At 46.9% G+C, this 51,463-nt stretch carries 48 protein-coding genes; 38 read left to right on the forward strand and 10 right to left on the reverse strand.

Translation table 11 applies throughout. The features are described from left to right. Nucleotides 1-99: 99 nt before the first annotated feature. A complete protein-coding gene (locus tag Q0612_RS02720; RefSeq protein ID WP_298880453.1) occupies nt 100-2,685 on the reverse strand; it encodes an autotransporter outer membrane beta-barrel domain-containing protein in 2,586 nt (861 codons plus the stop codon). A 337-nt stretch (nt 2,686-3,022) separates the two neighbouring features. Between Q0612_RS02720 and Q0612_RS02725 the strand changes: the two genes are divergently transcribed. The 5 genes from Q0612_RS02725 to gatB all read left to right on the forward strand — a co-directional run bounded on the left by Q0612_RS02725 (nt 3,023) and on the right by gatB (nt 7,757). Continuing rightward, nucleotides 3,023-3,577: a hypothetical protein gene (locus Q0612_RS02725; RefSeq protein WP_298880456.1), complete on the forward strand. Its 555-nt coding sequence runs from the start codon at nt 3,023-3,025 to the stop codon at nt 3,575-3,577. A gap of 24 nt (nt 3,578-3,601) precedes the next feature. Continuing rightward, complete coding sequence (locus Q0612_RS02730) at nt 3,602-4,126, forward strand: hypothetical protein (RefSeq protein ID WP_298880458.1); 525 nt, start codon at nt 3,602-3,604, stop codon at nt 4,124-4,126. 415 nt (nt 4,127-4,541) lie between these two features. Next, nucleotides 4,542-4,829: an Asp-tRNA(Asn)/Glu-tRNA(Gln) amidotransferase subunit GatC gene (gene gatC / locus Q0612_RS02735; RefSeq protein ID WP_009145481.1), complete on the forward strand. Its 288-nt coding sequence runs from the start codon at nt 4,542-4,544 to the stop codon at nt 4,827-4,829. A 16-nt stretch (nt 4,830-4,845) separates the two neighbouring features. Continuing rightward, the gene (gatA, locus tag Q0612_RS02740) at nt 4,846-6,315 is read left to right on the forward strand and encodes an Asp-tRNA(Asn)/Glu-tRNA(Gln) amidotransferase subunit GatA (RefSeq protein WP_298880463.1); all 1,470 of its coding nucleotides are present in this window, start codon (nt 4,846-4,848) and stop codon (nt 6,313-6,315) included. Further along, a complete protein-coding gene (gene gatB, locus Q0612_RS02745) occupies nt 6,315-7,757 on the forward strand; it encodes an Asp-tRNA(Asn)/Glu-tRNA(Gln) amidotransferase subunit GatB (protein WP_009145483.1) in 1,443 nt (480 codons plus the stop codon). The genes gatA and gatB overlap by 1 nt, the downstream gene beginning before the upstream one ends. Before the next feature lie 112 nt (nt 7,758-7,869). On the opposite strand, the gene Q0612_RS02750 is transcribed toward gatB, so the two are convergent. Next, on the reverse strand, nt 7,870-8,751 hold the full coding sequence (locus tag Q0612_RS02750) for a hypothetical protein (protein WP_298880467.1): 882 nt from the start codon (nt 8,749-8,751) through the stop codon (nt 7,870-7,872). A gap of 168 nt (nt 8,752-8,919) precedes the next feature. Then, nucleotides 8,920-10,026 (reverse strand): hypothetical protein, encoded by a 1,107-nt coding sequence (locus Q0612_RS02755; RefSeq protein WP_298880470.1) that lies wholly within the window; start codon nt 10,024-10,026, stop codon nt 8,920-8,922. A 375-nt stretch (nt 10,027-10,401) separates the two neighbouring features. On the opposite strand from Q0612_RS02755, the gene Q0612_RS02760 reads away from it, so the two are divergent. Further along, nucleotides 10,402-10,911, forward strand: a complete 510-nt coding sequence (locus tag Q0612_RS02760; protein ID WP_298880473.1) for a flavin reductase family protein — start codon at nt 10,402-10,404, stop codon at nt 10,909-10,911. Nucleotides 10,912-10,978: 67 nt separating this feature from the next. On the opposite strand, the gene Q0612_RS02765 is transcribed toward Q0612_RS02760, so the two are convergent. The 3 genes from Q0612_RS02765 to Q0612_RS02775 all read right to left on the reverse strand — a co-directional run bounded on the left by Q0612_RS02765 (nt 10,979) and on the right by Q0612_RS02775 (nt 14,050). Beyond that, a complete protein-coding gene (locus tag Q0612_RS02765; RefSeq protein ID WP_298880476.1) occupies nt 10,979-11,653 on the reverse strand; it encodes a TetR/AcrR family transcriptional regulator in 675 nt (224 codons plus the stop codon). Between the two features lie 530 nt (nt 11,654-12,183). Continuing rightward, entirely contained in the window at nt 12,184-13,059 is an 876-nt protein-coding gene (locus tag Q0612_RS02770; protein ID WP_021721218.1) for a phosphoribosylaminoimidazolesuccinocarboxamide synthase, read from the reverse strand. Nucleotides 13,060-13,213: 154 nt separating this feature from the next. Beyond that, the gene (locus Q0612_RS02775; protein WP_298880480.1) at nt 13,214-14,050 is read right to left on the reverse strand and encodes a PHP domain-containing protein; all 837 of its coding nucleotides are present in this window, start codon (nt 14,048-14,050) and stop codon (nt 13,214-13,216) included. A gap of 340 nt (nt 14,051-14,390) precedes the next feature. On the opposite strand from Q0612_RS02775, the gene sstT reads away from it, so the two are divergent. Next, nucleotides 14,391-15,647 (forward strand): serine/threonine transporter SstT, encoded by a 1,257-nt coding sequence (gene sstT / locus Q0612_RS02780; RefSeq protein ID WP_298880482.1) that lies wholly within the window; start codon nt 14,391-14,393, stop codon nt 15,645-15,647. Between the two features lie 82 nt (nt 15,648-15,729). On the opposite strand, the gene Q0612_RS02785 is transcribed toward sstT, so the two are convergent. Further along, complete coding sequence (locus Q0612_RS02785; RefSeq protein WP_009145490.1) at nt 15,730-16,179, reverse strand: Hsp20/alpha crystallin family protein; 450 nt, start codon at nt 16,177-16,179, stop codon at nt 15,730-15,732. 1,179 nt (nt 16,180-17,358) lie between these two features. Here Q0612_RS02785 and Q0612_RS02790 point away from each other — a divergent pair. The 13 genes from Q0612_RS02790 to Q0612_RS02850 all read left to right on the forward strand — a co-directional run bounded on the left by Q0612_RS02790 (nt 17,359) and on the right by Q0612_RS02850 (nt 32,369). Next, nucleotides 17,359-18,744, forward strand: coding sequence for an S-layer homology domain-containing protein (locus Q0612_RS02790; protein ID WP_298880484.1), 1,386 nt, complete (start codon nt 17,359-17,361; stop codon nt 18,742-18,744). A 930-nt stretch (nt 18,745-19,674) separates the two neighbouring features. Further along, nucleotides 19,675-20,934 (forward strand): S-layer homology domain-containing protein, encoded by a 1,260-nt coding sequence (locus tag Q0612_RS02795; protein WP_298880486.1) that lies wholly within the window; start codon nt 19,675-19,677, stop codon nt 20,932-20,934. Between the two features lie 922 nt (nt 20,935-21,856). Next, nucleotides 21,857-22,990 carry a hypothetical protein gene (locus Q0612_RS02800; protein WP_298880488.1) on the forward strand — a complete coding sequence of 378 codons (1,134 nt, stop codon included), beginning with the start codon at nt 21,857-21,859 and terminating at the stop codon, nt 22,988-22,990. A gap of 60 nt (nt 22,991-23,050) precedes the next feature. After that, complete coding sequence (locus Q0612_RS02805) at nt 23,051-24,157, forward strand: nucleoside hydrolase (RefSeq protein WP_293692771.1); 1,107 nt, start codon at nt 23,051-23,053, stop codon at nt 24,155-24,157. A gap of 135 nt (nt 24,158-24,292) precedes the next feature. Then, a complete protein-coding gene (locus tag Q0612_RS02810) occupies nt 24,293-25,438 on the forward strand; it encodes a hypothetical protein (protein ID WP_298880489.1) in 1,146 nt (381 codons plus the stop codon). A gap of 57 nt (nt 25,439-25,495) precedes the next feature. Beyond that, a complete protein-coding gene (locus Q0612_RS02815) occupies nt 25,496-25,969 on the forward strand; it encodes a hypothetical protein (RefSeq protein ID WP_298880491.1) in 474 nt (157 codons plus the stop codon). A 10-nt stretch (nt 25,970-25,979) separates the two neighbouring features. Continuing rightward, nucleotides 25,980-26,735, forward strand: a complete 756-nt coding sequence (locus tag Q0612_RS02820) for a hypothetical protein (protein ID WP_298880493.1) — start codon at nt 25,980-25,982, stop codon at nt 26,733-26,735. A 447-nt stretch (nt 26,736-27,182) separates the two neighbouring features. Next, entirely contained in the window at nt 27,183-27,392 is a 210-nt protein-coding gene (locus Q0612_RS02825; RefSeq protein ID WP_298880495.1) for a hypothetical protein, read from the forward strand. Nucleotides 27,393-27,404: 12 nt separating this feature from the next. Further along, nucleotides 27,405-27,992 carry a hypothetical protein gene (locus Q0612_RS02830; protein ID WP_298880498.1) on the forward strand — a complete coding sequence of 196 codons (588 nt, stop codon included), beginning with the start codon at nt 27,405-27,407 and terminating at the stop codon, nt 27,990-27,992. 129 nt (nt 27,993-28,121) lie between these two features. Next, complete coding sequence (locus Q0612_RS02835; RefSeq protein ID WP_298880502.1) at nt 28,122-28,601, forward strand: hypothetical protein; 480 nt, start codon at nt 28,122-28,124, stop codon at nt 28,599-28,601. Nucleotides 28,602-28,787: 186 nt separating this feature from the next. After that, nucleotides 28,788-29,435, forward strand: a complete 648-nt coding sequence (locus Q0612_RS02840) for a DUF6935 domain-containing protein (RefSeq protein WP_298880505.1) — start codon at nt 28,788-28,790, stop codon at nt 29,433-29,435. A gap of 219 nt (nt 29,436-29,654) precedes the next feature. After that, the gene (locus tag Q0612_RS02845; RefSeq protein WP_298880508.1) at nt 29,655-31,271 is read left to right on the forward strand and encodes a bifunctional UDP-sugar hydrolase/5'-nucleotidase; all 1,617 of its coding nucleotides are present in this window, start codon (nt 29,655-29,657) and stop codon (nt 31,269-31,271) included. A gap of 36 nt (nt 31,272-31,307) precedes the next feature. After that, the gene (locus Q0612_RS02850; RefSeq protein ID WP_298880511.1) at nt 31,308-32,369 is read left to right on the forward strand and encodes a hypothetical protein; all 1,062 of its coding nucleotides are present in this window, start codon (nt 31,308-31,310) and stop codon (nt 32,367-32,369) included. A gap of 255 nt (nt 32,370-32,624) precedes the next feature. Here Q0612_RS02850 and Q0612_RS02855 read toward each other — a convergent pair whose 3' ends face one another. Further along, the gene (locus tag Q0612_RS02855; RefSeq protein WP_298880514.1) at nt 32,625-34,442 is read right to left on the reverse strand and encodes a response regulator transcription factor; all 1,818 of its coding nucleotides are present in this window, start codon (nt 34,440-34,442) and stop codon (nt 32,625-32,627) included. A 209-nt stretch (nt 34,443-34,651) separates the two neighbouring features. Continuing rightward, entirely contained in the window at nt 34,652-35,851 is a 1,200-nt protein-coding gene (locus Q0612_RS02860) for an ABC transporter substrate-binding protein (protein WP_298880518.1), read from the reverse strand. 366 nt (nt 35,852-36,217) lie between these two features. Between Q0612_RS02860 and Q0612_RS02865 the strand changes: the two genes are divergently transcribed. The 4 genes from Q0612_RS02865 to Q0612_RS02880 all read left to right on the forward strand — a co-directional run bounded on the left by Q0612_RS02865 (nt 36,218) and on the right by Q0612_RS02880 (nt 40,453). Further along, complete coding sequence (locus Q0612_RS02865) at nt 36,218-37,732, forward strand: SPFH domain-containing protein (protein WP_298880521.1); 1,515 nt, start codon at nt 36,218-36,220, stop codon at nt 37,730-37,732. Nucleotides 37,733-38,183: 451 nt separating this feature from the next. Beyond that, the gene (locus Q0612_RS02870; RefSeq protein WP_298880524.1) at nt 38,184-39,287 is read left to right on the forward strand and encodes a hypothetical protein; all 1,104 of its coding nucleotides are present in this window, start codon (nt 38,184-38,186) and stop codon (nt 39,285-39,287) included. A gap of 12 nt (nt 39,288-39,299) precedes the next feature. Further along, a complete protein-coding gene (locus tag Q0612_RS02875) occupies nt 39,300-40,079 on the forward strand; it encodes a YgcG family protein (protein ID WP_298880527.1) in 780 nt (259 codons plus the stop codon). 71 nt (nt 40,080-40,150) lie between these two features. Then, complete coding sequence (locus tag Q0612_RS02880) at nt 40,151-40,453, forward strand: hypothetical protein (RefSeq protein ID WP_293692756.1); 303 nt, start codon at nt 40,151-40,153, stop codon at nt 40,451-40,453. A 134-nt stretch (nt 40,454-40,587) separates the two neighbouring features. On the opposite strand, the gene Q0612_RS02885 is transcribed toward Q0612_RS02880, so the two are convergent. After that, on the reverse strand, nt 40,588-41,499 hold the full coding sequence (locus Q0612_RS02885; RefSeq protein WP_298880531.1) for a metal ABC transporter solute-binding protein, Zn/Mn family: 912 nt from the start codon (nt 41,497-41,499) through the stop codon (nt 40,588-40,590). Between the two features lie 191 nt (nt 41,500-41,690). Between Q0612_RS02885 and Q0612_RS02890 the strand changes: the two genes are divergently transcribed. From Q0612_RS02890 to Q0612_RS02955, 14 genes are all read left to right on the forward strand, one after another. Further along, nucleotides 41,691-42,356, forward strand: coding sequence for a metal ABC transporter ATP-binding protein (locus tag Q0612_RS02890; RefSeq protein WP_298880533.1), 666 nt, complete (start codon nt 41,691-41,693; stop codon nt 42,354-42,356). Beyond that, nucleotides 42,356-43,153, forward strand: a complete 798-nt coding sequence (locus Q0612_RS02895) for a metal ABC transporter permease (RefSeq protein ID WP_293695291.1) — start codon at nt 42,356-42,358, stop codon at nt 43,151-43,153. The genes Q0612_RS02890 and Q0612_RS02895 overlap by 1 nt, the downstream gene beginning before the upstream one ends. Nucleotides 43,154-43,168: 15 nt before the next feature. After that, nucleotides 43,169-43,609 (forward strand): Fur family transcriptional regulator, encoded by a 441-nt coding sequence (locus tag Q0612_RS02900; protein WP_298880538.1) that lies wholly within the window; start codon nt 43,169-43,171, stop codon nt 43,607-43,609. 132 nt (nt 43,610-43,741) lie between these two features. Beyond that, entirely contained in the window at nt 43,742-44,026 is a 285-nt protein-coding gene (gene rpsF / locus Q0612_RS02905) for a 30S ribosomal protein S6 (protein ID WP_009145514.1), read from the forward strand. Nucleotides 44,027-44,029: 3 nt separating this feature from the next. Continuing rightward, nucleotides 44,030-44,467 (forward strand): single-stranded DNA-binding protein, encoded by a 438-nt coding sequence (locus tag Q0612_RS02910; protein ID WP_298880544.1) that lies wholly within the window; start codon nt 44,030-44,032, stop codon nt 44,465-44,467. Between the two features lie 18 nt (nt 44,468-44,485). Next, nucleotides 44,486-44,716, forward strand: coding sequence for a 30S ribosomal protein S18 (rpsR, locus tag Q0612_RS02915; RefSeq protein WP_009145516.1), 231 nt, complete (start codon nt 44,486-44,488; stop codon nt 44,714-44,716). 148 nt (nt 44,717-44,864) lie between these two features. Further along, nucleotides 44,865-45,569 carry a hypothetical protein gene (locus tag Q0612_RS02920; RefSeq protein ID WP_298880547.1) on the forward strand — a complete coding sequence of 235 codons (705 nt, stop codon included), beginning with the start codon at nt 44,865-44,867 and terminating at the stop codon, nt 45,567-45,569. A 41-nt stretch (nt 45,570-45,610) separates the two neighbouring features. Then, nucleotides 45,611-46,096: a PepSY domain-containing protein gene (locus tag Q0612_RS02925; RefSeq protein ID WP_210685299.1), complete on the forward strand. Its 486-nt coding sequence runs from the start codon at nt 45,611-45,613 to the stop codon at nt 46,094-46,096. 163 nt (nt 46,097-46,259) lie between these two features. Next, the gene (gene ychF / locus Q0612_RS02930; RefSeq protein ID WP_298880550.1) at nt 46,260-47,366 is read left to right on the forward strand and encodes a redox-regulated ATPase YchF; all 1,107 of its coding nucleotides are present in this window, start codon (nt 46,260-46,262) and stop codon (nt 47,364-47,366) included. 252 nt (nt 47,367-47,618) lie between these two features. Then, complete coding sequence (locus Q0612_RS02935) at nt 47,619-48,362, forward strand: Fic family protein (RefSeq protein WP_298880553.1); 744 nt, start codon at nt 47,619-47,621, stop codon at nt 48,360-48,362. A 257-nt stretch (nt 48,363-48,619) separates the two neighbouring features. After that, entirely contained in the window at nt 48,620-49,381 is a 762-nt protein-coding gene (locus tag Q0612_RS02940; protein ID WP_021719853.1) for a ParA family protein, read from the forward strand. Next, a complete protein-coding gene (locus Q0612_RS02945) occupies nt 49,374-50,366 on the forward strand; it encodes a ParB/RepB/Spo0J family partition protein (protein ID WP_298880558.1) in 993 nt (330 codons plus the stop codon). The genes Q0612_RS02940 and Q0612_RS02945 overlap by 8 nt, the downstream gene beginning before the upstream one ends. Before the next feature lie 86 nt (nt 50,367-50,452). Continuing rightward, on the forward strand, nt 50,453-50,929 hold the full coding sequence (locus Q0612_RS02950) for a DUF4446 family protein (RefSeq protein ID WP_298880560.1): 477 nt from the start codon (nt 50,453-50,455) through the stop codon (nt 50,927-50,929). A gap of 343 nt (nt 50,930-51,272) precedes the next feature. Beyond that, nucleotides 51,273-51,463 (forward strand): hypothetical protein (locus Q0612_RS02955; RefSeq protein ID WP_298880561.1); only part of this gene is annotated, 191 nt, incomplete at its 3' end.

Genomic DNA, 51,463 nt, shown 5'->3' on the forward strand with positions numbered 1-51,463 from the left:
CGGTGGTGTGAGAGGTCGACTGCTCAAATAATGAGCAGTCTCCTACTCGATTTTACTTACAGCATAGGATGTGATTATATGTTGAAGAATTATAACCTATCAGAAGGTCCAGCGCATACCTACGTTCCATTGCCAAGGTGTCTTGTAGTCGCCGCCGAAGGCTTTGGAAACATCTGCATACAGATAGCTGTTATCTTTGGTTTTGAGGTTGAAGCCGATGCCTGCCTCGTACCAGGTGTCGCCCAAATCGTTGCTGTAGGTGGTGGATACACCGTTGTAGCTCAGGCGGGTGTCAGCGCTGCCGCCGAAGTCATGCAGTACAGAAGCTTTGGCGTATACATTACCGTTGTCGCCAAGTTTGCTGCCAAGTTCGAAGCCCAAGCGGCCGATGGTGCTGCTTTGGCTGTCCTGACTGATAGTAATGCCGTTGGCGGTAGTGTAATCCTTACCGGCAATACGCAGCCAGGAAAGCTGTGCCTGCGGGGTGAAGTAGGCCTTGTCGCCCATAGCGATTTCTCTGCCGTATTCAGCACTGATGCTGCTGCCCCAGGTTTTGTACTGACCATGGGTGTAGCCAATCGGTGCAGAGATATCGTAACCATTGCTCAGACGGCCTTCCTTGAGTACGATGTCTGCATAATGTCCCTTATCGCCCAGCCAGGTGCCGTACAGAGTAAGTGCCAGGCTACGGTTTTTCGCTGTTGCATCGCCGTAGGTGGTTTTACCGCTGTTGCGGCTGATAGCAGCGCCGTAATGCCAATCGCCGCCAGCCTTATCATAGCCCATCTGGAAGAAATTATTCTGGTTTTTGGCATTGTCATATTTAAATTCGCCGCGGTTCAGGCGTACCCAGAAGCCCTGGTCACCATCGCCCTGACGCAAATCGCCTAAACGCTTGCTGAGAGTAGCGTCCTCTTGTCTCCAGGACAGTGCTGCAGCGTTTTGCATATGGCTGATAGCATCCACAGTAGTGCTTTGGGCAATTTTTACATTAGCAATTGCGTTGCCGTCAAGATGGTTGATGGTATCTGCCTGCATCTGGCCGATGAGCAGACCTTCGTTTACCTGAACGTCAAATTTTGCTGCACTGTCATCGTGAATCTTCAAGCTGTTTTTAACGAGGCCTTCTAAGCCGTCTGCGTCCTTAACGTTATCAGCATTGATGCCTGCATAGGAGGTATGTACTGTGGTCGCATCGGTGTCTGCGTTGTTTACGCGGAAGAAGCCAGTCTTGAGGTTTGTATTAGACTCTAACATCAGCTCGCCGCCGGTGCCCTTCAGGTGCAGAACGTCAATGTTTTGCGCCTGTTCGTTGGTCATGGTAATGTTGCCATCATTAATGGTGATGTTTTCCAAATAGCTATAGCCATTGCCGTACTCGCCCATAGCATGCCAGGTAGCCTTATTGGCGAGGGTGAGGTTAATGGTACCATCATCATCCGTATCTGGATAAGAACCGCTTTGGTCGAGATTGCCGGTGATGCTGGAAGCATCTGTGTTCAGGTTAAGGTTAACGATGGCAGTGTTGGCTGCATGTACGTCACCAACGATTACAACATTGTTAGTTGTACCTTGGTTGATGTTTACAATAGTGTCGGCATGTAAAAATGTATCGGCATCCTCGCCGTAAGCATTGATAGCGTTAAACAAGCCGTTGTTAGCATTGTTAGCGCCGGTGATGCTACCGCCGGCCATATTGAGAACAGCACCATCATGAACAAATAATACATCAACAGTACCACCATCACTATTGTTTTCAGCTTTAATATCAGTAATGCCTAGGTTTACCTTTGAATAGTCACATGCATGTACACCAATGGCTGAAATACCACCATCACCGTTGCTTTCAGCGTAAATAGTGCTGCCGTCACCGATGTTAACTTTGGCATTAGCGTAGATATTGATGCCAATGCTTTCACCCGAAGTCAGTGAGTTATTTGTAGTTTTAATGTGAGCTTCTTTGACATTTACTTCGGTATAACCACCAGTATGGATACCTCTTGCATAGCCATCATTTTTACCTTCAACTGTGGCAGTAATATCCAGCTTATTAAAATTCATTTTCACAAAGGGAAGTTGTTCATTATTGGGGTTGAAGAAACATTGTGCAAAAATGCCATTTGCCCAAACCTCTCCGTATTCACCGCCTTGTGAATGTAATTTAATAGACGTAGCATTCTTAATGCTAATGGTAGATTCTACAGCTTCTTCGCCTTCACCTTCACTCTGCATTACAATGCCATTTGCTCCAGCAGATTCTTCATGGTTAGTATTTAAAATGATATTAAGGTTATCGGCTGTTATATGGTTATTCGGGCCATAAGCTTCGATACCGCTGGCATAGCTGGGAGCTGAACCTTTGATGCTGATATCTGTAGCGGTTAAATTACCTTCATAATCAGTATAAATACCATTGATATGACTATTATCGTTAGCAATATCAAGATTTAAACCATTAGAGAAAATAAATTTTTGGCCTTTTTCATTATAGAAGTCAATCCCTACATTGTTGTTATTCAACTTGACCAAATCACCGTCAGCAAATTGGTAAGTGTAAGTAGAGGTACTGGTATCATCAGTACGGATACCTAATTCTTGATAGGCATCAGTTCTGCCGAAAATTGCTTCGTCATACTCCTGCGCAGAAATGATGGATGGTTGTGCCCCCCCCGATGTACAGCGCAAGCATTACAGCTGTTGTCAGGGTTTTGGAGATTAATTTTTTGCGTTGCATAAACAAGACCACCTTTCTTTAAATCGGCCAATATAAAGAAACCTTTAAGAATATTACAACAATTAATCAGCCGATTCTTTTCTACATCTGCATTATATATCAGGCAACAGAAAAACACCCCACCCCAAAGGGCAAATTCGGGTAGGGTGAAGTGAAAAATTTGCTGAGTTTGTGAAAAAATTTAAAGTCACCTTCTCTTCCTACCCCAAATCACTCTTTCGGGTAGGGACAAAGCTGCGCTGATACGCTATGCTATAAGCAGAAGAATAGCAAAAGGCGGTGAGCAGCATGCGCAAACAAAAAAGTAATAAGCTGAGAATTATTCACCTGCTGTTATTGGCAGCGCTCCTGTTGCTGACAGTAAAGCTGATTTATGCCCAGGTACGGGGAGGCGATAGCATGGGACGTATAGAATGGACGGGTATGCAATTATACAGAAACGGCTCGAATTATGATTCTAGCTATAATTATGCACTGCGTTTGGACGCTAAAAGCGGGCAGATGCTCTATGACTGCAGCTTTAAGGCTCCGGTAAATCTTAACGACGACACCTGGCGCTGTGAGCTGGAGAGCGTGCCTGTGACGCGCGAGGAGTTGGCGCCTCTTGATGCGCTTATCCAAGGACTGCCGCTGGCACCGCCCAAGGAACCTGAGCCGGTTGATGAGGATTTGCTTGTCTGCGATGAGACTAATGAAATTTTTGATGTGAGTATCGCCAACTATAAGGATAGAAGTGTCAAAAAGCTGACGGCGCCTTTGAGCGGGGAGCAAAGAGCGGAAATGCAAAAGCAGTTTCTGCAGCTTTACCTGAAGGCTAAGGACAGAGCTCCGCTTCGCAATTAAGGCTTAACAAAGGCGGTGAGCGGTATGCACAGTAAATTATGGAAAATCGGCAAAATGCTGCTGGTGGTGCTTGTACTGCTGACAGCTAATATAGGTTGTGCGCCGGTACAAGGAGAAGATAAGATGACACACGTAGAATGGTCTGCCTTTTATATGAATAAGAACCATCAGTTCCGCACCCTGTGCTATAGCTTTGAGGTTAATTATGATCCCTTTAAGGAAGGGCAGGGAACCTTCAGTTGCTTTTTTGTTGATAAAAATGGCAAGAATTGCCTGCTGTCATCAGCCAAGGTGACAAGTGAGGATTTGGCAGAGCTGGATGCTTTTATCCAAGAGCTGCCGCTTGCGGAGCAGAAGCAAAAGCAGAAGCAGACGGAGATGCTGTTTGCGCACGATGCGACAACAAGGGAGTTTTATATTACTCTTGGCAGCTATAAAAATAAGAACAGACGTAAGGTAAGGCCGCAGCTAAGCAGTATGCAGCAGGATAAAGCATTGGATATTTTGAAGAGGCTGTATGCTAAGGTGAGCAAGCGAGAGGGAAAGTAGCGCCAGATGCTTTGAGTTTAGAGAACCGCCGTGAGGCGGTTCTTTTTGTATTATTGTGTGTATGGATGCTATACGAAGAGAAAGGCTCTCCTTGGGGAGAGCTGTCGCCAGTAGGGCGACTGAGAGTGGGTGTGCTTATGCATATATTTTATTTTGTTGAACCCCTCTCCGTCATCGCTACGCGATGCCACCCGCCCCAGGGCGCCTTCTCTTGCCCTACGGGCAATTCACCTTGTCTCCCCAAGGAGAGGCTTTATTGTTTTGCAGTCTGATTTTTTAAAAGCCGCTTTTTCCTAAAAATATCCCTGCAACAGCGTTCAAACCGCCTTACTCAGTGTACTTTGCTCAGTAAATGTGTTATAATAAAACAGGTTATTTGTAAAAATAAAACGAGTTTTTATAGGATGGTGAAAAAATGAAAGTTTCTGCTGAAGACGTAAAGCATATCGCACAGCTTTCCCGTTTGACTGTTCCTGCTTCCGAAATGGAAGTATTCACCGAGCAGTTCAACCAGATTCTTAACTATGCCGACATTCTTGAAAAAATTGATACCGCAGGTATCGAACCTACCCCGTACGTATTGCCGGTAAGCAATGTACTGCGTGAGGACGTTGTCAAAGAAGGCGTATCCCACGAGGAAGCCTTGAAGAACGCTCCTGCTGTTCACAATGACGGCTTTAAGGTACCGCGCGTAATCGAATAAGAAGGAGGCAAACGCTGTGGATTTGTATAAACTTACTGCGCACGAGCTGCATGAAAAGCTCGTCAACAAAGAAGTAAGCTCCGTCGAATTAACTAACGCTGTTATTGCGCGTGTCGACGCAGTTGAAGACCAGGTTAACGCTTACGTAACCCTGGATAAAGAAAACGCTCTGGCACAGGCTGCCAAGGTTGATGCCAAGATTGCCGCAGGCGAGAAAATCGCTCCGCTGGCAGGTATCCCCGGTGCAATCAAAGATAATATTTCTACCAAAGGCCTGCGCACTACCTGTTCCTCCAAAATGTTGGAGAACTTCATTCCTGTATATGACGCACATGTTATCAAAAACCTGCGCGCTGATGAAACCATTTTCCTGGGCAAAACCAACCTGGATGAATTTGCTATGGGCTCTACCACCAAGACCTCTCATTTCGGTGTAACCCATAACCCCTGGAACCTGGACCGCGTTCCCGGCGGCTCCTCCGGCGGTAGTGCTGCTGCTATCGCTGCAGGCGAAGCTATCTGGACTCTGGGCTCCGATACCGGCGGCTCTATCCGTCAGCCGGCATCCTTCAACGGCTGCGTTGGTATTAAACCGACCTATGGCCGTGTATCCCGTTATGGCTGCGTAGCATTCGCATCCTCTCTGGATCAGATCGGACCTATCACTAAAGACGTAACTGACGCTGCTTTGGTACTCAACACCATCTGCGGTAAGGACGAGATGGACTCCACCTCCCTGAACGTAGAGGTTCCCGACTTCACCAAAGCACTGGTAAATGACGTTAAAGGCCTGCGCATCGGTCTGCCGAAGGAATACTTCGGTGAAGGCGTTGATGCTAAGGTTAAGGCTGAAATCATGAAGGCCGTTGAAAAATATAAAGAGCTGGGCGCTGAAATCGTTGAGGTTTCCCTGCCGCATACCGAATATGCTGTAATCACCTATTACATCATTGCTCCGGCTGAGGCTTCCGCTAACCTGGCACGCTTCGACGGCGTTCGCTACGGTTACCGCAATGTAGATGCAACCTCCGCACCGGAAATGACCACTATGAGCCGCACCGAAGGCTTCGGTCAGGAAGTACGCCGCCGCATTATGCTGGGCACCTACGTACTGAGCAGCGGTTACTATGATGCATACTACAACAAGGCTATGCAGGTTCGTACCCTCATCCGCCGCGACTTTGAAGCTGCGTTTGAAAAATGCGACGTGCTGCTGACCCCGACCTCTCCGGTTCCTGCTTACGGCATTAACGACCAGATGGATCCGCTGACCATGTACATGCTGGACGTAACCACTATTCCGGTAAATATGGCTGGTCTGCCGGGTATTTCCATTCCTTGCGGCTTTGCTGATGACGGCATGCCTATCGGTATGCAGCTGATCGGCAAGGTTCTGGACGAAGCAACCATTCTGCGTGCTGCTTATACCTTTGAACAGGCAACCGAATATCATAAAGTATTCGCACCGCTGGGAGGTAACAAATAATGACTAAATATATTACCGTTATCGGCCTGGAAGTTCATGCCGAGCTGAAAACCAAAACTAAAGCATTCTGCAGCTGCTCCACTGCCTTCGGCAGCCTGCCCAACACCCATGTATGCCCGGTTTGCCTGGGTATGCCCGGTGCACTGCCTGTACTGAACAAGCAGGTTGTTGATTTCGCTATCAAGGCCGGCCTGGCGCTGAACTGCGATATCCAGAAATACAACAAATTTGACCGTAAAAACTACTTCTATCCTGACCTGTCCAAGAACTACCAGATTTCCCAATTTGATAAGCCTATCTGCCTGGGCGGCCATATCGACATCGTTGTTGACGGCGAGCATAAACGCATCGGCGTTACCCGTATCCACATGGAAGAGGATGCTGGCAAGCTGAACCACAGCGGCGCAACCATCAGCACCTCCGACTCCTCCGCAGTTGACTACAACCGTGCAGGCGTACCGCTGATTGAGATTGTATCCGAGCCGGATATGCGCAGTGCTGCCGAAGCTCGTGCTTACATGGAAAACCTGAAAGCAATTCTGGAATATACCGATGTCTGCGACTGCAAAATGCAGGAAGGCAGCCTGCGCTGCGACGCTAACATCTCCATCATGCCCGAAGGCGCTAAGGAATTCGGTACCCGTGCCGAAATCAAAAACCTGAACTCCTTCCGTGCGTTGGAGCGCGCTATCAACTATGAAGTTGAACGCCAAAAAGAGGTTCTCGAGGACGGCGGCCACGTTGTTCAGGAAACCCGTACCTGGGATGAAGCTAACGGCGTAACCCTGTCCATGCGTTCCAAGGAAGAAGCACATGACTACCGTTACTTCCCTGAGCCTGACCTCGTTCCGGTACAGCTGGACGATGCCTGGATTGAGCGCATTCGCGAAACTCTGCCGGAGCTGCCGGCTCAACGTCAGGCACGCCTGATGAGCGAGCATGGTCTGCCGGAATATGATGCTTCCCAGATCGTTTCCACCAAGGCTATGGCTGAATACTTTGATGAAGCAGTTAAGACCGCTAAGGACAGCAAAGCAGTTTCCAACTGGCTGCTGGGAGATGTATCTGCTTACATGAACAACGAAGGCATTACTATTGCTGACTTCAAGGTAACCCCTGCACACCTGGCAGAGCTGGTTAACCTGATTAAAGACGGCGTGCTGTCCAGCAAGCTGGCTAAAAAGGTATTTGCCGAAATGCTCAAAGAGGATGAGGCTCCGAAGGCTCTCGTTAAGAAGCTTGGTCTGGAGCAGGTTAGTGATGAAGGCGCTATCCTCAAGCTGGTTGAAGAAACCATTGCTGAGAACCCGCAATCCGTTGCTGACTACAAGGCCGGTAAAGATAAAGCTATCGGCTTCCTCGTTGGCCAGATTATGAAAAAATCTCGCGGCAAGGCTAACCCGGGCATGGTTACTAAGATGCTCAAGGAAAAAATGCAATAAGGCATACATAGCCTGGCAATATCTGCGTGTATTAAAAGCATAAAAATAAGCACCTTGCTTTGACGTAAAATTTACGTTTGAGCGAGGTGCCTTTTTATTGCTGAATTTTAATTTATTGGCCGTTGTTGCGAAACAATTTCCAGTAAAATAAAAGTGTACGATAATTATGTTCGTGGTCTATACCAATGACAAAGAAGTTTAAGGTGATTTCACTCTGACCGGCTACGCATATACTGATCCTTTCGTTATTATCATGGTTGATGCAAATAATTGGTTTATAAGCTTCAATTTTTTCGATTTGTTTCCAGGATATTGTTCGTGGTAGCTTTAGCGGCTCAAGAAATTGCCATCTGATTTTATAATTTTGCTGCAAGCCGTTTTTATCAATACTAACAATAGGCGTATGCTTTTTTATGGACATTTTAGCAAAATACATATGACGGATATAACAGATTGTTAAACCGGCACCTATTAAAAAGTGAGGAACAGCAAAAAGTATGCCATAGTATAAAAAATAAATGGCAATAAACATGAATACCGCAGCAAATATCAGGTTGAAATAATCGCTTAAATTACAATTGTAGAAATAACTTTGACGAAAATCGCTCTGTAAAAAATATTTACTGTCATTATAATTATGCTTAAGGATAAATGCGTTGGCTGTTGCTTCTTCATTAGCGTTACGGCTTTTGGTAACAACTATAAAACTATCACCTTGAGCAGCAGTGTTTATTATGCGTAAATCGTAGGCTGCTTGCATGAAAATTTGTCTGAAGCTGTTAAAGGCTTCGATGCTGTTAACATGGACAGGGTTTATAGCAAAGCAAATTTTTTCAGGCGTAATGCCACCTCTTTGCATTGAATTTACAAAATTTTGGATGTCTGTGGTATTGTTGGCGACAATAATGTCATGGGGAATGAAAAGTTTGTTGTCTTCGCCAAGTATAACGATGATACTTTGTGTTTCTTCTATTTTTATACCGCCGTAGAGCATGAGGGCACCTTCTTTGCTTTAGATGATATAAGTATAGCATTTCTTTATAGTGATATAAAGCTACCTATAGGATATACAGACAAATTTTTTGGCATATAAAAATCTGCTTGGCTTAAATTTTTAAGGCTCCCCGTCTGAACGGTAACGTTCAGGAGGGGAGCATTTAGCTTACGGATTAAACCTGATAGACTTGGCAGATTTTACTACTGCAGCCTTCTGCCGTTTGGCATCATCAAACGGATATTGATAGTCAAAGGAAATAAATTTACCATCCCTTACGAAGATATAATCCATCTCCGTGGAATTGGATAAATCAAAGCTTACATTCAAGCAGTTTTCAGAGCCAATAGTGATAAATTGAGCTTTGATATTGTCAAGCTTGTATTTAGGATTTTCTTTTTGCCTTACTTCTACTTTCTTTTGTATGCGTGCAGCTTCTTTAGCAGCAAGTGTTTCTTTATCTTTATCGCTAAGGTTAGCAAAAGAATTAGGATAAAAGCTTAACTCTGCTTTATCAGTAATGTTTACAATCATGGGGCTGACGAAAAAATAACCATTAGAATAGGCGAATGTGTGATGGGGATCATTTTTTATAGGCATTAGTATACAGTTAGCTGGCGTAGTAAAGGATGCAGGATAATCTTTTAGAGTTTTTGTGGTAAAAGGACGTTTGTAAATATCATCGCTTAGAGGAGTAATTTTAACGGATTGGATTATTTTAGGGAGAAATAATTTTTCGTCAATAGGATAGATAAATCTATTTCCCACGTAGCTAAATTTATAAATACCATTTGGTGTAATGATTATGTAATTATCAAAAATAGCTAGTTCTTTCTCAGGTAAGTAGTATGAAAAACGCATTGCCGGGTATTTGGCAATAGAGAGCTGTTCTTTGAGCAGAATCTTATAGCCTTTCGCTTCCAGGTCAGCTAGCTTTTCGTAAAAAAACTTGGTGTTCAGCTTTTTTAAATCTTTAGCTTTAAGGATAAACGGGCGACAATCAACAAGAAAAACTCTTCCATCACCGCGAAAAGAGTATAGGATATTCTTGTTTTTACTTTGATATTCTTTGTAATCTTTTTCAGGCACTGCAAAACTGAAGCCATATTCTTCGTTTTTATAATGCTGCATACTGATATTCGTCTTATCAGGATTAATGTGGTATAGGTCTAAAATTTGTATCTTTTCTTTTTCGGTAGCAGATTCTTCTGCTTGGACGATACTATTTAGAGCAACACAGGCCAAAAGAGCTACGACTAAAAATTTTTTGAGCATGGTTAAGACCTCCTTGGATATTCCTGACTAAAGTATAGCATTTCTTTATCGTGATATAAAGCTAGCCATAGAATATACGGACAATTTTTTTGCGCAAAGTAAGTTGCCTAGCTTAAATTTTTAAGGCTCCCCGTCTGAACGGAAACGTTCAAGAGGGGAGCCTTTTTGCACTAACTCACAACTTTTTTAAGGGACTTTTCATGTCAACTTGCAACTTTTTCCAACGACTTTTGCAAAGCGCATCGGATAGGCGAGGGGAGAGCGAAGATGTGGCGATAACTTTTGCCTGCTTGCGCACGAGTTCCCCAAAAATTTACACATAGCTTGCGTAAACGCTGTATAATATTCTTGTAAATCAAATGAGGAGGTTTTGTTATGACTATGAAAAAAATCAACGCCTTTGAGCAAGGCGAAGCAATTTTAAAAACTCTGTCCAAGGGTGCATTTCTGACTACTGCTGCCGAAGGCAAGCAGAACACAATGACAATCGGCTGGGGCAGCCTGGGCTTTAAGTGGGGCCTGCCGACCTTCACTGTTATGGTGCGCCAAAGCCGTTATACCAAGGAGCTGATTGACGCTAATCCGGAATTTACCGTCAGCTTCCCGGTAAAAGAGGGCTTTGCCAAGGCTCTTGGTCTGTGCGGCAGCAAGTCCGGACGTGATCTGGACAAGTTTGCAGCTGCAGGCTTAACTACGGAAGCAGGCGAGACCGTCAGCGTTCCTGTTATCAAGGGCTGCGGCCTGCACCTGGAATGCAAAATCGTGGAGCATTACACCATGGCGGAGGATAAGTTCGACAAGGAGCTAGGCGAGAAATGGTATGCTAACAAGGATTGGCACACCTGCTACACCGGTATCATTACTGCCGCTTATGTAGAAGAATAACAAGTAAAGTCTTATGACAAACGCAAAAGCAGCTGCCGCAATGCGGCAGCTGCTTTTACTATGCGCGTCAACGTGCGTTGCCACGCAAAAAGTGGTCGGTAATTATTCTTGCTGCTTCCTCGTCCGTTATATCGGCGGCAATATCGTCGCTTTGGTTAAAAATGCTCATGGCTACACCGAAGAAAACAAACTTAGTTGTAATCTCCGGCACGGTATCCTCCTTCAGCAGGTTGTCCTGCATTGCCTTAGTAATCAGCTGAGCTAAAATATCATATTCATCATGCAGGATTTTGTGATAGCGCAGGATACGTTCAATCGTTTCCTCACTCAATTTTACAGAATTATAGCGGGGAACAACCTTAAAGCCGTCACCGTCAGGATTAACTCTGCAGCCATTGGTGCCGCCGAGCATTTCAAAGCAGATAATCTGCCACAGAGTACTGTTGGCAACGTAAAAATGCACCATTACCTCAAAATATTTTTTGAGCTTTTCCTCAAAGCTGTCTACGCTGTTGACAGCCTGGTGCAGCTTTTCTAAAAAAGGCGCATTTTTATCGGCAACCAGCTTGTAGAAAAGGTGCTCTTTATTGCCGAAGTATTTATAGACAGTTCCCTTGCCTACGTCAGCTAGGGCTATTATTTCATCGAGCGTAGCCTTTTCATAGCCATGCTGCGAAAAAACCTCTTCCGCTGCCTGTAAAATCCTTATATCCTTGGGTAATGACGCGTCTATTGCCACCATGAAACCTCCAACTATCCTAAATAGGAAATTTTTTCGTACATTTATTACATTAATTATACCTTTTTATGCAGATAATTGCTAGTGAAGTTTACATGTTTTATCAGCCGGAATTTTACTTTTCGTGACAAAATAAAAAACCCGCTCGCCGCGGGCGTTTTTATTTCGCGTAACTGCTGTCCGGCCCCTCAGCCGTCAGTGCTTTGTGCTTTTAGCATTTCCAAAAGTCCCCTCAATTGGCCGCTTCCACGAACCACCTTGTCTGCTTTTACGGTGGCGATACGTTACGCGATTAAGCACTATTATATTTACGGATTCTCTTACACTAATATATAGTATTTGCAGTGCTATGAGAAACAAAAAAACAACAACGGAAATAGACAGCTTGCGCTGTTCCAACTCCGTTGTTGTTTATGGTGAAATTATACAACCAATGTCCATGGTTGTAAACAATTTTTTTGTAAAGAGCGTTAAATTTTTCCTGAGCCTGTTGCTTCTGCAACAAAAGTTACAGTTTTAAAGCATTTTCAGAATTAAAAGTCAAACTTTTGACCTGTCAGCAGTTCATATGCTTCGATGTATTTGCCGATGGTTTTGTCGATAACATCCTGCGGCAGCTCATAGCCTGCATCCGGGTTAGCGCTCAGCCAATCGCGGACAAACTGTTTGTCATAGGAGGGCTGGCCTTGGCCAACCTTATAGCCTTCCAGCGGCCAGAAGCGGGAGCAGTCCGGGGTAATCATTTCGTCACCCAGTACAACCTCGCCGTTCTCGTCCAGACCAAATTCAAATTTGGTGTCGGCAATGATGATGCCGCGCTCCAGAGCATAAGCAGCGCATTTTTTGTAGATAGCGATAGTGTAGTCACGCAGCTTCAGAGCATATTCTTTACCGCGGCCCGGATACAGCTTTTCCAGGATTTCGATGCTTTGCTCTACGCTGATGTTTTCGTCATGGTCACCGATTTCAGCTTTGGTGCTGGGGGTGAAGATAGGCTCAGCCAGCTTTTGGGATTCCTGCAGGCCTTCGGGCAGTTTAATGCCGCAGATTTCACCGGTTTTCTTGTAGCTTTCCCAGCCGCTGCCGGTGATGTAGCCGCGAACGATGCATTCGATAGGCAGCATGTTCAGCTTTTTGCATTTCATGCTGTTGCCGGTGAATTCGGGTTTCTGGAAGAATTCGGGCATATCTTTGGTATCAACGGAAATCATATGGTTAGGAACAATGTCTTTGGTCAGATCGAACCAGAATTTGGAAATCTGAGTCAGCACAGTGCCTTTTTTCACAATCATGTTTTTCAGAATATGGTCAAATGCGGAAATACGGTCAGTGGCAACCATAATAATGCTGTCACCAACATCATACATCTCACGAACCTTGCCGGATTTAAACGGTTTGTACTCTTGCATTTTAATGCCTCCTAAAAATTTCTCAACAAGTAAATGCAGGCTCAGTGCCGGAATTTCTTGTCAGTGTTAACTTTGTTATATTTTATGGTAATATCATAGCACAGTCAGAGAAAAAAGTCGAACGTTTTTCATGTTTTAACAAATATTTTTCGGATTATTTTACGTCTTGCGGTAAAAGGCCGTCCAAGCGCAGCATATCGGCAGTGACCAAAGGCTGTCCCAAACGTCTCCCCGGCACAAATGTACCATGGCAGTCGCTGCCGCCGCTGATAAGTAGACCGTGCTTTTTGCAATGCTGGAGCAGGCGCTGCGTTCCTTCTTCCGAATGGTTGGAGTGGTAGCATTCAAAGCCGTCGAATTTCTCCGTCCGCAGGATGTCGAGCACACGCTCCAAGCCGGGGCCGTGAAAGCCGCTGGCGGCATGCGCGCATAGCGCTGCGCCGCCAGCAGCGTGAATTGCTGCAATAACCTCGCTGATGGGCGGGAATTCCGGAAAGCCCAGGTCATGCTCCGGCGTAAAAATACGCTTAAAGAAATCGCCAACGCCGGTGCAAAGTCCCTTGTCAATCAAATAGGCGAGGGCACGCCAGCCGCCGCGACGTCTGTCATAGGTATAACGGGCGAACTCCGCTTCATCGACAGGCCAGCCGTCGCGCGCCAGCAGATGAATGCTGTCCACGTCCTTTTGCTCCAGCAATGCTTCGTTGTGCTGCATCAGCTCCAACAGCGGTTTATTATGGATATCAATGCCATAGCCCAGAATATGAAACGACAAAGCCTCCTTGGTGGAGCAGATTTCCGCCGCCGGCAGCAGCGTAATGCCTGCTGCCGCTGCCAACGTCATCGCTTCCGCAACGTTGGCTACGCTGTCATGGTCCGTTACGGCAATCAGCCCCAGCTGTTGCTTTTGCGCTTCGGCAATCAGCTCCGCCGGTGTCCAGGTGCCGTCCGAGGCTGTAGTATGTATATGTAAATCAGCTCTTACCGACATGTAAGCAGCTCCCTTCTATTAAATTCTGCTGTCAAAAAGCAGAAACAGAGTAAAATTTTTATATTTATAGCATAGTTTATAATCATAGGCATGTCAACTGCCGGTAAAGATATTCTCTCATTGCACAATAGTACGCCAGATTTTTTTACAGTCTGTGCAATTTTGTAACAAGCGTAACACTTATTTGCATTTTAAGGGTATCAGTCCCTTTTATGAGTACGGATAATTTTCGTGTCTACTCTACAAATACAATGCTCGTTGTAGACTTGACGTTATTTAACTTATGATATATACTATGAACATCGTTGTATACGGGAGTAAAAATTAGGGGGAATTCATTATGTTTAGAAAATTTGCTGCGATTATCAATGAAGTCGCACTCATCAAGCAAATTGCCGTTGGTCTTGTCATCGGCATTCTGCTGGCACTTTATGTACCGAAAGCGGTACCTGTTGTTACCATCTTCGGTGACCTGTTCGTAAAAGCATTAAAGGGCGTTGCTCCGGTGCTGGTTTTCTTCTTGGTTATGAACGCTATGGCCAAAAAGAAAAGCGGCGGCGAAGCAAATATGAAGCCTATTATCGGCTTATATGTTATCGGCACCTTCTTTGCATCCTTAGTTGGTGTAAGCCTGTCCTTCCTGGCACCTACCACTCTGCACCTGCAGGTTGCTGATGCTAAGCTCAACCCGCCCAGCGGCATTGTTGAGGTTCTGCACAACCTGATTCTGAGTGTTGTAGATAACCCGATTGCTGCTCTGCTGCACGCAAACTATATCGGCATTCTGGCATGGGCTGTAGTATTCGGTATTGCTATGAACATGGCTGCCAACGAACAAACCAAAAATGCTCTGGACGATGTTGCTAAGGCTATCACCCTGGTTGTTAAATGGGTTATCCATTTCGCTCCTCTGGGCATCATGGGCCTGGTTGCAACCTCCATCAGCGACAGCGGTCTGTCTGCAATTTCCAGCTATGTACACCTGCTGGCAGTGCTTATCAGCTCCTACTTCCTGGTAGCGCTGGTTATGAATCCGTTGATTGTTTACTTCAACATCCGCCGCAATCCGTATCCGCTGGTATGGGCAACCATCCGCGAATCCGGCGTATACGCTTTCTTTACCCGCAGCTCCGCTGCTAACATTCCGGTTAACATGGCTCTGTGCAAACGTCTGGGCCTGAATCCTGATACCTACGCAATTTCCATTCCGTTAGGCGCAACCATCAACATGGCCGGTGCTTCCATCACCATTTCTGTATTGGCACTTGCTGCTGCCAATACTCTGGGTATTCATGTTGATATGCCGACAGCTCTCTTGCTGTGCATCGTTTCTACCGTTGGTGCCTGCGGTGCTTCCGGTGTTGCCGGCGGCTCCTTGTTGCTGATTCCGGTTGCCTGCGCTTCCTTCGGCATCAGCAATGATATCGCTATGCAGGTTGTTGGCGTTGGCTTCATCATCTCCGTACTGGAGGATGCTTGCGAAACTGCGCTCAACAGCTCCAGTGACGTTCTCTTTACCGCAACTGCCGAATTTGCAGAGCGCGCGAAGGAAGGTACTCTGAAGTCCGAAGACCTGGTTCCGAGAAACAACATTTAATTTAACATAACAACAAAACGGCCGCCGAAGCTAGTGCTCCGGCGGCTGTTTCATTTTGAAAGGATGATGTGGTTTTTATGTATTAGCCTTCAATGGCAATATATTTTTTGTCTTCGACTTTTTTAGGCTCAACCTTAGGAATAGTAACCTTCAGGATACCGTCTTCGAATTTAGCCTTGATATCCTCCTGGGTAACTGCTTCGCCGACATAGAAGGTTCTTGCACATTGACCGCTGTAACGTTCACGGCGGATATAAACGCCTTTATCGTTCTTTTCGTCCTTGTCGAGGCCTTTAGCAGCGGTAATGGTCAGATAACCGTTTTCCAGTTTGGCGCTGACGTCCTCTTTTTTGAAGCCCGGCAGGTCGATATCCATTTCATAAGCGGTATCCGATTCCTTGATATCGGTTTTCATAACGTTCTGGGCATGTTTACCATACAACGGATTGCGATGACCGAAGAACTCTTTTTCAAACGGGAAATCCATTAAATCATCAAATAAGCTTTCACCAAATACACTAGGCATCATCATAAGTCATTCCTCCAGTTTTATTGCGCTTGTTGTAGTCATTTTAATGTTGATGCAGCAAGTATTGATTTGATTTGCCAACGCGGGATTTGTGCTTTGCGGGTGCTGCCCTTGCAGCTCCTGTAGCTCATTTCCTTTGTTGATTCTGTTATACCACTATTTGTTAGCACTGTCAAGCGTTGAGTGCTAATTTCTGGCAATTTCACAGAAATTACAAAAAGTGGGGGTGTAGGGCCCCCCTTTCGCCTCACTACGTTCGGCACCTTACAGATGGAAAGCAGTACTAAAGAGCCTCTCCTTGGGGAGAGGTGCCGAGCTTGTCGAGGCGGAGAGGGGATATGCTGAAAATAATGCTATTCGTAAGCATAACGATTACAAGCAAATAATCTTTGTGTACGAATTTTCTTCAATCTAAATTCAAATGTAAGCCTATAAACTGCAGTCCCCTCTCAGTCGCCCTGGCGGGCGCCAGCTCTCCCCGAGGAGAGCCTCATCTTTCTTTATTAAAGTCTCATCTGCTTGCGGCCCCCTTCCGCCTCGCTACGTTCGGCACCTTACAGATGGAAAGCAGTACTAAAGAGCCTCTCCTTTGGGAGAGGTGCCGAGCTTGTCGAGGCGGAGAGGGGATATGCTGAAAATAATGCTATTCGTAAGCATAACGATTACAAGCAAATAATCTTTGTGTACGAATTTTCTTCAATCTAAATTCAAATGTAAGCCTATAAACTGCAGTCCCCTCTCAGTCGCCCTGGCGGGCGCCAGCTCTCCCCGAGGAGAGCCTCATCTTTCTTTATTAAAGTCTCATCTGCTTGCGGCCCCCTTCCGCCTCACTACGTTCGGCACCTTCCCCAAGGGGCAGGCAAGACTAATAGCGTAGGTTTTTGAACAATATCTTGATTACTGGTGTTAAAATTTTCTCTCAAACCACCACGAAAATCAAAAAATTCCTAAAAATTTCCCCTCATCCTACCCGAATTTGCCATTTCGGGTAGGGACAAGTTACTAAAAATTCGTTATACTACAGCCAGAAGCAAAGGAAAAACAAATAATCCTTCTTGCTTTTCCGACTTTACCAAACGGAGCAGGTACTGCAAAAACCAAAATGAAACAAGGCAAATTTTGGCAGCAAACAGCGCAAGCCTCCGCAAGGTAAAAAATTTACTTAAAGAGGAGGAATTTCTCATGAAAAAATCTTTAGTACTCGCAATGGCAATGGCTCTTGGTGTAACCGCATCCGCTTACGCTGCTAACCCGTTCAGCGACGTTCCTGCCGGTCATTGGGCTTATGACAGCATCAGCAAGCTGGCAGCTGCAGGTGTAATCGATGGTTATGGTGACGGCACCTTCGGCGGTGATAAGCTGATGACTCGCTATGAGATGGCACAAATTGTTGCTAGAGCAATGGCAAAGGGCGCTAATGTTGACAAGCTGGCAGCAGAATTTGCTGACGAGCTGGACAGCCTGGGCGTGCGCGTAGCTAACCTTGAGAAAAAGGCTGATAATGTAAAAATTACCGGTGAAGTTCGCTTCCGCTATGTTGACCAAGACGGTGCAATGGAAAAAAGGACTTTGAACAGAGGTTACAGAGTTTTGGGCAATGATTCCAACCATGTAGCAGATCTCCGTTCCCGTATCTGGATTAACGGCATGATTAATGATGACTGGACCTACACCGGCATGCTGCAGAATGTGCAGAACCTGAATAATAACACAGGTGATGAAAATACAAGCTTCCAGCGCGCTTATGTAGACGGCAAGCTGGGCGGTATGGCAGTACGTGCAGGCCGTTATAATCTGGTAATTGCTGATGGCAATATCTATGATACCCGTGCTGATGGCCTGGAGCTGTCTTATGGCAACAAGGTTAAGTTAAAAGGCTTTGCAGGCAAGGCAACTGATGATATCACTGTAGTACCGCTTATGATAAATGATGGCGTTAATACTGAAACTGGTGATATTACTAATGGCGGCAAGTATTGGGGCTTGGCAGTAGAAGGCGAGTTGGCTAAGGGCTTGAAGGCTACTGCCGGCTACACTCAATTCAAAGATATGGGAACCGGCTCTGTTGCATTTGACAATGGTAACTTTGACAAAACTGATATTGACAACGGCATTTGGCATGCAGGCTTGAGCTATGATATGGGGCATTTCAATCTGTCCGCTATGTATCTGAAGGGTGATTTGTCTGCTGACAAACTTAATGATCGTAGTGATGGCAACCTTAACAAAGCTATTGATAAATACCTGGATGACGACGGCTTTGTTATCGGCTTGGCTTATAAGGGTGCAAAGGCTGAGGATGCAGGCAGCTGGGGCGCATGGGCTAAATACTATGACCAAGGCGCACAAACCTATGTTGCACACACCACCGATGCTAACACCTTTGGTATGACCGGCTTCAAGGGCTTCGGCGTTGGCGCTAACTACACCATTGCTAAAAACATCGTAGCTAACGTTGCATACTACAACACTGAATCCAAGCTGTTGAAAGAACTTCCTGGAATTGCTGCTGATATGGAACGTACTAAAGATCATCGCTTCTGGACTGACGTAACCTTCACTTTCTAATAAACCTTCATACAAAAACTTCCTAAAATCGGCAGCGCTCGGCGCTGTCGGCAGAGAACCGCCGCAAGGCGGTTCTTTTGCGTTTGGGTGGGCGAGGGGGATTAGGCTCTCATAGGGGAGAGCTGGCGCCCGGTAGGGCGACTGAGAAGGGATTGGTGTTTAAAAACTTACTAATAGCATATGTATGATGGACCCCTCTTCGTCATCGCTACGCGATGCCACCTCTCCCCGAGGAGAGGCTCACCTTTCTTCCCAAAGTCATATTTGCTTACACAACTCTTCCGTCTGCTCGCAGCCCCCTTCCGCCTCACTACGTTCGGCACCTTCGCTATACTAAGACCCATTTTTCATGTAATGAAAAATGCTGGTCGTGTTATACTCGAAGAGTGCAAGGGGCAGGCAAGACTAATAGCGTAGGTTTTTGTACAAAATCTTATTACTGGAGTTTTATGTTTTCACTGCGATATATAATTGCTTGCATTAGTACGTAGAACTAAGCTTATTATTAGCCCATGAGTTATGGTAAAGCATTTTTTGCTAAGCTTTTTTGTGCGAGCAAAAAAGCGACTGTTTCCCGCGCTTTACGAAAGCGCGCCCCTTTCTTGTTACTTCTTTCGGGGACGAAAGAAGTAAATCTAAAGAACGCAGTAAAACCTAAAATTTTCTCTCAAACCACCCCGAAAATCAAAAAAATCCCCAAAATTTCCCCTCATCCTATCCGAATTTGCCATTTCGGGTAGGGACAAGTTACTAAAAATCCGTTATACTACAGCCAGAAGCAAAGGAAAAACAATTAATCCTTCTTGCTTTTCCGGCTTTACCGAACGGAGCGAGCAATCCAAAAACCAAAATGAAACAAGGCAAATTTTGGCAACAGGCAGCGCAAGCCTCCGCAAGGTAAAAAATTTACTTAAAGAGGAGGAATTTCTCATGAAAAAATCTTTAGTACTCGCAATGGCAATGGCTTTGGGTGTAACCGCATCCGCTTATGCTGCTAACCCCTTCAGCGACGTTCCGGCTGGCCACTGGGCTTATGACAGCATCAGCAAGCTGGCAACAGCAGGTGTAATTGATGGTTATGGTGACGGCACCTTCGGCGGTGACAAGCTGATGACTCGCTATGAAATGGCACAAATCGTTGCTAAAGCAATGGCAAAGGGCGCTAACGTTGACAAGCTGGCAGCAGAATTTGCTGACGAGCTGGACAGCCTGGGCGTGCGCGTAGCTAACCTGGAGAAAAAGGCTGATAACGTAAAGATTACCGGTGAACTGCGTTACAGATACGTTGATCAAAAGGGCGAAGTTAATTTTGATGCTGATGACAAGAATCATTCTTATGTAAATGACCTGCGTTCCCGTATCTGGATTAACGGCATGATTAATGATGATTGGTCCTATACTGGTATGCTGCAGAACACCCAAAATCTGGGCGATAATGTTGGCAACGAAAAAACCGATTTCCAACGCGCTTATGTAGACGGTAAGCTGGGTGGCATGGCTGTTCGCGCCGGCCGTTATAACCTGGTACTGGCAGACGGCAACTTCTATGATACCCGCGCAGACGGCGTTGAAGTAGCTTATGGCAAGGACGTTAAAATTACCGGTTATGCAGGCAAATTTGCAGAAGATACTTTTATTTATGGATATGAGAGTGAAGGCGGCAACTATTGGGCTGTTGATGTAACCGCACCTATTGCTAAAGGTCTGGATTTGTCTGCCGGCTATATTCATGTTAATGATATCGTAGATGAAGATGATTATACTTATGATAATAAGGTTTGGTACGTAGGTGCCAAATATGCTGTTGGTCATGTAGGCTTATCTGCAATGTATTTGAAGGGTGACCTTTCTGATGATGATGGCTATAAATTTGATGAGGATTGGCAAAAAGACGGCTATGTAATCGGCCTGGCTTACAAGGGTGCTAAGGCTGACGAAGCTGGCAGCTGGGGCCTGTGGGCTAAATACTATGACCAAGGTACCAACACCTACCTGGCACATACCACCGATGCTCACACCTTCTGGGGCGACGGCTTCAAGGGTTATGGCGTAGGCGCCAACTACACCTTTGCTAAGAACATCGTTGGTAACGTAGCTTACTATGAGACCAAGGATACCTATGCGCAAAAAACAGAAGATTACACTGTAAAAGACCGTCGTCTGTGGACTGACGTAACCTTCACTTTCTAATAAACCTTCATACAAAAACTTCCTAAAATCGGCAGCGCTCTGGCGCTGTCGGCAGAGAACCGCCGTGAGGCGGTTCTTTTGCGTTTGGGGTGGGGGATTAGGCTCTCCTAGGGGAAAGCTGGCGCCCGGTAGGGCGACTGAGAGGGGATTGTTGTTTAAAAATTTACTAATAGCATATGTATGATGTACCCCTCTCCGTCATCGCTACGCGATGCCACCTCTCCCCGAGGAGAGGCTCGCTTTTCTTTCTAAAGTTGCATCTGCTTACCCAACCCTTCCGTCTGCTCGCAAGGCTCGCAGCCACCTCCGCTATACTAAGCCCCATTTTCATGCAATGAAAAATGTTGGTCGTGTTATACTCGAAGAGTATTTCAGGGAAGATATAATGGTATTACGTAATTTTAACTTTAGCTATTACTACGAACTTTTATATGCTCCCTGCGTCGCAGCCCCCTTCCGCCTCACTACGTTCGGCACCTTCCCCGAGGGGCAGGCAAGACCAATAGCGTAGGTTTTTGAACAACATCTTAATTAATGGTGTTTAGATTTCTATGTTTTCACTGCGATATATAATTGCTTGCGTCAGTACGCAGAACTTGATGTACTGCAAACCAAAGAGGATATGGCAAAGCCTTTTTTGCTAAGCTTTTTGCGGCGATGCAAAAAGCGACTGTTTCCCGCGCTTTACAAAAGCGCGCCCCTTTCTTGTTACTTCTTTCGGGGACGAAAGAAGTAAACATAAAGAACGAAGCAAAAACTATAATTTTCTCTCAACCCTCCTAAAATCTCAAAAATATCCCAAAATCCCCCTCATCCTACCCGAAATCACCCTTTAGGGTGGGGCGCTTTTGCTTTTTTTAGGCTACACTATAGGTGTAAACAATCAGCTGCAAAGCAGGCAGCAGGAAGCGGAGGGATTGATATGCTGAAGGAAAGCTGGAAAAACATTTTGCTGGGCGCATTACTGCTTACCGGATTGACAATGCTCCTAGGCAGTGACAGCTCCGACAAAAAAGCAGTCTCGCTGCTTGCCATGCCTAAGGCAGAAGCTGCCGCTATGCCTGTCTACGAGCAGGAATATATGAAAATCGTGGCTGGTGTCTGCGATTATTTGACCACGGGTAATACCGCCGGGCTGCCGGTGCAGGGACTGACAGGCTTTGAGGAGCTGGAGGGCCATAATGATCCAGGTCAGGGCGTAAGCAGTGTCGGCTATACGCTGCAGGATATCAATAATGATAAGGTGCCGGAGCTGATTTTGGCCCAGATTGCTTATCCCGAGGGCAAGGGCTATTATGGACGGGATATCTATGCTGTCTATACCTTTGTGGATGGTAAGATAAAATTTGTTGACGAGGGCTGGTCGCGCATCCGTCTGCGTCTGCTTCCGGATAATACGCTGAGCAAGCGCACCTGGAACGACGATAAAAATATGGAATGGGTGCTGGAAATGAAGGATTTGCTGCGGGACGGCAGTCTGCGTCAGGGACAAACCTTCTATACAAAGATCGAGAATGGCAGATTTAATATTTACCGAAAATATTTAGATGTAAATGATACCTTTGTTACCCAAAAAACTTCCATGCACTTTGACGATATGATGAATATTGACCTCGGTGCCCAAAAACTCGAGCTTTTACCGCTTGCGGAATACAGCAGCCGTGGCTTTAAGGGATTGGTAATGCAGCACCTTAACTGCATGGGCTTGCATGAGCTGCAGGATGATAGGGTAGATCTTTCCGCATATGAGCATGTTTACGCGGATAATCCCTCCCAGGGAGCAGAAGTGTTGTTTAGCAGCAATACTTCTCTGGCGAGCTTTGAAGTGCTGGATTTGCAGGGTGACAGCAGCAGAGTTATCTACAGCAAAGGACTGCTGAACCCGGAAGAAAAGCTGGTGCTGCATCTGGAAAGCTTTGAAACTGATCCCGTGCTCAGCTATGAAACTGTTATCAAGAACGGTATCTGCTTCAGGGACGATACCGGCAGCCTGCGCAAGTTTGCGATTCGGGCGAAAGTTATGGACGGCAGTGTTTATCTGGAGGAGATTGATTAAGGTAAAATCTGCATTCTGTGCGGAAATTTATAGAATTAGGGATTTTAGGAGGTAATGAATATGAAAATGAAAAAATTAACCAGCTTATGTGGTTGCCTGTTGCTTTCCATGTGCATGGGCGTTGGCGCTATGACTGCTCCGCTGTCTGCTGAGGCTGCAGCACGCGAAAAGGTTATTCTGGACGCAGATATGGTGGATTTGTTTGATGACGGCATCGCTATGATGATGCTTGCCGAATCTCCCAAAATGGATTTGAAGGGTGTTACCATCGTTATCGGCAATACCTGGGTTGAAACCGGTACCGCTTCCGCTATTCGTCAGCTGGAGGGCATCGGCCGCACCGATATTCCTGTATATATGGGCGTTAATGAAACCGTTCGCAAGGACCGTTTCGCTAACATGAAGGAGGAAAAACGCATTTACGGCCGTGGCCATGACTCCCATCTGGGCGCTGCAGGTTATCCTCAGCCGGCATCCTGGCAGGCTGAATATCGCAAGAATTATAATGATGAGCCGGTAATGAACCCGCAAAAGGAACATGCTGCTGATTTCATCATTGATACTATCAAAAAGCATCCGGGCGAAGTAACCATCGTTGCTATCGGCAGCGGTGCTAACCTGGCAGCTGCTCTGGACAAGGCTCCGGAAATTGCTCCGCTGGCTAAACGCGTTGTTTATATGGCAGGCGCTTTCTTCTGCGAAGGCAACGTAATGCCGACCTCCGAGTTCAACGTTTGGATTGATCCGGAAACCGCTAAAAAGGCTTACCGCGCTCCCTGGAAGGAGCAAATCTTCCTGCCGCTGGATGTTTGCAGCAAGGAACTGATGAGCCACGATGATTTTAAGGATCTGGAAAGCCGCATTAAGAGCGACCGCTTCAAGGCTATGTGGGAAAGCCACTATGCTACCCCGATGTTCCGCAAGGATCCGTCCTTCAAGAACTACATTTGGGACGTTCTGGCAGCAGCAGTTGCTATTGATCCGTCCGTAATTCTGGAATCCGAAACTCTGCCGGTTGATGTTGACGACCAATACGGTTATGGCTACGGCCAGACTATGGGCTTCCGCGGCGCTGCTCCTGAGGGCACTCAGAATGCGAAGATTGTTTACGCTGTAGACCGCGCTAAGGTTTGGAAGATGGTTGAGGATGTATTCAACAAGCTGTAAGCAATAAATTTGCCGATTTAAAGCTCGCGCCCTACCCGAATTTGCTGTTTCGGGTGGGGCGCTTTAGTTTTTTTTAGGGTAAAATATAGGTATAAAAGATTAGCTGCGAAGCAAGCAGGAAGCGGAGGGATGGAGATGTTGAAGAAAAGCTGTAAGAATGTTTTAGTTGGAGCAATGCTGCTGGCTTCATTGGCAATGCTGCTGAATGGCTGCGGTTCGGATAAGCAGGCTGCGGCAACGCAGCCTAAGGCTACGAAGGTGGAGGAAGCTGCAGCGACTGTCGCGAAGGTGCCTGCCTATGAGCGTGAATACGGCAAGCTGGTGGAGGGTATCTATAATTTTGTGAATGATGGCGATATGGGTAAAATGCCGCAGCAGGGCATGACCGGTATCTATGAGCTGCGGGATCGTATGGGTTATGTTGATGCGTTGAACATGCTTGGTTATACGCTGCAGGATATCAATAATGACAAGGTGCCGGAGCTGATTTTTGCTATCTTGGATAATGAAAAGCAGGGCAAGGGCTATTACGGCAAGGATATCTATGCTGTCTATACCTTTGTGGACGGTAAGATAAAATTTGTTGATGAGGGCTGGGCACGCAGCAATCTGCAGCTATTGCCGAACAATATGCTGCTGACACGCGGCAACAGCAGTAATACAGATTATGTGCTGGTGCTGAATGATTTGCTGCCGAACGGTAATAAAAGATGCGTTGATATGTATTTTACCCGTTCAAAGAACGGTAATGCGGCTGCCAACGGACTTGATGTTTACCGTAATAATGTGGGCAGCGATGATGTGGCTGCTTCGCAAAAGACGAATATGACTGCGGATGATTTCTTTGATATGGGAGCAGAGATGGCCGGTGACAGCGTGAAGCTTGAGCTGCTGCCGTTGAAGGAATGCAAGCAGAGAGGCTTTAAGGGCTTGGCGATGCAGTATCTGGAATGCATGGGCGTACATGAGCTGCAGGATGCAAAGGTTGATCTTTCCAAGTACGAGCAGGTTTCCGTACCTAATCCCTTTAAGGGTGCGGATGTAATTTTCCGCAGTACGAAAAATCTGGAAGAGTTCCGCCTGCTGGAGCTTGCTTCCGGCAAGAGCGTTTACAGCAAGGATTTGCTGATGGCTGATGAAAAGCTGGTGCTGCATCTGGAGAGCCTGGAAACTATTCCCAAGAACGGTATCAGCTTTAAGGATGATGCAGGCAGGGAGCGCAAATTTGCGATTCTGCAAAGCGGTAAGGACGGCAGTATTTATCTGCAGGAGATTGAGTAAGGTGTATTTCCTGAAGGAATTTAATATTTGATGTAAAAAACTTTGGAGGTGTTTTTTATGTGTAAAAGATTTTTAGGTGCAATGTTATTGGCGCTTGGTATTGGTTTGTTTGGCGGTTGGGGCAGTGCTCAGGCGAACAGTGCGCCGGAGTCTACTCAAAGCATGCTGCATGTGTGCTGGCTGAAGGATGCTCATGTTAATCCTGCTGCCTGCGAGGTTGTGAGAATGCCGGACGCTTTTGAGCCGGCGAAGGCTGTGGTGACGAGCTCGGTGGATTTTCCTGATTTTCAGGTTGTGGCGTTGGATTTGCGTGAGGTGAGCGCTGAGGGCTATCCTGTTTTTAACGTGCAGTCTGTTTATTATAAGGATTTCCTGCGTGCGACGGAGCCGATTATTATTGTGATGCGTGATTCCGAGTCCTTCCCGCGTAACGGTATCGTGGTGCGCGATTCTTTGGGCAGGGAGCGTATTTTCGGTATTGCTATCAGCGGTGAGGACGGAAGCCTGCTGCTGAGCGAGGTTGAGAGATAGAGGTGCGGCTATGAAGAGATTATTTAGCTTGCTGATGTTCTGCCTGCTGCTGCTTGTCAGCGCAACAGCGATGGCAGCGTCTTATTCTTATGGTGCGTATTCGTATATGCGTTATGGTGCGAATGGCAGGGATAATGCTTCTTTGCATCTGATTTATACGCAGTCCGGCATTTTTGCTTCTGTTGTTACTTATGATTTGCAGGACGGTAATGCGCCGATGTTTAAGGGCGTGGGTATGCTGGAGAACGGTTCGCTGGTATTAGAGGATTATTCGTTTGACGTGGGCCATCATGGTGAGGATACACGTTATTTTGGTTATGGCTCTCAGCCGCTTGTTTGCGAGGCCAGAGTGCAAGATGGTAAGCAGGTTGTGTTGCTGCCGACGGTTGATGCACGCGAGATGGGTATTACTAAGGTGAGTGAGCCTGATATCGGCGGAACTTATAGGTTTGAGGGAATGCAGGCGGAAGAGGATTATACTATGGCGCTGTATTTTCTGCGTAAGCTGAGTGTGAAGAATACGGGTTTGGATTTGAGCAGTAAGGATTATTGGTTTGGCTATGGCAATCGTTCGGCCGAGGCTCCGAACAGCGTTTTTAATTCGTATCTGCCGCAGGAGTACGGCGATTATTTTGGGGTTTATGTTTATAATAAGAATGATGAGCTGGTTATGACTTATTATGTGCATCCGAGTTTGTGGGATGCGTATCGTGTGACTGTTGATGGTGAGGTTAAGCTGTTGTGCAGCAATGATGCTGTGGGTTGATGCTGTGAGTTGAGTTTGAGGTCCTTGCGACGTAAGTTAATATTGCGGAGCAAGGGCCTTTTTGTACGCGTATCGCAACCCTTCCGTCTGCTCGCTGAAGCTCGCAGCCACCTTCCCTTTCAGGGAAGATATAAAGGTACTGCAAAGTTTTACTTTGGCTATTACTACGAACTTTTATATGCTCCCTGCGTCGTAAGCGACATTAGCACGACCAACAGTTTCTCGCTAACTTTATATGCTCCCTGAAAGGGAGCTGGCATCGCCGTAGGCGATGACTGAGGGTTGTGTACACGATATGTTAATTGCTTAATTTAATCTTTGGTGCTACCCTTCTTGCCTGCCCCTCGGGGAAGGTGCCGAACGAAGTGAGGCGGAAGGGGGCTGTGTGCGTTAGTGCAGCGTGTTAACTTTCTTACGGGTGCTTGCTTGTTGTTTGGAGGTGAGCTTATGAAGAAGCTTTTGTGTGCTTTGGCGTGCGGTGCGTTGCTGTTGTGCGGCGGGATGTCGGTTGCGCGGGCTGATTATTATGAGATGTATAATCCTGCTACCCATGTTGAGGGTGGCGCTATGGTGTATGAAACTACGCGCGGCGTTTTGATGGATTTGAAGGTGCACAGCGGTGAATGGCAGGACGACCATTACCGCTATGAAACCTAGGCGAGCGGTGTGGTGCGTTTTGCGCATGACGGTGAGCGTTTTATCGGTTATCTGCAGGTGCCAAGTCTTGCAAGCTATGAAAATGGTATGGGTTATCCTTCTCGGTACAGCTATAGTATGCCGCTTTATGAAAAGTATGCTTTGAGTAATCCGCAGGGCTATCAGGCGCAGAGCAAGCTGTACGGTGCCTGGATTTTGGGTGAGCCTGAGGGTAATAATCGGGTGCTGCCGTCCCTGGCCGGTACCTATGAAAGAAGCAACAAAAGAGGTACTCGCTTTGTGCAGGGTGAAACGGAAATGCCTTGGATAGTAGCGAAACTGTTTTTGCAGCTGGTGTTGGAGCCGAATGTTAATTTACTGGACAGAAACAACGGCTCTTTCAGCTTCTGGGATTATCAGTGGGAACAAGAAAAGGCTTTGTATCCTGATGTTGACAAGCGTTACAGCTATCATACTATGACTAAGGCGGGAGATCCGGATGCTCCTAATCCGGTGCAATTTAAGGATGCGCGCTATCTGGTAGAGAAAAGCGGCAGGCTGATTTATAATGTTGCCGATGATGGCACGGTAAGGAAGATTTACGACTTGGCCAATGAATAGGCCGGCGGTTGTGCTTGCGCACGATTTTTGGCAATGGGGGTGGCGCTGATGCGGTTACTGAGATTGCTGTGTATGGCAATGCTGGGGCTGCTGCTTTGTGCAGCAGGTCCGCTATCGGGAGGTGTGGCTATGGAAAGGGCGGTTGACTGGCAGGAGCTGTCTGTGAGCAGCAGAGGTGTGAGCAGAGCAAGCTGTTATTCATTTAACCTTTGCCGACGCGATAAGGAACTGCTGTTTGACAGTGAGTGCTTTGCAGATGGCGAGCGCCTGAAGTTTTACGAGGTACCTGTTACGGCAGAGGAGCTTACACCGCTGGATAAGCTAATACAGCAGCTGCCATGGCAGCTGCGCCAGCCTTCGGCATCTCGTCCTGCGAATTTGCCGCGTGAGATGATTGAGGTGCACGACTGCGGCAGCTTTTCGTTGACGCTGCTGACGGCAACGGGCGAAAAGCTGGTATGCCGTACTGACATTGAGCAGCAGCAGGAGCTGTTGCGTGAGCTGCAAAGGCTGGCTAAGCAGGTGCATGAACAGAAGCGTGATGCAGGCCATGAGAAGATGCATCCTATGCGTGGCTTTAGGCTGTTCAGGGAATTGCCGGAAAAATAAGCATGAAAGCAGTACGGGCTGCGTTTTTGGCAGGAATTTAGCTGAAAAACAGAAAAATTTTACTCATCCTACCCGAAATCGGCAGTTTGGGTGGGGTGCTTTAGCAAATTTCGTTGTACAATGAGCTTGTAAGGAAACATGCCTGCGTATCTAACAGCGCAGGATAATTCTGAGGAGGTGCAACAAATGAAAAAAGGTATTGTATTAGCTTGCTGCGCAATGCTTTTGGCGGGACAATTGCAATCTGCAGAAGCTCTTGACTGGAACAGAAGAATTGGCGTAGACAGAATGATTGACAGAACTATTGATAACACTATTAACAGGGCGGTGAATAAAGTGGAGAAACAGGAAAAAACCAAACGCGTAATTTTCCAGAATCTGCCGCAATCGGCAGCTGAAATCGGACCGGAAACAGATGCTCAGCAGGTAGCGGCTTATACTGTGGCAGCACTGGCTCGCTACGAAACTAATCCGACAGAGGCTATTGCTATGCTCAACAAGCTGCTGGGACCTCGTCCGGTACCTAAAAGAGATGAACAGTTCCTCGCAGACCGCTTCCGCGGCAGACAGTATCTGATGCGCTCCTACTTCATGGGCGCAACTCCGGCGAACAACTATCAGCCGGATATGCCGTATACCGTAGAGGTTAAAACTAATGCCTATACCTATCAGGAGGAAGGCTATGCACGCTTCATGATTACCTGCGGCGGCGCTGACAGCCCGCGTCCGATGACCGTGCGCAAAAAGGCTTCTACCGGCGAATGGTTCCTGTGGGATTACAAGGGACTGCTTAGCGGTATCCAGACTCCGGCAGCAGATGATCCGTGGGCCTGAGAATAATTCAGCTGAAAAAACAATAGCATTATAAAACAAGCAGCCTTCCAGTGCTTCCGGGAGGCTGCGTTTTTGTATGCTAAGGCCGAAATAATCGGAAAAAGCGCTGAAAAAGCATATTTTTTACCTAACCCTACCCGAAATCAGCCTTTGGGGTGGGGCGCTTTTGCTGCTTCTTGCTTATAATATAATTACAAAAGCTGGAAGGAAGTGATGTATATGAAAAAGTTCTGGAAAAAAACATCGCTGTTTTTGGTAACTGCAGCGATGACTGTTTCCGCTCCGCTGATGGCGTGGGCGCTGGAGCACGACATTGTTATTCTGCATACGAATGATATCCATTGCGGTATTAATGATAATATCGGCTTTGCCGGTCTGGCGCAGATTAAAAAGGATGCCCTGGCAAGAACGCCGAACGTAGCGCTGGTGGATGCAGGCGATGCTATTCAGGGCGCACCTATCGGCAAGCTGTCCCGTGGTCTGGCAGTTGTCGATATTATGAATTATCTGGGCTATGACTTCTGCATTCCCGGTAACCATGAATTTGACTACGGCATGGACCGCTTCTTGGAGCTGGTGCCGCTGCAGCGTGCAGGCTACTACTGCGCAAATTTTGTTTATGCAGGCAACAACAAGCAGGTTCTGCCGGGCTACAAAATTATGCAGTATGAGGATACCAAGGTAGCCTTTGTGGGTGCGAGCACCCCGGAAAGCCTGACAACCTCCACGCCTACCTTCTTCCAAAATGAGAAGGGCAAGTATATTTACAGCTTCTGCGAGGATAAAACCGGTAATAAGCTGTACAAGCAGCTGCAGAAGAATGTCGACAAGGCACGCAAGGACGGCGCGGACTACGTATTTATCGTAGGTCATTTGGGCATGGACGGCACTACTCCGCAGTGGAGCAGCGAAAGCGTTGCTAAAAATACTCAGGGCGTAGATGCTGTTATCGACGGCCATTCTCACGAACGTTTCACCCGTATGGTTAAAAATAAAGTCGGCAAGGATGTGCTGCTGGCGCAGACCGGCACTAAGCTGAAAACTGTAGGCGAGCTGGTAATTACTCCCGACGGCAAGCTGAAGAGCCAGCTGATTACCGAATCTAACGGCAAGGATGCCAATATCGCAAGAGTTATTGCCCAGGAAATAAAGACCTATGAGCCTTTGCTGAAGCAGCCTGTGGGCGAAGCCTTGGTACAGCTGCGCAGCAATGATCCTGCAACCGGTGAGCGTATCGTGCGTAACCGTGAATGCAGCTTGGGCGACTTTGTTGCCGATGCTTATAGAGCAGTGCTGGATTGCGATGTAGTGCTGGTAAACGGCGGCAGTATCCGCAACGAAATCAAAACCGGCGTAATCAGCTACAACGATTTGCTGGAGGCCTTCCCCTTCGGTAATATGTGCGTGGTTTTAGAGGTAACTGGCCAACAGATTCTGGATGCTCTGGAAATGGGTGCTATCAGCTATCCTGAAGAAAGCGGCGGCTTTATGCAGGTATCCGGCCTGAGCTACACGATTGACAGCTCTGTTCCTTCCTCTATCGAGCTTGATGCCAAGGGCAACTTTATGCGTGTTGCCGGTGCCCGTCGCGTGAGCGATGTTAAGATTGACGGCAAACCGTTAGACGTTAATAAAAAATATACCGTTGGCGGCACCTCCTACATGCTGAAATCCGGTGGTGACGGCATGACGATGTTCAAGGGAGCGCATCTGGTGCAGGATGAAATGATGAGCGATGCAGATACAATTATGGAATACCTGCAGAACCATCTGAACGGCAAGGTAGGCGAGCAATATGCTAATCCTTACGGTGATGGCCGTATCGTAATCAAATAAAGAGCTTTGCCATAGTACAATAAGGAGATGATTGTTATGTTGAAGAAACGTATTGCGATGGGAATTTTGGCGGGACTTCTGGCCTGCAGCTTTATTGCCGGCTGCGGCGGGGGCGACAAAGGCACCAGCGAGCCTCCTAAACCGAAACCGATTGCTGCTGATTTGAAGGATTTGCCGAATAAGGATGTTAAGGTCGGCATTAATACATTTAAGCTCTTTACTCTGAAAAATAATCCTAATCTGCATTTGCAAAATACTTATAGCAAGGGTATGAGGGTGGCTGTTATCGGCAGAGATATGATTTATGCCAACGTTAAGGACAGACTTGTTCAGATGCAGTGGGATAAAGATGGTCTGCGCATGTTGGACAATAATGTTGATTCTATGTCCGGTAATGCTAAGATTTCCTCCGATGGCACCAGAGGCATTTTCTATACCAATAAGAGAATGAGACTCAATTATTTTGATAGCGAAACCAAACGTATTGAAGAGGCACAAGGACGCTTTAATAACCTTGTTGTAATTCCTAAGGGTAATGCGGACAAGGCTTTGATTTGGATGAACCAGGGCGAAATGAGAAAGGTGGATCTTCGCAACGGCTACAGAGTAGGCAAGGATTTGGGCACAGTACGTAAGGAATCCAGAAGCCGTGATGCTGAAGACAAGGATAAAATCAATATTCCGCAGAGCGTTGTTGCAGACAGAAACGGTGATTTCTATGTTGGCGGCAATGCGCGTATCGGCACTCAGGACGTGGGCCTGGTAAGCGTTTATGACTTCAATGGCAAGCAAAAACGCGTTATCGGCAAGGAAAAACGTGAAGATAGCAAGGCCATCAATTCCTTAACCGATATAGCTTTGACTGATGAATATCTGGTAGTCAGCGATTCCTCTGTAGACAAGCAGCAGCTGCAGATTTACAGAAAGAACACCGGCACGCTGGTTGGTACAGTAAGCTATAAGGATTTGACCGATAATAAGGAAACCAGCATCGGTGCATGTGTAAACCTGGCAAATATGCCTGATAACAGAGTTCTGGTTGCCCTCAGCAATGACAGAAAAAATATTAAAGATGAATTCTTCATCCTGCAGCTGTAATGTAGGGTAGAAGGTACGACAGAAGCTGTAAAATTTAATACATAAAGATTTGAACACCCCCGAAAGATATATTTTGGGGGTGTTGAAATTGGAGTTTGTTTTAGCAGTGTGTATGGCTATATATGGCATAAAAATGAGCGATAATGTGGGCGATAAAATGAGCGATAAAGTTAATATTAAAACAGCTAACCCCTAAACCATAACGAAAGCCTCCGACGAGTAAACTCGCCGGAGGCTTTTTCAATGCGCTGCGCGTCAGTGCTCTGCGTTGCGCATCAGTTCAATATACTGCAGCAGCTCCTTACGGGTTTTTACACCCAGCTTGCCGTAGATATTTTTGTTGTGATATTTTAAGGTGTTTTCGGTGATGCCAAGCTGGCTGATAATTGCCTTGGTCGAGCAGCCCTGAACATAAAGGTTGAAGATGTCCTCCTCCTTAGGCGTCAGCGTTGCCAGATTATCGACAAACATCTTATAGCTGTCGGGGTCGACTGTCTCCAGCTTCTTTTCAATAGCCTTTTCCAAAGCAGCCTGAGCAAAGTTGAACTGCTGCTGAGCCTGCTCGCGTTCCTGCTGAGCTTGCAGCTTCTCCTGCTGCGTCTGCTCCATCTGCAGGCGTACCTGCTGAATTTCTTCCTGCAGGGCGGCAAGCTGTTCCTCCAGCTGAATATACTGGTTGGCGGTTTGCTTTTGCTTTTCCTGTGCTTCCTGCAGACGCACAGCCGCCTGACCGTATTGCTTTTGTACTTCATTATTTTCGCTTTGCAGCTGGCGCATTTTTTCGGCCTGCTGCTCGGAATGGTTCTGCAGGAATTCAAAGAACTGGTTGAGCTCCAGCACATTTGCTTGCGGAGGAGCATCGGGATTTTGCTGCAGCTGCTGCAAATCCGCTACCAGCGGGTCTACATATCTTTTGCTGAAATAACCGGCAGACAGCAATGAAAGCAACAGAATAATACCCAGCATTATCAGCAGAAGCATTTTAGCCTGCCTCTGCAGATGATAATAGCTGTCGGCAGACAACATGACTGCTACCCTGTGCTCCGAGGCACCGACCGTCAAGGGAGCGGTGAAGCCAATGAAGCGCTCCTGACCGGCAGTAAATAATTCATGCTCGCCGTCAAAGCTGGTTTTTATAGTAGCATTGACGAAGGATGCCGGATTGGAAAGCTGTCCCTGGTATTCGTTGTCCGCCTTTTTATCGAGGATAGCGGTAATCAGAGGATAACCCTTGTAATTGGCCTGCTTAGTACGCTGTTGGAAGTAAACGCTGCTGATTTCAAAGCCGCAGATACCGATAATCCTGCCGTTATTACTGTTAATAGGCATCAGGAAAAGACGGGACTGCTCCCAGCTTTCTTTGAGGTGGGCAACGTCTGTCAGGATATATTGTTGGGAAATATTATTTTCCTTGGCATGCAGCAGCTTATCGGCCTGCGGATAGGCGTGGACGTTAAGCTCCAGCTGCCAGGTGCTGTAAAGGCTGATGTTGTTATTGCGGGCAACCTGAGGGTTGCCGCGGAACATACATGTTTCATTGAAAAGGGTGTTTTCGGAATAGATATTGGTAAATTTGAGAAAAAGACCGTTATAGGTTGGTTCCAACAGATTCGTGTTGACGCTGGCGTTAATCAGATACAAGGCACCGCTGGCCGGAGCCTGCTGCATCTTGGCAGCAAGAGTCTGATAGGTTGCTTGCTGGATAGCTGTCAAAGCCTCGGGATTGTTGTTCAAGGCATCGTAATTATTGTAAATGCCCTGCTCCAGCATAACGCGGTCGATATCATTCTGCAGCTGCTGCGACAAATCAATATTGTGCGCAGCCAGCGCGTTCATCTGGCGTTTGATATCGTTGGTACGGGTGTTAAGCTCATATTCAAGAAAGCGGTCGATATCATGGCTGGGCGGCTGTACTATGCCGATAACGTTTAACAGGATCAGCATAGCAGAACCTGCCAGCAGCACCAGTGACAGCAGGTAAATAATGAAACGGCTGCGCATGGAACGCTTATTATGCCATATTTCCTTGCCTATAAGCAGCAGTCTTTTTATTTTGGTGAGCTTCGTGAGCATTACGAGCCTCCTTGGTAGGATTTTTTGGCTTATTGCTTGTAATTCAGCAGCTTCTGATAGCTTTCTTCTACTAACTTATCAAGCGTTTGCTGTGGATTGGCACCGCCGGCAATTTCCTGTAAATATTGCTGATGGGCAGCGCGCAGAATATTTTTGCTGCCGTATTCCAGATTCTGCTGAATTTCGGCAGCATTGTGCGGCAGATGCAGCTAGGTGCCTTGTTTGTATACCTGCTGCATGCAGGTATACAGCTTGCGATATTTGAAGTTATGCACATCTTGCGGATTATTCAGCAGTTTTGGTAGTGCTTCCTTATTGGTTGGCAGGTAGCCTGCCTGCATAGCAAAATTCAAATTGCTGTTTTCCTGCGCCAGCCATTTTGCAAAAACAACGGCACCAAGATTTTTGCGTTCGTCTGTGCTTTTGATGGCAAATAATCCTACACCGCGCTGCAGCAGTGTTACTTTGCCGCCACTGAAAACAGGGCAGGGATAATAGTTGGTAACGATAGTTTCACGCGTGTTGTTGGGATTAGTGACGTAATCGCGCATATAAAGAATAGCGGCGGTGGAGCCGACGTTGCTGATTAAATCGGCTGTTTTCCAGGCATCGGCCGCATAACCCTTTTCAATGCCAAGACCACCGGCGATAGCAGGCTCGGCTGCGGCACGGAAGATGCGCTTGAAGTTGGAGCTGGCAAGGTCCGGCTTGCCGTCCTTGATTAACGGGTCGCCCAAGGAAGCCATGCTCGTCAGGTAATAGTTATAGAAATCATCCAACTGGCACATGTTTTTGCCGCCGGTCCAGGTATAATACTTGCGGCAGAGCGCAAAAAGCTTGTCATAATCGGCGAAATCATCGGTACTGGCACCTGTTGCCGCAGCAAAGCGGTCAAAATATGTCTGGTTTACAAAAAGCAGCTCGGTGGATTTTGCTACCGGCAGCATCAGCAGCTCCTTATCCTGATAGCCTTCGGCTAAAAATTCCGGCTGGTAAACAGCTAAATCTTCTTTATCAAGGTATTTGTCCCAATGCAGCAGCTTATCGTGCATTGCGGGGATTACACGCGGATAGGCGGTAAAAAGGTCGGGCAGCGGCACAGCGCCAGGCTCCTGCTTGGCAGAGGCGAATAAAGCTTTGTCGATAACATTAGAGCTGCTTACGGAAGCAACCTTGACAATGACGCCCTTGGCCTTACCCTCAGAGGCATTGAATTTTTCTATTGTATCATTAAATGGGGAATTGGTCTGGTTGCCGTAAACGTGCCAGATGGTGAGCGTTACCGGCTTGGCCGGGTCGAGTGATGCCTTGCTGCCGCAACCGCTGTTGAAAGCGGTAACAAGACAGAGCAGTAACAGCACCAACATACTGTATAAGGAAGCAGAAAATTTTTTTGATACAACGGACATGAAAAAACCTCCTGAAAGAGTATTTTTAGAGAAAAAAGGTAAAAAATAAGGAAAATTTACCCTTATCCTACCCGAAATCGCCATTTGGTGTAGTGACGAAATGCAATTTTTATATTAAACTTAAGGCAAGGAAGCGGAAAACAGCTTACCTGCACAGATAATTTGCAAAGATTGTCTAACAATTAGTTTATCACAAATCAAAGTATTAGTGAATAGTTTTTTACTACAGATAAGGATAAGATAAATATTTTACAATTTCTTGGCTGATAAGTGTACAGCTGTTTTATTCAAAGTCCTGTTAATATTAAGCGGGATTTGATAAAATATAATTGTTAATTTTTTAGTGATACAAAAGGAGGTTGTATTATGGGTTTAATTAAAGCGGCAATGGGCGCTGTAGGCGGCGTACTGGGCGACCAATGGAAAGAGTTTTTCTATTGCGAAAGCATGCCTCCCGAGGTTCTGGTAACCAAGGGTATGAAGCGTACGTCCAGCCAAGGACGCAGCTCCAACACTTCTGCAGAAGACAACATCATCAGTAATGGCAGCGTTGTTGCTGTCAACGAAGGTCAGTGCATGATTATCGTTGAGCAGGGCAAGGTTGTAGATATGTGCAACGAGCCCGGCGAATATGTATACGATACATCTACTGAACCATCTATCTTTACCGGTGATCTGAAGGATAATGTTAAGGCTATTTTCGGTCAGATCGGTAAACGTTTCACCTTCGGCGGTGACCCTGGCAAGGACCAGCGCGTATATTACTTCAATATGAAGGAAATTTACGGCAACAAGTTTGGCACCGCTCAGCCGATTCCTGTACGCCTGATTGACAACAACTTAGGCATTGATTGGGAAGTTGGTATCCGTTGCTTCGGTGAATACAGCTATAAGATTACTAATCCGCTGCTGTTCTACACCAATGTATGCTCCAATATCACTGACGAATATCGTCGTGACCAGATTGACAGCCAGATGAAGAGCGAGCTCATGATGAGCCTGGGCGTTGCCCTCGGCACGCTCACTGAAAACGGTATGCGTTACAGCGCACTGCCGCGTCATGGCAAAGAAATCGCTAACGCTTTGAACGAAGATTTGAGCGACCAATGGCGTGACCGCCGCGGTGTAGAGGTTTATTCCTTCGCACTGGCAAGCGTAACCATGTCTGAGGAAGATGCTCAACGTCTGAAAGATATCCAGATGCTCAGCAATCCGAACCGTGCAGCAGCAGCTATGGCTGGCGCTACTGCAGACGCTATGCGTATTGCAGCTGGCAATGAAGGCGGCATGGGTGCAATGGGCGGCTTTGTTGGCATGAATATGGCCGGAATGGCCGGTGGCGCAAATGTGGCTGGCTTGTTTGCCCAAGGACAACAGCAGCAGATGTATGCTCAGCAGAATCCTTACGGACAACAGCCTCCTTACGGACAACCGCCTTATCCGCAACAGCCGCAACCTCCTACTCCGCCGCCGGCCGCCCCTGCCGCCCCTGCGGCAGCAGCACCGGCAGCAGATGCCTGGACCTGCAGCTGTGGCACTACCAACACCGGTAAGTTCTGCGCTAACTGCGGCGGCAAGAAGCCTGAGCCGAAACCGGCAGAGGGCAGCTGGACCTGCAGCTGCGGCACTACCAATACTGGTAAGTTCTGCGCTAACTGCGGCAACAAGAAGCCGGAAGACAAACCGGCAGAGGATGGCTGGACCTGCAGCTGCGGCGCTGTAAACAAAGGCAAGTTCTGCGCTGAATGCGGCAGCAAGAAGCCTGAGGGAGCACCGCTGTTCAAGTGCGATAAGTGTGGCTGGGAGCCGCCAGATCCGCACCATCCGCCTAAGTTCTGCCCTGAGTGCGGCGATGTTTTCGACGATAACGACAAACAATAACCTCATATATTAACAGCTTGCGTCAGATGCGAATGCAAGCATGATGTATGCTCCTATGCTGCCCCCTTTCGCCTCACTGCGTTCAGCACCTTCCCCAGGGGGAAGGCAAGAATGTTAGCAAAAAACAATGGGTGAATCGAAGGCCTTAGAGAGCAATTAACATATCGTGTAAGGAATAGCAATTTTAGCAAATAAGTGTCCGGAACCATAGAAGCGAGGGGACGTAACATACTGTTACTATCTGACAAATTTTACCGAAGCTTCGTCCTGGTTCCACACGAAATTTGCGTTGTGCCCTTTGGGCACCGGAAAATTGCTTCTGACTGGAACGATATTTAATTGCGATGCACAACCACCTTTAATGAGGGGAAGGCAAGCTACCCAAATAGGCGACAGAAGGGGGAGCGGGAGCACTTAAATTTGCATAACTATATTTTAACGAGGTGATATTATGGCTGAAACCTCTGTAGGCTATAAGTGCCCTAACTGCAGCGCGCCGCTGACGTTTTTGCCCGGTCATGATAAGGTGACCTGCGAATACTGCGGTACCGAGCTGGAAGTTAAGACTATAGAAGAAATGTATGCCGCCAAGGAAGCCGCTGCTGCTAAAGCGCAGGCTGCCAAGGAGGCTAAGTGGGATACCTCTGCTGCCGGCAGCGAATGGGAAGCTGACGAAGCGGAGCAGATGAAGGCCTTTACCTGCTCCAGCTGCGGTGCGCAGATTGTGAGCGACGGCAACACCATGGCAACAGAATGCTGCTACTGCGGCAGCCCGACCATGCTGCCGAGCCGTTTCGAAGGTATGCTGAAGCCGGACTTCATCATTCCCTTCAAGAAAACCAAAGAGGAAGCTGTTGCTGCCCTCAAAGAATTCTACAAGGGAAGAACCCTGCTGCCTAACTCCTTTACAGCCAACAATCGTGTGGAGGATATTCAGGCAATGTATGTACCGTTCTGGCTGTTTGACTCCAAGGTTAGCGCCAGCGGCAGCTATCAGGGTGCCAGCGACAGTGTTTATGAAACCGATGATGAAGTTGTTACAACTACCGTTGTGTATAACTGCGAACGTGAAGGCACCATGTCCTTTGAGCGCATCCCTGTAGATGGCAGCGAGAAGATGGACGATACCTTTATGGAAAGCATCGAGCCGTTCGATTACAAAGAAATGGTTCCCTTCAGCACCGCTTATCTGACAGGCTTTTTGGCAGATAAGTATGATGTGGATGCCGAGGCTGCTGTAGCACGTGCGGATGCACGCGTTGTCAAAAGTGCCGAGGGTTGCCTGGCAGATACCGTTACAGGCTATACCCGTGTAACCAGCAACGGTGACTGCGCAGTTATCAAGGATGAAAATGCCGTGCATTATGCAATGGTGCCGGTATGGATTCTGTCCACACGCTTTGAAGGTAAGCCCTATACCTTTATGATGAACGGTCAGACGGGTAAGGTTGTCGGCAGTCTGCCGATTGACTATGGCAAGCTGCGTAATTACACTGCCCTGACCTTTATTATTGTAACAATTATCAGCTACTTCATTGTGAAGTTCATGTTATAAGGAGGTGCCGGAATGAGAAAGTTATTTGCAATCTTAACCATGCTGGCAGCCCTTATGTTAGCCAGTGTAACAGCCTTTGCTGCACCCAGCCTGGTGGATAACGCCAAGGTTCTTACGCCGCAGCAGCGTCAGGAGGTTCTGGCAGAGCTGCACAAGCAGGAGCAGGCGCATAATGTGCGCATTGCTGTTGTAACTATGAAGACTATTGGCGGTGCCGTTCCCGGTGAATATGCCAATAAGCTGCTCGATGATGTTTATAATGACGGTCAAAAGGGCAATATGGTATTGCTGCAGGTTACCAACACCCGTAAATGGTACATTGCTACCGATAAACAGCTGAAGCAGGTTATCGTTGGCAATGAAGGCATTGAGTATATGAGCAAGCCGATGGTTGCTCAGTTCAAGAAAAATGATTATGCCCAAGGTTACATCACCTATGCTCAAAAAGCAGGCGAGCTCCTTGAGTATTACGAAAAGGAAGGCGAGCCGTGGGATCCTGATGCAGGCTTCAACTGGTTTGCTTTAGTAATTGCTGCCGGTATCGGCGGTGCTGCTGCCTATGGCTGGCGTGCACTCCTGATTCAGGGTATGAGCAACGTGCGTGAGGCTGTCGAAGCAAATGCTTATCTGGATAAGCAAACCTTTGCGCTGACGCACAGCAATGATACTTATCTGTACACCAACATTTCTGCTGTTCCGAAGTCTAAATCCAGCGGCGGCAGCAGTGATGATGGTTCTGTAAGCGAAAGCTCTGCTGATGATAATCATGGCGGCGGCGGTGGCAGCTACTGATATTATAATGAGCTGATACTTTTTGCGGCTGCGATTGTTTATCGCGGCCGCTTTTTTAGCAGGAGGTTATTATGCGCAGAACGACTATCAATTCAGGCTTTTTCATCTGCTTTATTGCCAACCTGATAGTGAACTGGGAATGGGGGTTTATTGCGGTGCTACTCTGGGGCTTTAGCTACTGGTTCAATCTTTCGTGGTACCCTGCGGCGGCTATGGCTGTTTTGTGGCTCCTGATGGGCTTTTCTCTGACCTGGATGATTATTTGGGGCTCGTCGGCGCGTGATAATTACCGTCCCAATCAGCAGCTGAAAAATATCAATCCCTATTCATCTAAGAATGAGGATGTACTGCCTAAGAACAAAAAAGCAAATTAGCTTCAGCAGCTTGGCTGTTGAAACAGTGATGCACAAAAAAAGCCGCGGCTGCAGCAGGTTTTCGACCTGCTGCGTAAGCCGCGGCGTTTTGCTGTGCGTAGATAATTTTGTTTGCTGCTAAGATGGCAGCCTTTTTATTTTTTCAAGCTTTGGTAAATAGCGTCTAGGTTTTCTTCCATGCGGGTAAGATAGGTTTTCTCGCCGTTGCTGCATTCAATAGTATATATTTCCTGCGTAGTGGCACCAACCTCGCGCGCCAGTGTTTCTGATATTTTGGGGCTTACCGCTTCTTCTACGAAGATAGTTTTTACATTGTGCTCCTTGCAGTAGGCTGTCAGCTTGGCCAGGTTTTGCGCGCTTGGTTCGCCGCTGGCAAAAACATCCTCGATGCTTTGCTGCTGCAGGCCGAAGTCACGGCACAGATAAGCAAAGGCAGCATGGCCGGTGACAAAGTTTTTTTGCTCCAGTTTGGCAAATTTTTTCTGGTAGGTAACAAGCAGCGCTTGGAGCTTTTTGTTGTATTCTGCGGCATTCTTGCGGTAGAAATCGGCATTAGCCTTATCTGCAGCAGCCAGTGCTTCGGCAATATTCTTTACCTCGGTCTGCGCGCAGCTCAGGCTCAGCCAGGTGTGCGGGTCATACTGGCCGTGTGCTCTGATTTCGTCAGCCTCTGTAAGACTGATGCGGTCGGTGCCCCTGGCTGCTTCTACAATGACGAGCTTGGGATTGGCGGCGGCTTGCGTTGCCTGCTCCACCCAACGCTCCATGCCGGTGCTGTTGTAAATTAAGATGTCTGCTTTGCTCAGCGCCTGCATAGTTTTAGTAGTAGGCTGAAAATCATGCGGCTCTGTGCCGTCGGGAATTAGGGAAGTTATATGAATTTTATCCTGACCTACGGCCTGAGTAAATTCTTTCATAGCATTAAAGGTTACTACAACCCGCAGCTTATGGTCCGCAGCAGGTGCAGGCTCCTTGCTGCCACAGCCTGCCAGCAGACTGCAGAGCAGCAGTGTGCAAATACAAAAAATAATACTGAGCTTTTTCATAGGCTCTCCTCCTCATTTAAGCACAAATAAACGCAAATGATTTGCATATTATAACGAATTTTATCATAACACCCGTGAACTTTCTTGTCAAGCTAAATGCAAATGACTTGCATATTTGCCGAGCGAGGTCTATAATATTTACTGCAACAAAAAGGCAGCGCAGGCTGCCGTGAGTAAATGAAGGAGCCACTATGATAGAACTGAAGCATATAGAATTTGCCTATGAATCCGGCAGCGAGCTGCTGCGCGATATCAATATGCAGGTAAATGACGGCGAATATATTGCCATTGTCGGCGAAAACGGCAGCGGCAAAAGTACGCTGGTCAAGCTGCTCTTGGGATTGTTGGAGCCGTCAAAAGGTGAATTGAAGAATACTTTTAGCAGCATCGGCTACGTGCCGCAGCGCTTTGAAACTCTCAACAGCCAGTTTCCGATAACTGTTTATGAGGTAATGGAATATTATCGCAGAGTATTAAAGGTAACGGACAAACAGGCAGTGCGCCGCTGCCTGGAGCAGATGCATGTTTATGACCTGCGTGACCGTTTAATCGGCACGCTGAGCGGCGGCCAGTGCCAAAAGGTGCTGATTGCCAGAGCGTTGCTGGGCAGCCCGCAGCTGTTGATTTTTGATGAGCCTTCTACCGGCATTGATGTCAAGAGCCAGCAGGAGCTGTACAAATTTATGCAGGAGCTGCATGAGCAGGGTATTACCATTATCACGGTAGAGCATAACCTGAAATTTGCGGCGCGTAATGCCGATAAAATGTATCATGTCATGAACGGTCATGGTCATTTCTGCAATCCGCAGGAATATGTGCAGGAATATATGCATGATAATGTAGGAGGTGCGGAATAATGCTGGAATACGCTTTTATGCAGAACGCACTGCTGGTTTCTGTGCTGATTTCTTTAATGTGTCCGATGATTGGCATGTTCCTGGTGCTGCGCCGCTATTCCATGATTGGCGATACGCTGGCGCATGCATCGCTGGCCGGTGTGGCGGTAGGCCTGCTGGTTAAGGTGAACCCGATTATCAGCGCCTTTGCCGTAACCTCTGTCTTTGCTGTGCTGATTGAGGTTTTGCGTCAGCGCTTCCGCCGTTATGCGGAGCTGATTTTGGTGATAATCCTGTCGCTGTCTGTCGGTATTGCGATTACGATTATCAGCAGCGGTATGGTACATACTAATGTAGAAGCATTTTTGTTCGGCAGCATTCTGACCGTAACGCCTGACGATGTGCTGGCGGTAGCAGTGCTGTGCGTAGTGTCGTTGGCTGCTGTTTACCTTTTGTATCCGCAGCTGGTAATGCTGGCCTTTGATGAGGATGGAGCTAAAATTGCCGGCGTAAAAACGCGTCTGATTAATTATGTCTTTGCTCTGCTGGTGGCAGCTATGGTTGCAGTTTCTATCCGTGTGGTGGGCATTCTGGTTATCAGCTCGCTGATTGCACTGCCGGTAGCAGCGGCTCTGCAGCTGGGCAAGGGCTTTAAGGTGACGATGCTGGCAGCTATGGTGCTGAGCTTTATCGCCATTATCACAGGCCTTGTGACCTCCTACTGGCTGGGGGCGGCGCCGGGCGGTGTAACTGCTTTGGTTTCGGTGGCTTTGCTGTTGCTGATTATCATTTATAAAGAAATACGTGCTGTCTTATAAAGAAGGGGTAGAAAGATGACTGATACAAGTTCTGCGGCAGATTATCGCGATTATCTGCATCGCTACGGATTAAAAAATACCCGTCACAGACAGCTTATTCTGCAGCTGCTGCTGGCGAGCGAGGGCGTGCTGACGGCTGAGGATATTTATCAGCAGCTGTGTGAGAAGGGTGCCGAGATAAATTTTTCTACGGTGTATCGCATTCTGGAAAATTTTACGCAAAAGGGACTGACGGAAAAAAGCTTTTTGACGGATGCACGCAAGTACGGCTTTGTGCTGCACGCCTTAGGACACAGGCACCGCCTTATCTGCCTGCGCTGCCACCGGATTGTGGAGGTAGACCATTGCCCGATTGCTGATTTCGAGGAACAGCTGGCGGATAAAACGGAATTTGCCATCGTAGGACATAACTTGGAATGGTATGGCTATTGTCCGGAATGCCGCAAGCAGAAATAGCAGGAAAATTTTTCAAAAAAGCTTGCAAAGCAGCGTAAGCAATGATATAATTATTAAGCTTGTATATAACTATATATACTTCTTCTGCTCCCGGAGAGACGGGGGCCAAAGTCCAAAGGAGGAGGTGATTTCGTGAACGCATACGAAGTCATGTACATCGTTAAACCTGTTGAGGATGAGGCTTGTGAAGCAGTTGTTGCTAAATTCGAGAAACTCATCACTGCAAACGGTGGTAATGTAGAAAAAACCGATCGTTGGGGCAAAAGACGCCTTGCTTATGAGATCCAGGACCTGAATGAAGGTATCTATGTTCTCGTAACCTTCCAGGCTGACGCCGCTGCTGTTAAGGAACTTGATCGTGTTATGAAAATTACCGATGAAGTACTGCGCCATATGATTATCAGAAAGGGTGAATAATCAATGAACAAGATTATTCTGTTAGGCAGACTTACTAGAGATCCGGAAGTGCGTTATACGCCGACCGGTAAAGTTGTTTGTCAGTTTACTCTTGCAGTAGACAGACCTTTTGCCAATCAGGAAGGCCAAAGAGAAGCTGACTTTATTCCCATAGTAATTTGGGGTAAACAAGCTGAGACATGCGGTAACAGTCTCACCAAAGGGCAGCGCGTGCTTGTTGAAGGCCGCCTGCAAATCCGTAGCTATGATGGTAAGGATGGCAACAAACGCTGGATAACCGAAGTAATCGCTGATCGCTTCGAGTTTATTGAGCGCAAAGCTGATGCCGTTGCTGCTCATAGCAATCCGATTCGCTCTGCAGCTCCTGCTGCACCGGCACAAGATGGCGGCATGAGTGGTTTCGGACAACAGGTTCCCTTTGATGAGGAAATTCCATTCTAATTTAAGGGAGGTTATGCAATGAAACGCGAAAGAGGCAGAAGACCTAGAAGAAAAGTTTGCAGCTTCTGTGTTGATAAAGTTGAAGAAATCGATTACAAGGATGCAAATAAGCTGAAACGCTATATTACCGAACGTGGTAAGATTTTACCGCGCCGTATTTCCGGTACCTGCGCTAAGCACCAACGCCAATTGACCGTAGCAATCAAACGCGCTCGCTGCGTTGCTTTGCTGCCGTTCACCTGCGAATAATTCGCACGGCGGTTTAAACGAAACTTATACCCCGCAGTCATTAGGCTGCGGGGTTTTCGTTTGTGTAAAAATCACAAAAAATTTACTTATTTACGCAGGCCTTAACATGATATAATAAGAGTAGTACTATACATACGAGGTGAATTGCATGAAAACATCTTTGAGAACCTTATTTTTGACTTTTGTTTTTACGATGCTTTGCACAGCAATGGCTTTTGCCTATAATCCCGGTCAGCGTACCATCCATCTGTTGGGTGAAACCCTGAACAGTGACAAGCATCCTGTACATCTGGTTGTAACCCAGACGATTGATATGCGTGAGGTGCTGACGCCTGAAGCCTATGCCAAGCTGCCGACTGCACAGCAAAAGCGCACCAACCGTACGGAATATAATGAAGCCAATGGCATCAACGCCGAGCGCATCACTACTACCGATGGTGACGGCAAGGTAATCAAGGATACCGTTTCCTTTGTGAAGAACGGTTATTGGTACACTATTGACTATCTCAATAAAAATTATGACAGAGTTCCTGAGCTGCCGGGCATGAGCATGCCCTTTGCCGAAACCCTGATCAGCTGGTTCAATGTACGTCCACAGGGTGGTAATGATGCAGTTACCGGCTATGATTATGACAAGATGACCAAGGGCACCAACAGCCTGAATTTCTATTATGCAAAGGATACAGCTGACTGGAAGGGCTACGAAGTAAGTTATCTGCCTATCTTTAAGGTGCTTGAGGTTTCCAATACCGTGGATGAGGCAACTGCCTTTGCTCTGCCGCCTGCAGATTTCAAGGCCGTTGCTAATCCTTCTATGCGTGCTTACGCTAACAGACTTTTGGAAAGACAGTAAGTCTGGTAAGCTGATTATATTTTTTCAAAGGGGGAATACTTATGTTTAAAAAATTATTAGTTTTGCTTTCTATGCTGGCTGCGCTGGCAATGAGCGCAGTAGCTTTTGCTGCACCTGCTAAAAGCCATCAGCAGATGGTTATTGATGCTGCACGTGCCGAGGTTCCTGCTGCTGCTGTATTTTATGGCTACAAGGAAGAAGACGGCGAAGCTGTTCTGAACTTCCGCGATAATGATAATTATCTGGAATACGAGGTAGAGGTTGTTCTGGCAACTACCAAAGTTAAGGAAGTAGAAATTAAAGGCAGCAATATTGCCGGCAGCACGATGATGGTAAAAACTCCTGAGGATATCAGACAAATCGTTCTGGAAGCATATCCCGATGCCAGAAACATTGTCATCGAAACCGAAAAAGAAGGCAACAATGTACATTATGATGTAGAGTTCATTACTGCAAGATATAAAGTAGAAGCTGACATGAACCCGGTAACCGGTGCATTTGCCAAGAGAGAGCTGGAATATTTCTAAGCCTAGGCTAAAAATCAGAGGCAGTCTGCGGACTGTCTCTTTTTTATGCTGCGGAAGAGTGCCATTTTGCGTCAAAACATTGCATATCAAAGCATATTATTGTAAAATATATTAGATACAGAGTTTTTAACGCACTAAATATATATGACGAGGAGCGATTTACGTGAGTACAAATTTAGAAGTTGGTATCGTTGGCCTGCCTAACGTAGGCAAAAGTACCCTGTTTAATGCTATTACCAAAGCTGGAGCAGAAGCAGCAAACTATCCCTTCTGCACAATCGAACCTAATGTAGGCGTTGTTGATGTGCCTGATAAACGCTTAGATGTTCTGAGCGATATGTTTAAATCCAAAAAGATTGTTCCGGCAGCTATGCGTTTTGTAGATATTGCCGGTCTGGTAAAGGGCGCAAGCAAGGGCGAAGGCCTGGGCAATAAGTTCCTGTCCCATATCCGTGAGGTAGATGCTGTTGCCGAGGTTGTACGCTGCTTTGAGGATGGCAACATCACCCACGTTGAGGGCAGCATTGATCCTCTGCGTGATATTGATATCATCAACACCGAGCTGTGCCTGGCTGATATGGAAACCGTTGAAAAGCGTCAGGAGCGCCTGGTGAAGCTGGCAAAAACCGGCGATAAAAAGGTTAAGCTGGAGCAGGCTGTAATGGAAAAGGTTATGGCTGGCCTGTCTGATGGTGTGTCGGCACGCCGCCTTGGTCTGACCGAGGAAGAACAGGAGTTCCTGGGCGAGCTGCATCTGCTGACCATGAAACCGGTGCTGTACATTACTAACGTTGCTGAAGGCGAGGTTGCCGATCCGTCCGGTAACGAGCATGTACAGGCTGTAAAGAAATATGCTGCAGAAGAAAATGCTGAGGTTATCGTTGTTTCCGCGAAGATGGAAAGCGAAGTTGCCGAGCTTCCGGAAGAAGAGGCTAAGGAATATCTGGAAATGGCAGGCCTGGAGGAAACCGGTCTGGACCGCCTGATTAAAGCAGGCTTCAAGCTGCTTGGCCTGATGACCTTCCTGACTGCGGGCGAAATGGAATCCCGTGCCTGGACTATTAAGCTGAACACTAAGGCTCCGCAGGCAGCGGGCAAAATCCATACCGACTTTGAGCGTGGCTTTATCCGTGCGGAAATCGTTTCCTTTGATGATCTGGTAGCCTGCGGCAGCAAGGCTGCAGCACGTGAAAAAGGCCTGGTTCGTCTGGAGGGCAAGGATTACGTTATGCAGGATGGCGACGTTGTTGAGTTCCGCTTCAACGTATAATTTATAACAGTGTAATATGGAACCTGAGCGCAGCAAGTGAAAGCGTGCTGCGCTTTTTGTGTAGCTATACATAATCTAAAAAAGATGCGCTGTAAGTTTGTGGAATTCAAACTGCAAAGATATGCAAACCAAAAGTTTGTAGAATTGATTCTATAAACTTCGATAGATTTTCTGTTGGCTGAATAGGAGTTTTTGTATAGGGATATGGTATAATAATGTAAAAATACGAATACGTTTATTGGAGGTGCGGAGATGTACGAACAGATTGTAGCTTGGTGGCAGACGAAAAATATTCAGACAGATGCAGACTTAGAAGAAGCATTTAACGGGCATGTAATTTCTTTTGCTTATAACTCCGGTAATATTGAAAATCCTAATGTAACCTATCATGATACACGCGAAATTTTTGAGCATGATGGCGTTACAAGCTATACCGGTGATATTCGTACCTTGTTTGAGATTCGCAATGCAAAATTAGCTAATGAGTATTTTTTTGCAGCGTTTAATGAGCGTAAGCCTATTGATGAAAATTTGATAAAAGAAATCCAAAAACGCCTGACGCTCAATACTTATGATCCTTTGCGCTGGAAAAAAGGAGAACGGCCCGGGGAATATAAAAAGGGCGATTATGTTACAGGTAAGAATGAGACCGGTGCTTGGCCGGAGGATGTGCCGGACGAAATGCAGGAGCTTATAGAAGATATAAGCGATGTTGACGATAAGAATGCGTTAACGGCAGCAGCCTTTTTTCATGCTAAGTTTGAAAACATCCATCCGTTTGCCGATGGCAATGGGCGCACAGGACGCTTGGTGATGAATTATCTGCTGGTTATACATAATCATCCGCCGATTGTTATCCATCAGGAGGATAGAAAGGCGTATTTTGACGCGCTGGAGGCGTGGGATGAAGAGCAGAACCTGCAGCCGTTGAAGGACTTTTTGCGGGCGCAGACGGTGAAAACATGGGAGAAGCAGGTACTCAGGAGAAGAAGATAGGTATAAACATAGGATGGTTTTCGAGAAAAAAGAATTCCAGCATGATGGCGCTTATACGCTGGACGAATTTGCAGAAGTAATTAAAAAGTTGTAGCTCATTGCAATCTGAGCGCAGCAAGCGAAAGCGTGCTGCGCTTTTTGCTGTTGGGAGGCGCTGGAGCAGCGTACAAAATTAAATAAACAAAAATTCTTTTCCCATGAGCACGTAAAGTGTGATAAAATAGAATAGATATACTATGACTACGAGGTGAAGCGAATTGGTAAAGGTAATTGCTATTGCCAACCAGAAGGGTGGTGTTGGCAAGACTACTACGGCGGTAAATCTGGCTGCGTGTCTGGCGGCGCTGGAACGCAAGGTACTTTTGATTGACAGTGATCCGCAGGGAAATGCTACCAGCGGCTTTGGCTTTGATAAACGTGATATTAAGCAATGCATTTATGATGCGATTATCAGTGAAGTACCCATGCAGGATGTAATTAAGCACACAGCCTATAAAGGACTGGACCTGGTGCCTGCTACTATCCAGCTTGCCGGTGCGGAAATAGAGCTTGTTTCGCTGATGAACCGTGAAGGACGTTTAAAGAACTCTCTGGAAAGAGTAAAGCATAATTATGATTACGTTATTATTGATTGTCCGCCGTCACTGGGCCTGCTGACAATCAACGGCCTGACAGCTGCCAGCTCGGTAATGATTCCTATTCAGTGCGAATTTTATGCGCTGGAGGGTGTTACTATGCTGATGAACACGATTCAGCTGGTACAGCGTAACCTGAACCCTGCTTTGAAGCTGGAGGGTGTGCTGATGACTATGTATGACAGCAGAACGAATCTGTCGCAGGATGTTGTGAACGAGGTACAGAAGTACTTCAAAACAAAAATGTATCAGACGATTATTCCGCGTAACGTGCGCCTGAGTGAAGCACCCAGCCACGGACAGCCGGTTATCGACTATGACAGCAAATCTAAAGGTGCGCAGGTGTATATGGACTTTGCGCGTGAGGTGATTGAGGATGAGTAAGAAGGGCGGCTTAGGCAAGGGCTTGGGCGCAATTTTCGGCGAAAATACCAGTCCTGCCGTAGAAAAGGCGCAGGAGCCTGCAAGTGCTGCACAGGAGCTGCTTATTAAAAATATCGCAGCGAATCCGTATCAGCCGCGCTGCAACTTTGATGAAGAAAAGCTGCAGGAGCTGGCTGCTTCTATTAAGGAGTTTGGCGTTGTTCAGCCGGTAGTGGTGCGCAAAAAGGGCAGAAGCTACGAGCTGGTGGCAGGCGAACGCCGTCTGCGTGCCGCAGGCTTAGCCGGACTGACCAAGGTGCCGGCTATCGTCAAGGATTATGACGATGCCAAGATGATGGAAATTGCGCTGATTGAAAATATTCAGCGTCATGACCTGAACCCGATTGAAGAAGCGCAGGGCTTGCGCCGCCTGATGCAGGAATTCAAGCTGACGCAGGAGCAGACTGCTGAAAAGGTAGGCCGCAGCCGCAGTGCCGTGACTAATATTCTGCGTCTTCTGAACCTGCCGGAGCAGGTACAGAAGCAAATTATTAATGGCGTGCTGACGATGGGCCAGGCAAAGCAGCTTTTGGGACTGCCGAAGCCGGAGCAGATGTGCGAGGTGGCGGAAGCGATTATTGCCAATGGCTGGAGCTCACGTATGACCGAAGAGGTTGTGCGTAAGCTGAAGGAAGGCAAGAAGCTGAAGATTGTCCGCGAGCTTGTTGAAGAAGAAGCTAAAAATAAGGATAATAAGGAAAAGAAGCCTAAGCGTGAGCCTACCGAGAATGATATTTTCTGCCATGACTTTGAACAGCGTCTGGTAGAGTTTTTGGGTACTAAGGTTAAGGTTGTGCCTAAGCTGGATGAGCAGGGACGCCAGGGTGGTACTATTCACATTGAATATTATTCTGCTGAGGACCTGGAGCGCATCTATGAGGTGCTGCAGCAGGGACGTCACGATGATAAGCCGCATAACGGCGAACCTAAGCGTTTGAATGTGTGATTTCAGACGTTTGACAGTGAGATGAAAAAACGGCCTTCAAGGGCCGGTAATTTAGATAAGCTTTGGTATGAGGGGGGCTTTTATTGATGGAACAGGCCAATCTTTTGGTTAATACACATTCGGCAGCAATTATCATTGTTCTGTTGCTTATTGTGTTGATTGCGTTGGGTATGTGCTTTAGTCTGCAGGGCAGACTGAATAAGCTGCAAAAAAAATATGACTTCTTTACTCAAGGTAAGGAAGCCAACATTGATGTTGTGCTGACAGATACGCTGCAGGAGCTGCGTGCGGTGCAGAATGAGCTGGCAGCCTTGCAGGACGAGCATCAGAAGCTGCATGCACAGGTGCAGAACTGTCTGCAGAATATTAGAATTGTGCGTTATGATGCCTTTGACGCTATGGGCGGTGAAATGAGCTATTCACTGCTGCTTACGGATGCGAATAATAAGGGTATTATTATGACCAGCATTTACGGCAGAGAGGAAAGCCGTTGTTTTGCTAAAGATGTGCAGGCTGGTAAGTCCTCTTATGTGCTGTCGGAGGAAGAAAAGCAATTGCTGTAAGGTGATTTATTCAAGAAGATGGATTTGTGTTAGCGGTGCTGGCATAAGTTTGATGAGCTTCCAAATGCGCTGCTGTAGAGCAGACGTTTGGAAGCTTTTTTCTTCAGCTAATGATATAATTAATTGTGTTTTCTTATGTTAGTTTTGTGGCGAGAGCGGGGTAGCATTTTTACTATCATTTTAGGGTATGATGCTTGTTTGCAGCATTCTTCCGTTAATTTTGATGTAGTTGTTACGCAGTATCTTTTGGTGGCAAAAGACGCTGGCAGAAAACTACGCGCTTTTAGAAAGCGTGGAAAACAAAAATTTTTGATGTGGCAAAAATTTTATTAAAACCCCTCTAATGGGAAAAGGTTTTGGATTTTTAGCATTAGCTGTTTTAGCAGGTGTAACTATGCCTTCTTTTGCTATAGCAGCACCCGTAGATACACAACAACAAATTATTGCAATTTATGAAAAAATCTACCGCTCTAAAAAACAGGTAGATTGCAAGTGCAAATTGAACAAGATTTATCAAGCAACTATATCAGTGGA

Origin of the sequence: uncultured Phascolarctobacterium sp. (genome assembly GCF_937920985.1) — a bacterium.
In the GTDB taxonomy this organism is placed as follows: Bacteria; Bacillota; Negativicutes; order Acidaminococcales; family Acidaminococcaceae; genus Phascolarctobacterium_A.

Excerpts from the sequence above, each read along its gene's own strand:
- Q0612_RS02725 (WP_298880456.1), top strand. The coding sequence starts at position 3,023 with ATGCGCAAACAAAAAAGTAATAAGCTGAGAATTATTCACCTGCTGTTA.
- Q0612_RS02730 (WP_298880458.1), top strand. The coding sequence starts at position 3,602 with ATGCACAGTAAATTATGGAAAATCGGCAAAATGCTGCTGGTGGTGCTT.
- gatC (WP_009145481.1), top strand. The coding sequence starts at position 4,542 with ATGAAAGTTTCTGCTGAAGACGTAAAGCATATCGCACAGCTTTCCCGT.
- gatB (WP_009145483.1), top strand. The coding sequence starts at position 6,315 with ATGACTAAATATATTACCGTTATCGGCCTGGAAGTTCATGCCGAGCTG.
- Q0612_RS02750 (WP_298880467.1), bottom strand. The coding sequence starts at position 8,751 with ATGCTCTACGGCGGTATAAAAATAGAAGAAACACAAAGTATCATCGTT.
- Q0612_RS02755 (WP_298880470.1), bottom strand. The coding sequence starts at position 10,026 with ATGCTCAAAAAATTTTTAGTCGTAGCTCTTTTGGCCTGTGTTGCTCTA.
- Q0612_RS02760 (WP_298880473.1), top strand. The coding sequence starts at position 10,402 with ATGACTATGAAAAAAATCAACGCCTTTGAGCAAGGCGAAGCAATTTTA.
- Q0612_RS02765 (WP_298880476.1), bottom strand. The coding sequence starts at position 11,653 with ATGGTGGCAATAGACGCGTCATTACCCAAGGATATAAGGATTTTACAG.
- Q0612_RS02770 (WP_021721218.1), bottom strand. The coding sequence starts at position 13,059 with ATGCAAGAGTACAAACCGTTTAAATCCGGCAAGGTTCGTGAGATGTAT.
- Q0612_RS02775 (WP_298880480.1), bottom strand. The coding sequence starts at position 14,050 with ATGTCGGTAAGAGCTGATTTACATATACATACTACAGCCTCGGACGGC.
- sstT (WP_298880482.1), top strand. The coding sequence starts at position 14,391 with ATGTTTAGAAAATTTGCTGCGATTATCAATGAAGTCGCACTCATCAAG.
- Q0612_RS02785 (WP_009145490.1), bottom strand. The coding sequence starts at position 16,179 with ATGATGATGCCTAGTGTATTTGGTGAAAGCTTATTTGATGATTTAATG.
- Q0612_RS02790 (WP_298880484.1), top strand. The coding sequence starts at position 17,359 with ATGAAAAAATCTTTAGTACTCGCAATGGCAATGGCTCTTGGTGTAACC.
- Q0612_RS02795 (WP_298880486.1), top strand. The coding sequence starts at position 19,675 with ATGAAAAAATCTTTAGTACTCGCAATGGCAATGGCTTTGGGTGTAACC.
- Q0612_RS02800 (WP_298880488.1), top strand. The coding sequence starts at position 21,857 with ATGCTGAAGGAAAGCTGGAAAAACATTTTGCTGGGCGCATTACTGCTT.
- Q0612_RS02805 (WP_293692771.1), top strand. The coding sequence starts at position 23,051 with ATGAAAATGAAAAAATTAACCAGCTTATGTGGTTGCCTGTTGCTTTCC.
- Q0612_RS02810 (WP_298880489.1), top strand. The coding sequence starts at position 24,293 with ATGTTGAAGAAAAGCTGTAAGAATGTTTTAGTTGGAGCAATGCTGCTG.
- Q0612_RS02815 (WP_298880491.1), top strand. The coding sequence starts at position 25,496 with ATGTGTAAAAGATTTTTAGGTGCAATGTTATTGGCGCTTGGTATTGGT.
- Q0612_RS02820 (WP_298880493.1), top strand. The coding sequence starts at position 25,980 with ATGAAGAGATTATTTAGCTTGCTGATGTTCTGCCTGCTGCTGCTTGTC.
- Q0612_RS02825 (WP_298880495.1), top strand. The coding sequence starts at position 27,183 with ATGAAGAAGCTTTTGTGTGCTTTGGCGTGCGGTGCGTTGCTGTTGTGC.
- Q0612_RS02835 (WP_298880502.1), top strand. The coding sequence starts at position 28,122 with ATGGAAAGGGCGGTTGACTGGCAGGAGCTGTCTGTGAGCAGCAGAGGT.
- Q0612_RS02840 (WP_298880505.1), top strand. The coding sequence starts at position 28,788 with ATGAAAAAAGGTATTGTATTAGCTTGCTGCGCAATGCTTTTGGCGGGA.
- Q0612_RS02845 (WP_298880508.1), top strand. The coding sequence starts at position 29,655 with ATGAAAAAGTTCTGGAAAAAAACATCGCTGTTTTTGGTAACTGCAGCG.
- Q0612_RS02850 (WP_298880511.1), top strand. The coding sequence starts at position 31,308 with ATGTTGAAGAAACGTATTGCGATGGGAATTTTGGCGGGACTTCTGGCC.
- Q0612_RS02855 (WP_298880514.1), bottom strand. The coding sequence starts at position 34,442 with ATGCTCACGAAGCTCACCAAAATAAAAAGACTGCTGCTTATAGGCAAG.
- Q0612_RS02860 (WP_298880518.1), bottom strand. The coding sequence starts at position 35,851 with ATGTCCGTTGTATCAAAAAAATTTTCTGCTTCCTTATACAGTATGTTG.
- Q0612_RS02865 (WP_298880521.1), top strand. The coding sequence starts at position 36,218 with ATGGGTTTAATTAAAGCGGCAATGGGCGCTGTAGGCGGCGTACTGGGC.
- Q0612_RS02870 (WP_298880524.1), top strand. The coding sequence starts at position 38,184 with ATGGCTGAAACCTCTGTAGGCTATAAGTGCCCTAACTGCAGCGCGCCG.
- Q0612_RS02875 (WP_298880527.1), top strand. The coding sequence starts at position 39,300 with ATGAGAAAGTTATTTGCAATCTTAACCATGCTGGCAGCCCTTATGTTA.
- Q0612_RS02880 (WP_293692756.1), top strand. The coding sequence starts at position 40,151 with ATGCGCAGAACGACTATCAATTCAGGCTTTTTCATCTGCTTTATTGCC.
- Q0612_RS02885 (WP_298880531.1), bottom strand. The coding sequence starts at position 41,499 with ATGAAAAAGCTCAGTATTATTTTTTGTATTTGCACACTGCTGCTCTGC.
- Q0612_RS02890 (WP_298880533.1), top strand. The coding sequence starts at position 41,691 with ATGATAGAACTGAAGCATATAGAATTTGCCTATGAATCCGGCAGCGAG.
- Q0612_RS02895 (WP_293695291.1), top strand. The coding sequence starts at position 42,356 with ATGCTGGAATACGCTTTTATGCAGAACGCACTGCTGGTTTCTGTGCTG.
- Q0612_RS02900 (WP_298880538.1), top strand. The coding sequence starts at position 43,169 with ATGACTGATACAAGTTCTGCGGCAGATTATCGCGATTATCTGCATCGC.
- Q0612_RS02910 (WP_298880544.1), top strand. The coding sequence starts at position 44,030 with ATGAACAAGATTATTCTGTTAGGCAGACTTACTAGAGATCCGGAAGTG.
- rpsR (WP_009145516.1), top strand. The coding sequence starts at position 44,486 with ATGAAACGCGAAAGAGGCAGAAGACCTAGAAGAAAAGTTTGCAGCTTC.
- Q0612_RS02920 (WP_298880547.1), top strand. The coding sequence starts at position 44,865 with ATGAAAACATCTTTGAGAACCTTATTTTTGACTTTTGTTTTTACGATG.
- Q0612_RS02925 (WP_210685299.1), top strand. The coding sequence starts at position 45,611 with ATGTTTAAAAAATTATTAGTTTTGCTTTCTATGCTGGCTGCGCTGGCA.
- Q0612_RS02935 (WP_298880553.1), top strand. The coding sequence starts at position 47,619 with ATGTACGAACAGATTGTAGCTTGGTGGCAGACGAAAAATATTCAGACA.
- Q0612_RS02945 (WP_298880558.1), top strand. The coding sequence starts at position 49,374 with ATGAGTAAGAAGGGCGGCTTAGGCAAGGGCTTGGGCGCAATTTTCGGC.
- Q0612_RS02950 (WP_298880560.1), top strand. The coding sequence starts at position 50,453 with ATGGAACAGGCCAATCTTTTGGTTAATACACATTCGGCAGCAATTATC.